This window comes from Streptomyces sp. NPDC048337 (assembly GCF_043201175.1).
GTDB lineage: Bacteria > Actinomycetota > Actinomycetes > Streptomycetales > Streptomycetaceae > Streptomyces.
The window spans coordinates 167013-221568 of record NZ_JBICYR010000011.1; the positions used below are offsets into that span (position 1 = coordinate 167013).

The 54556-nt window shown below is 72.1% G+C and carries 55 protein-coding genes, 7 tRNA genes and 1 pseudogene (2 of these 63 only partly in view); 19 read left to right on the forward strand and 44 right to left on the reverse strand.

The features are described 5' to 3' along the window. Nucleotides 1-188 carry the 3' portion of an ATP-binding protein gene (locus tag ACGFYU_RS19970; RefSeq protein WP_393828608.1) on the forward strand. The gene continues 1963 nt to the left of window position 1, outside the view, so 188 of the gene's 2151 nt are visible here — the last part of the coding sequence; its start codon lies off the left edge, out of view; it ends in the stop codon at nucleotides 186-188. 20 nt (nucleotides 189-208) lie between these two features. Here ACGFYU_RS19970 and rpsD read toward each other — a convergent pair whose 3' ends face one another. Beyond that, nucleotides 209-820 (reverse strand): 30S ribosomal protein S4, encoded by a 612-nt coding sequence (gene rpsD / locus ACGFYU_RS19975; RefSeq protein ID WP_150520470.1) that lies wholly within the window; start codon nucleotides 818-820, stop codon nucleotides 209-211. Nucleotides 821-1097: 277 nt separating this feature from the next. Here rpsD and ACGFYU_RS19980 point away from each other — a divergent pair, with 277 nt between their 5' ends. Next, nucleotides 1098-1748: a DUF2470 domain-containing protein gene (locus ACGFYU_RS19980; RefSeq protein WP_393828609.1), complete on the forward strand. Its 651-nt coding sequence runs from the start codon at nucleotides 1098-1100 to the stop codon at nucleotides 1746-1748. On the opposite strand, the gene ACGFYU_RS19985 is transcribed toward ACGFYU_RS19980, so the two are convergent. The 5 genes from ACGFYU_RS19985 to ACGFYU_RS20005 all read right to left on the reverse strand — a co-directional run bounded on the left by ACGFYU_RS19985 (nucleotide 1745) and on the right by ACGFYU_RS20005 (nucleotide 6940). Further along, the gene (locus tag ACGFYU_RS19985; RefSeq protein WP_393828610.1) at nucleotides 1745-2452 is read right to left on the reverse strand and encodes an HNH endonuclease family protein; all 708 of its coding nucleotides are present in this window, start codon (nucleotides 2450-2452) and stop codon (nucleotides 1745-1747) included. The genes ACGFYU_RS19980 and ACGFYU_RS19985 overlap by 4 nt on opposite strands. Nucleotides 2453-2734: 282 nt before the next feature. Continuing rightward, entirely contained in the window at nucleotides 2735-4090 is a 1356-nt protein-coding gene (locus tag ACGFYU_RS19990; protein WP_393828611.1) for a replication-associated recombination protein A, read from the reverse strand. A 50-nt stretch (nucleotides 4091-4140) separates the two neighbouring features. Then, nucleotides 4141-4755, reverse strand: a complete 615-nt coding sequence (locus tag ACGFYU_RS19995; RefSeq protein WP_393828612.1) for a vitamin K epoxide reductase family protein — start codon at nucleotides 4753-4755, stop codon at nucleotides 4141-4143. Nucleotides 4756-4938: 183 nt separating this feature from the next. Beyond that, nucleotides 4939-6198: a histidine--tRNA ligase gene (hisS, locus tag ACGFYU_RS20000; RefSeq protein ID WP_393828613.1), complete on the reverse strand. Its 1260-nt coding sequence runs from the start codon at nucleotides 6196-6198 to the stop codon at nucleotides 4939-4941. Between the two features lie 10 nt (nucleotides 6199-6208). Next, the gene (locus tag ACGFYU_RS20005) at nucleotides 6209-6940 is read right to left on the reverse strand and encodes an MBL fold metallo-hydrolase (protein WP_393828614.1); all 732 of its coding nucleotides are present in this window, start codon (nucleotides 6938-6940) and stop codon (nucleotides 6209-6211) included. Nucleotides 6941-7094: 154 nt separating this feature from the next. Here ACGFYU_RS20005 and ACGFYU_RS20010 point away from each other — a divergent pair, with 154 nt between their 5' ends. After that, nucleotides 7095-7877 carry a peptidylprolyl isomerase gene (locus tag ACGFYU_RS20010; RefSeq protein ID WP_393828615.1) on the forward strand — a complete coding sequence of 261 codons (783 nt, stop codon included), beginning with the start codon at nucleotides 7095-7097 and terminating at the stop codon, nucleotides 7875-7877. Nucleotides 7878-8070: 193 nt separating this feature from the next. Beyond that, a complete protein-coding gene (locus tag ACGFYU_RS20015; protein WP_393828616.1) occupies nucleotides 8071-9300 on the forward strand; it encodes a DUF349 domain-containing protein in 1230 nt (409 codons plus the stop codon). Between the two features lie 75 nt (nucleotides 9301-9375). Here the strand turns inward: ACGFYU_RS20015 and ACGFYU_RS20020 are convergent, their stop codons facing one another. From ACGFYU_RS20020 to pgsA, 18 genes are all read right to left on the reverse strand, one after another. Further along, complete coding sequence (locus ACGFYU_RS20020) at nucleotides 9376-10518, reverse strand: caspase family protein (protein WP_393828617.1); 1143 nt, start codon at nucleotides 10516-10518, stop codon at nucleotides 9376-9378. Next, complete coding sequence (locus ACGFYU_RS20025; RefSeq protein WP_393828618.1) at nucleotides 10502-10936, reverse strand: hypothetical protein; 435 nt, start codon at nucleotides 10934-10936, stop codon at nucleotides 10502-10504. Before ACGFYU_RS20025 ends, ACGFYU_RS20020 begins: the two co-directional genes overlap by 17 nt. After that, nucleotides 10929-12257: a protein kinase gene (locus tag ACGFYU_RS20030; RefSeq protein WP_393828619.1), complete on the reverse strand. Its 1329-nt coding sequence runs from the start codon at nucleotides 12255-12257 to the stop codon at nucleotides 10929-10931. Before ACGFYU_RS20030 ends, ACGFYU_RS20025 begins: the two co-directional genes overlap by 8 nt. 47 nt (nucleotides 12258-12304) lie before the next feature. Next, nucleotides 12305-14734: a RelA/SpoT family protein gene (locus ACGFYU_RS20035; RefSeq protein WP_393828620.1), complete on the reverse strand. Its 2430-nt coding sequence runs from the start codon at nucleotides 14732-14734 to the stop codon at nucleotides 12305-12307. Between the two features lie 214 nt (nucleotides 14735-14948). Beyond that, the gene (locus ACGFYU_RS20040; RefSeq protein ID WP_393828621.1) at nucleotides 14949-15503 is read right to left on the reverse strand and encodes an adenine phosphoribosyltransferase; all 555 of its coding nucleotides are present in this window, start codon (nucleotides 15501-15503) and stop codon (nucleotides 14949-14951) included. Continuing rightward, on the reverse strand, nucleotides 15500-16561 hold the full coding sequence (gene secF, locus ACGFYU_RS20045) for a protein translocase subunit SecF (protein WP_393828622.1): 1062 nt from the start codon (nucleotides 16559-16561) through the stop codon (nucleotides 15500-15502). The genes ACGFYU_RS20040 and secF overlap by 4 nt, the downstream gene beginning before the upstream one ends. Before the next feature lie 3 nt (nucleotides 16562-16564). Then, the gene (secD, locus tag ACGFYU_RS20050; protein WP_393828623.1) at nucleotides 16565-18364 is read right to left on the reverse strand and encodes a protein translocase subunit SecD; all 1800 of its coding nucleotides are present in this window, start codon (nucleotides 18362-18364) and stop codon (nucleotides 16565-16567) included. 153 nt (nucleotides 18365-18517) lie between these two features. Next, the gene (gene yajC, locus ACGFYU_RS20055; RefSeq protein ID WP_393828624.1) at nucleotides 18518-19003 is read right to left on the reverse strand and encodes a preprotein translocase subunit YajC; all 486 of its coding nucleotides are present in this window, start codon (nucleotides 19001-19003) and stop codon (nucleotides 18518-18520) included. Between the two features lie 165 nt (nucleotides 19004-19168). Then, complete coding sequence (gene ruvB, locus ACGFYU_RS20060; protein ID WP_393828625.1) at nucleotides 19169-20239, reverse strand: Holliday junction branch migration DNA helicase RuvB; 1071 nt, start codon at nucleotides 20237-20239, stop codon at nucleotides 19169-19171. A gap of 109 nt (nucleotides 20240-20348) precedes the next feature. Next, entirely contained in the window at nucleotides 20349-20981 is a 633-nt protein-coding gene (gene ruvA / locus ACGFYU_RS20065) for a Holliday junction branch migration protein RuvA (protein WP_393828626.1), read from the reverse strand. Continuing rightward, nucleotides 20978-21514 (reverse strand): crossover junction endodeoxyribonuclease RuvC, encoded by a 537-nt coding sequence (ruvC, locus tag ACGFYU_RS20070; protein WP_393828627.1) that lies wholly within the window; start codon nucleotides 21512-21514, stop codon nucleotides 20978-20980. Before ruvC ends, ruvA begins: the two co-directional genes overlap by 4 nt. A gap of 124 nt (nucleotides 21515-21638) precedes the next feature. Beyond that, nucleotides 21639-22391, reverse strand: a complete 753-nt coding sequence (locus ACGFYU_RS20075; RefSeq protein ID WP_362471997.1) for a YebC/PmpR family DNA-binding transcriptional regulator — start codon at nucleotides 22389-22391, stop codon at nucleotides 21639-21641. A gap of 56 nt (nucleotides 22392-22447) precedes the next feature. Continuing rightward, nucleotides 22448-23041 (reverse strand): pyridoxal 5'-phosphate synthase glutaminase subunit PdxT, encoded by a 594-nt coding sequence (gene pdxT / locus ACGFYU_RS20080; protein ID WP_393828628.1) that lies wholly within the window; start codon nucleotides 23039-23041, stop codon nucleotides 22448-22450. A 7-nt stretch (nucleotides 23042-23048) separates the two neighbouring features. Continuing rightward, a complete protein-coding gene (gene pdxS, locus ACGFYU_RS20085; protein WP_393828629.1) occupies nucleotides 23049-23966 on the reverse strand; it encodes a pyridoxal 5'-phosphate synthase lyase subunit PdxS in 918 nt (305 codons plus the stop codon). Between the two features lie 161 nt (nucleotides 23967-24127). Beyond that, nucleotides 24128-24670: a hypothetical protein gene (locus ACGFYU_RS20090; RefSeq protein WP_393828630.1), complete on the reverse strand. Its 543-nt coding sequence runs from the start codon at nucleotides 24668-24670 to the stop codon at nucleotides 24128-24130. A 44-nt stretch (nucleotides 24671-24714) separates the two neighbouring features. Next, the gene (locus tag ACGFYU_RS20095; protein WP_393828631.1) at nucleotides 24715-25887 is read right to left on the reverse strand and encodes a glycosyltransferase family 4 protein; all 1173 of its coding nucleotides are present in this window, start codon (nucleotides 25885-25887) and stop codon (nucleotides 24715-24717) included. Further along, the gene (locus tag ACGFYU_RS20100) at nucleotides 25887-26813 is read right to left on the reverse strand and encodes a phosphatidylinositol mannoside acyltransferase (protein WP_393828632.1); all 927 of its coding nucleotides are present in this window, start codon (nucleotides 26811-26813) and stop codon (nucleotides 25887-25889) included. Before ACGFYU_RS20100 ends, ACGFYU_RS20095 begins: the two co-directional genes overlap by 1 nt. Beyond that, nucleotides 26813-27478 (reverse strand): phosphatidylinositol phosphate synthase, encoded by a 666-nt coding sequence (gene pgsA / locus ACGFYU_RS20105; protein WP_393828633.1) that lies wholly within the window; start codon nucleotides 27476-27478, stop codon nucleotides 26813-26815. The genes ACGFYU_RS20100 and pgsA overlap by 1 nt, the downstream gene beginning before the upstream one ends. Before the next feature lie 250 nt (nucleotides 27479-27728). Between pgsA and ACGFYU_RS20110 the strand changes: the two genes are divergently transcribed. Both ACGFYU_RS20110 and ACGFYU_RS20115 read left to right on the forward strand, forming a co-directional pair. Further along, nucleotides 27729-29924: an elongation factor G-like protein EF-G2 gene (locus ACGFYU_RS20110; protein ID WP_393828634.1), complete on the forward strand. Its 2196-nt coding sequence runs from the start codon at nucleotides 27729-27731 to the stop codon at nucleotides 29922-29924. A gap of 150 nt (nucleotides 29925-30074) precedes the next feature. Beyond that, entirely contained in the window at nucleotides 30075-31742 is a 1668-nt protein-coding gene (locus ACGFYU_RS20115) for a hypothetical protein (RefSeq protein WP_393828635.1), read from the forward strand. Here the strand turns inward: ACGFYU_RS20115 and ACGFYU_RS20120 are convergent. After that, nucleotides 31739-32431, reverse strand: a complete 693-nt coding sequence (locus tag ACGFYU_RS20120) for a DUF6882 domain-containing protein (RefSeq protein WP_393828636.1) — start codon at nucleotides 32429-32431, stop codon at nucleotides 31739-31741. The two genes, ACGFYU_RS20115 and ACGFYU_RS20120, sit on opposite strands and share 4 nt — an antisense overlap. An 85-nt stretch (nucleotides 32432-32516) precedes the next feature. Between ACGFYU_RS20120 and ACGFYU_RS20125 the strand changes: the two genes are divergently transcribed. After that, the gene (locus tag ACGFYU_RS20125) at nucleotides 32517-32918 is read left to right on the forward strand and encodes a DUF1992 domain-containing protein (protein WP_393828637.1); all 402 of its coding nucleotides are present in this window, start codon (nucleotides 32517-32519) and stop codon (nucleotides 32916-32918) included. 12 nt (nucleotides 32919-32930) lie between these two features. Here the strand turns inward: ACGFYU_RS20125 and ACGFYU_RS20130 are convergent, their stop codons facing one another. Continuing rightward, a complete protein-coding gene (locus ACGFYU_RS20130) occupies nucleotides 32931-33491 on the reverse strand; it encodes an HIT family protein (protein WP_393828638.1) in 561 nt (186 codons plus the stop codon). Between the two features lie 70 nt (nucleotides 33492-33561). After that, nucleotides 33562-35538 carry a threonine--tRNA ligase gene (gene thrS / locus ACGFYU_RS20135; protein ID WP_393828639.1) on the reverse strand — a complete coding sequence of 659 codons (1977 nt, stop codon included), beginning with the start codon at nucleotides 35536-35538 and terminating at the stop codon, nucleotides 33562-33564. A gap of 212 nt (nucleotides 35539-35750) precedes the next feature. Between thrS and ACGFYU_RS20140 the strand changes: the two genes are divergently transcribed. Continuing rightward, a complete protein-coding gene (locus ACGFYU_RS20140) occupies nucleotides 35751-36254 on the forward strand; it encodes a GNAT family N-acetyltransferase (protein ID WP_393828640.1) in 504 nt (167 codons plus the stop codon). Here ACGFYU_RS20140 and ACGFYU_RS20145 read toward each other — a convergent pair. Further along, nucleotides 36251-37456: a hypothetical protein gene (locus ACGFYU_RS20145; protein ID WP_393828641.1), complete on the reverse strand. Its 1206-nt coding sequence runs from the start codon at nucleotides 37454-37456 to the stop codon at nucleotides 36251-36253. The genes ACGFYU_RS20140 and ACGFYU_RS20145 overlap by 4 nt on opposite strands. Further along, on the reverse strand, nucleotides 37456-38034 hold the full coding sequence (locus ACGFYU_RS20150) for a DUF4365 domain-containing protein (protein WP_393828642.1): 579 nt from the start codon (nucleotides 38032-38034) through the stop codon (nucleotides 37456-37458). The genes ACGFYU_RS20145 and ACGFYU_RS20150 overlap by 1 nt, the downstream gene beginning before the upstream one ends. A gap of 221 nt (nucleotides 38035-38255) precedes the next feature. Between ACGFYU_RS20150 and ACGFYU_RS20155 the strand changes: the two genes are divergently transcribed. Beyond that, nucleotides 38256-38984: a 3'-5' exonuclease gene (locus ACGFYU_RS20155; RefSeq protein WP_393828643.1), complete on the forward strand. Its 729-nt coding sequence runs from the start codon at nucleotides 38256-38258 to the stop codon at nucleotides 38982-38984. Between the two features lie 58 nt (nucleotides 38985-39042). Here the strand turns inward: ACGFYU_RS20155 and ACGFYU_RS20160 are convergent. Then, nucleotides 39043-39114: transfer RNA gene (locus ACGFYU_RS20160), tRNA-Val, on the reverse strand. 38 nt (nucleotides 39115-39152) lie between these two features. After that, nucleotides 39153-39668: an SRPBCC family protein gene (locus ACGFYU_RS20165; RefSeq protein WP_393828644.1), complete on the reverse strand. Its 516-nt coding sequence runs from the start codon at nucleotides 39666-39668 to the stop codon at nucleotides 39153-39155. A gap of 123 nt (nucleotides 39669-39791) precedes the next feature. On the opposite strand from ACGFYU_RS20165, the gene ACGFYU_RS20170 reads away from it, so the two are divergent. Beyond that, complete coding sequence (locus tag ACGFYU_RS20170) at nucleotides 39792-42119, forward strand: SCO7613 C-terminal domain-containing membrane protein (RefSeq protein WP_393828645.1); 2328 nt, start codon at nucleotides 39792-39794, stop codon at nucleotides 42117-42119. 54 nt (nucleotides 42120-42173) lie between these two features. Here the strand turns inward: ACGFYU_RS20170 and ACGFYU_RS20175 are convergent. Both ACGFYU_RS20175 and ACGFYU_RS20180 read right to left on the reverse strand, forming a co-directional pair. Then, nucleotides 42174-42245: transfer RNA gene (locus ACGFYU_RS20175), tRNA-Val, on the reverse strand. 45 nt (nucleotides 42246-42290) lie between these two features. Next, nucleotides 42291-42737, reverse strand: coding sequence for a TIGR02611 family protein (locus ACGFYU_RS20180; protein ID WP_393828646.1), 447 nt, complete (start codon nucleotides 42735-42737; stop codon nucleotides 42291-42293). A 177-nt stretch (nucleotides 42738-42914) separates the two neighbouring features. Here ACGFYU_RS20180 and ACGFYU_RS20185 point away from each other — a divergent pair, with 177 nt between their 5' ends. Both ACGFYU_RS20185 and ACGFYU_RS20190 read left to right on the forward strand, forming a co-directional pair. Next, a complete protein-coding gene (locus ACGFYU_RS20185; protein ID WP_030011909.1) occupies nucleotides 42915-43328 on the forward strand; it encodes an SsgA family sporulation/cell division regulator in 414 nt (137 codons plus the stop codon). A gap of 222 nt (nucleotides 43329-43550) precedes the next feature. Next, a complete protein-coding gene (locus tag ACGFYU_RS20190; RefSeq protein ID WP_393828647.1) occupies nucleotides 43551-44156 on the forward strand; it encodes a CGNR zinc finger domain-containing protein in 606 nt (201 codons plus the stop codon). On the opposite strand, the gene ACGFYU_RS20195 is transcribed toward ACGFYU_RS20190, so the two are convergent. Then, the gene (locus ACGFYU_RS20195) at nucleotides 44094-44273 is read right to left on the reverse strand and encodes a hypothetical protein (protein WP_393828648.1); all 180 of its coding nucleotides are present in this window, start codon (nucleotides 44271-44273) and stop codon (nucleotides 44094-44096) included. The two genes, ACGFYU_RS20190 and ACGFYU_RS20195, sit on opposite strands and share 63 nt — an antisense overlap. Before the next feature lie 150 nt (nucleotides 44274-44423). Then, nucleotides 44424-44864, reverse strand: coding sequence for a hypothetical protein (locus ACGFYU_RS20200; protein ID WP_393828649.1), 441 nt, complete (start codon nucleotides 44862-44864; stop codon nucleotides 44424-44426). 167 nt (nucleotides 44865-45031) lie between these two features. On the opposite strand from ACGFYU_RS20200, the gene ACGFYU_RS20205 reads away from it, so the two are divergent. After that, the gene (locus ACGFYU_RS20205; protein ID WP_393828650.1) at nucleotides 45032-45526 is read left to right on the forward strand and encodes a DsbA family protein; all 495 of its coding nucleotides are present in this window, start codon (nucleotides 45032-45034) and stop codon (nucleotides 45524-45526) included. Here the strand turns inward: ACGFYU_RS20205 and ACGFYU_RS20210 are convergent. From ACGFYU_RS20210 to ACGFYU_RS20220, 3 genes are read right to left on the reverse strand one after another with little or no spacing between them, the layout of a single operon-like run. Beyond that, nucleotides 45523-46347, reverse strand: a complete 825-nt coding sequence (locus ACGFYU_RS20210) for a GNAT family N-acetyltransferase (protein ID WP_393828651.1) — start codon at nucleotides 46345-46347, stop codon at nucleotides 45523-45525. The genes ACGFYU_RS20205 and ACGFYU_RS20210 overlap by 4 nt on opposite strands. Before the next feature lie 41 nt (nucleotides 46348-46388). Further along, nucleotides 46389-47210, reverse strand: coding sequence for an aminotransferase class IV (locus ACGFYU_RS20215; RefSeq protein ID WP_393828652.1), 822 nt, complete (start codon nucleotides 47208-47210; stop codon nucleotides 46389-46391). Beyond that, complete coding sequence (locus ACGFYU_RS20220; RefSeq protein WP_393828653.1) at nucleotides 47207-48295, reverse strand: chorismate-binding protein; 1089 nt, start codon at nucleotides 48293-48295, stop codon at nucleotides 47207-47209. Before ACGFYU_RS20220 ends, ACGFYU_RS20215 begins: the two co-directional genes overlap by 4 nt. Nucleotides 48296-48475: 180 nt before the next feature. Here ACGFYU_RS20220 and ACGFYU_RS20225 point away from each other — a divergent pair. The 5 genes from ACGFYU_RS20225 to ACGFYU_RS20245 all read left to right on the forward strand — a co-directional run bounded on the left by ACGFYU_RS20225 (nucleotide 48476) and on the right by ACGFYU_RS20245 (nucleotide 48949). After that, nucleotides 48476-48548: transfer RNA gene (locus ACGFYU_RS20225), tRNA-Gly, on the forward strand. A gap of 41 nt (nucleotides 48549-48589) precedes the next feature. Further along, nucleotides 48590-48663, forward strand: a tRNA-Cys gene (locus tag ACGFYU_RS20230). Between the two features lies 1 nt (nucleotide 48664). Further along, nucleotides 48665-48736 (forward strand) — tRNA-Val (locus tag ACGFYU_RS20235). A 19-nt stretch (nucleotides 48737-48755) separates the two neighbouring features. Next, nucleotides 48756-48827 (forward strand) — tRNA-Val (locus tag ACGFYU_RS20240). Nucleotides 48828-48877: 50 nt separating this feature from the next. Continuing rightward, nucleotides 48878-48949, forward strand: a tRNA-Val gene (locus ACGFYU_RS20245). Nucleotides 48950-49010: 61 nt separating this feature from the next. Here ACGFYU_RS20245 and ACGFYU_RS20250 read toward each other — a convergent pair. The 4 genes and pseudogenes from ACGFYU_RS20250 to ACGFYU_RS20265 form a co-directional block, all read right to left on the reverse strand. After that, nucleotides 49011-49247, reverse strand: coding sequence for a zf-TFIIB domain-containing protein (locus ACGFYU_RS20250; protein ID WP_393828683.1), 237 nt, complete (start codon nucleotides 49245-49247; stop codon nucleotides 49011-49013). 28 nt (nucleotides 49248-49275) lie between these two features. Beyond that, nucleotides 49276-50261 (reverse strand): annotated as a pseudogene (locus ACGFYU_RS20255) (phosphotransferase); the annotation flags it as partial. Then, a complete protein-coding gene (locus ACGFYU_RS20260) occupies nucleotides 50258-50494 on the reverse strand; it encodes a hypothetical protein (protein ID WP_393828654.1) in 237 nt (78 codons plus the stop codon). The pseudogene ACGFYU_RS20255 and the gene ACGFYU_RS20260, both read right to left, overlap by 4 nt. Before the next feature lie 277 nt (nucleotides 50495-50771). After that, the gene (locus tag ACGFYU_RS20265) at nucleotides 50772-50957 is read right to left on the reverse strand and encodes a hypothetical protein (RefSeq protein WP_393828655.1); all 186 of its coding nucleotides are present in this window, start codon (nucleotides 50955-50957) and stop codon (nucleotides 50772-50774) included. Between the two features lie 551 nt (nucleotides 50958-51508). Between ACGFYU_RS20265 and ACGFYU_RS20270 the strand changes: the two genes are divergently transcribed. Beyond that, nucleotides 51509-52690 carry a protein kinase gene (locus tag ACGFYU_RS20270; RefSeq protein ID WP_393828656.1) on the forward strand — a complete coding sequence of 394 codons (1182 nt, stop codon included), beginning with the start codon at nucleotides 51509-51511 and terminating at the stop codon, nucleotides 52688-52690. Nucleotides 52691-52708: 18 nt separating this feature from the next. Here the strand turns inward: ACGFYU_RS20270 and ACGFYU_RS20275 are convergent, their stop codons facing one another. Both ACGFYU_RS20275 and cobA read right to left on the reverse strand, forming a co-directional pair. Beyond that, nucleotides 52709-53527: a TrmH family RNA methyltransferase gene (locus ACGFYU_RS20275; protein ID WP_382647971.1), complete on the reverse strand. Its 819-nt coding sequence runs from the start codon at nucleotides 53525-53527 to the stop codon at nucleotides 52709-52711. A 42-nt stretch (nucleotides 53528-53569) separates the two neighbouring features. Then, on the reverse strand, nucleotides 53570-54556 hold the 3' portion of the coding sequence (cobA, locus tag ACGFYU_RS20280) for a uroporphyrinogen-III C-methyltransferase (protein ID WP_393828657.1). 237 nt of this gene lie beyond the right edge of the window; the window shows 987 of its 1224 coding nt (coding positions 238-1224); its start codon lies beyond the right edge, outside the window — the gene reads right to left on this strand; the stop codon is at nucleotides 53570-53572.

Genomic DNA, 54556 nt, shown 5'->3' on the forward strand with positions numbered 1-54556 from the left:
GGCTGATGTGCCAGGAGCGGGCGGGCGAGGTGCTGGGCGCCGAGCGGTACGCCGCGCACGCGGCCGAGGGGCGGGAGATGAGCCGGGAGGCGCTGGTGGCGCGGGCGCAGCGCGGGGCGGCCCCGGGTGGGGAAACGCGGAAGCCCGCCGCCCCCCGGAGGGGACGGCGGGCTTCCACCAGCCTGTGAGGGCTACGCCTGCCGGAAGATCAGCGGGCGTAGTACTCGACGACGAGCTGCTCGTCGCAGATGACCGGGATTTCCTTGCGGTTCGGGTCGCGGTCCAGGCGGAAGGCCAGGGCCTTCAGGTTGACCTGCAGGTAGCGCGGGGTCTCGCCCTCGCCTGCGTAGCCACCCTCACGGGCGACCTGGAACGGAACCTTCTCGCGGCTGCGCTCGCGCACGGTCACGACGTCGTCCGGGCGGACACGGAACGACGGCTTGTCGACCTTGCCACCGTTGACCTCGATGTGGCCGTGAACGACCATCTGGCGGGCCTGGTAGATGGTGCGGGCGATGCCCGAACGCAGGACCAGGGCGTCGAGGCGACGCTCGAGCTCGACGACCAGCGCCTCGCCCGTCTTGCCCTCGGCCTTCTTGGCGCGGTCGTACGCGCGGGCCATCTGACGCTCAGAGATGTCGTACTGAGCGCGCAGACGCTGCTTCTCGAGCAGACGAACCTTGTAGTCCGAGTTCTGCTTGCGGCCACGGCCGTGCTCGCCCGGCGGGTAGGGACGAGCCTCGAAGTACTTGACGGCCTTCGGGGTCAGCGCAATGCCGAGGGCACGCGACTTCTTGACCTTGGGTCGCTTCTGGTTCACGGGGAACCTACCTCCATGTAAGTTAGGTGAGGCTTACCTTAGCGAGGAGGACGTAATGTCTCGACCACATGGGATCCCCCTGCCCAGTGCGCAGCGCAGTTCGGATTCAGACGAAACAGAATCCGCTTGCGCCGACGATAAGCAAGGTCAGCCGCGTCCCAGGGAAGGCGTTCGGCAGCTCACCGGAGCCGAACGCGTACGAACCCTCGTAGAGTCCAACGCCTCAGTATCCCTCACGCTCGTAGGTGCTCATGACCAGGGAGAGCTCGGGACAGGGATGCCGGCCGCTCGGACCGTCACCCCGGACGGGGACGTGATTCTCCTGGTGTCAGGGGAATCCGCGGCTGCCAGGGCAGCCGCATACGCCCAGGACGACGACCTCACCGCCGTGATCGAGATCACGGATGTGGCGCCGGTGTCCGTGCCCCATCGTATCCGAGGCCGCGCGTGGCTGGCCGGGTGGCTGACGCCGGTCCGCGGGGACGACCGCGCGGCCTGCGCCGCGCTGCTGGCGGAGCGGCACCCGGTGGGCGAACTGCTGGGGCTGGCCGACTCCCGCTGGCGGCTGCTGCGCCTGGAGGTCGGCGAGATCTCGGTGGACGACCTGTGGGGCGCGGAACACGTGGACCCCGATGACCTGGCCGCGGCCGAGCCGGACCCGATGGTCGGGCACGAGGCGGAGCTGCTCCAGCACCTGCACGCCGCCCACGGCGACCGGATCGGCGAACTGTGCGGACTGCTGGGCCCCCGCGAGGCCGACGGCATGACGGCCGTCCCGCTCGCCCTCGACCGGCTGGGCCTGCGCGTCCGCTTCAGCGGCGGCAAGGCCGGCTCCTTCGACGCCCGCTTCGACTTCCCGGAGCCGGTGGCGGACATCTGCGGCCTGCGCCGCGCGATGCACACGTTGTTCGCGGCGGCGGGCAGCTAGGGACAGGTGCCGAGCATGTCCTGGAGCGCGAGCTTCTCCGGCGGGGTCACGGACAGCCCGTACTTGGCCTTGACCCCGGTGTAGCGGCGCGCGTACTCGCACCAGTAGCCCTTGACCGGCGGCTTCCACTTGTCGGCGGTCTTGCTGCCCTTGTCCTGGTTGGTCTGCTTGTCCACGGCGAGCAGGACGTCGAGGTCGTTCGCGTACTCCAGCCTGCGCTGCGGGGTCCACGTGTACGCACCGCCCCGCCAGGCGGCGCCGAGCGCGACGACGTGGTCGGTCTGGATCTGGGAGGCGCGCCGGTAGGAGTAGGGGAGCTCCTTCCCCGTGTAGGGGTCGTGCAGCACCCCGGACAGCACGACGCAGGGGTTCCGATCCCCCTCGCGCAGCTCCTTGAGGTCCCGGCGCAGCACGTCGTCGCGGGTGTCACAGCCGTTGCGCCCACCGACGCCGTCGGTCTCGTCGGACCAGTAGCGGCCGAAGTTCTCCCGCTTGTACGTCTGCCAGTTCCTGCCCCACTCCACCTTCAGCCGGGCCAGCTGGTCCTTGGCGGTGGCGGCGCCGGGCGGAAACCCGGCACTGGCGAGCGGCACCTGCGCCACCAGGGCGGCGGCGCCGGCCTGTGCCTTCTCGGCGTCGCCGTGATGGCACCCGCCGATCAGCAGTGCCGCTGCGGCGGCCACGATGGGAATCCGGCGGTCCATGCCGGGAGCCTAGGCCTCGCCGCCCGGGCACACCCTCCGACACGACCCCGCTCCGCGGAGCAATCCCCTCCGGGCCCTTCGCCCGGCCCTGCCGACACGCTGCCGCTGCGCGGAGCGGTCCCCTACCCGCCCTTCCACCGTTCCCGCCTCAGACGCCGACGGGGCTGGAATTGCCCTGCGGGCAATCCAGCCGCACCAGGCGGACGGCAGCAGCCAAAATCCAGCCTCGCCGGCGTTTGAGGCGCGGGCGCTGGGGCGGAGCCCCAGGGAGGCCGGGGGCGCTCAGGAGCCGGTGCCGCGGAGGCGTTCGCGGACCTTCTCCACCACATCCGCGTAGCGGGACTCCGCCCCGTACCGCGTCGGCTCGTAATACCGCTTCCCGTGCACCTCGTCCGGCGCATACTGCTGCGCCGCGATGCCGCCCGGCACATCGTGCGGGTAGACGTACCCCACCGCATGCCCCAGCTTCGCCGCGCCCTTGTAGTGCCCGTCCCGCAAATGCGTCGGCACCGACCCCGCCAGTCCCGCCCGGACATCCGCCAGCGCGGCGCCGATCGCCGTCGTGGCCGTGTTCGACTTCGGGGCCAGCGCCAGCGCGATCGTGGCGTGCGACAGCGTCAGCGCCGCCTCCGGGAAGCCGATCATCGCCACCGCCTGCGCCGCGGCCACCGCGAGCGGCAGGGCCGTGGGGTCCGCCAGGCCGATGTCCTCGCTCGCCGAGATCATCAGGCGCCGCGCGATGAACCGGGGATCCTCCCCCGCCTCGATCATCCGCGCCAGGTAGTGCAGCGCCGCGTCCACGTCCGAGCCCCGGATCGACTTGATCAGCGCGCTCGCCACGTCGTAGTGCTGGTCACCGTCCCGGTCGTACTTGACCGCCGCCCGGTCGACCGCTTCCTCCACCGTCTGGAGGCTGATCTCGGACTCCCCCTTGGCGATCGCCGAACCGGCACCGGCCTCCAGCGCCGTCAGCGCCCGCCGCGCGTCGCCGCCGGCGATCCGCAGCAGGTGTGCCTCCGCGTCCGCCGGCAGGGTCACGGCGCCGCCCAGGCCCCGCTCCTCCGTCAGCGCCCGCCGCATCAGCCCGCTCAGGTCCTCGTCGGTCAGCGGCTCCAGCGTCAGCAGCAGCGAGCGCGACAGCAACGGGGAGATGATCGAGAAGTACGGGTTCTCCGTGGTCGCCGCGATCAGCGTCACCCAGCGGTTCTCGACGGCCGGGAGCAGCGAGTCCTGCTGCGCCTTGCTGAAGCGGTGGATCTCGTCGAGGAAGAGGACGGTCTCCTTGCCGTAGCCGCCGGCCGCCCGCTTCGCGCCCTCGATGACGGCCCGGACCTCCTTCACACCCGCCGTGATGGCCGACAGCTCCACGAACCGCTTCTGCGTGGCCTGGCTGACGACGTACGCGAGGGTGGTCTTTCCGATCCCCGGCGGCCCCCAGAGGATCACCGAGGAGGCACCGGCCGGTCCCCCGGCCCCTTCCCCCACCAGCCGCCGCAGCGGCGAACCCGGCTTCAGCAGGTGCTGCTGTCCGACCACCTCGTCCAGGGTGCGCGGGCGCATCCGGACGGCGAGCGGGGAGCTCGCGGGATCCTTCTCCCGGCGGTCTTCGGCAGCGGCGGTGAACAGGTCTGGTTCCACACCGGAAGCCTATGCGAGCCCACCGACAGTGCCCGCCGCCCGTACGGGTCCTACGAGGTCCAGAAGTCCCACCAGCGCGTCAGGATCAGCATCCCGATGATCCCGATGTGCAGCACCGGGAGCACCCAGGTGAACTCGTCGAGGAAGCCCTTGAGCCAGCCCGGTGCGGGCAGCAGGCCCTGGCGCACGTTGTGCGAGGTGACGTACCAGAACATGAGGATCGTGGCGACCCAGGCCAGGCAGCACCACAGGCACAGCGAGTTGATGTTGTACAGCGACTGGTACGTCAGCCAGGCGCAGAACCCGACGCCGAAGAGGGTGCCGGCGTTGAAGGTCAGCCAGTACCAGCGGCGGAAGCGGGCCCCGGCCAGCAGGCTCATGCCGACGCAGATCACGATCCCGTAGGCGACCAGGCCCAGCATGGGGTTCGGGAAGCCGAAGGCGGCCGCCTGTTCGCTCTTCATGATGTTGCCGCAGGAGACGATCGGGTTCAGGCTGCAGCCCGGGGTGAAGTTCGGGTCCTCCAGCAGCTTGAACTTGTCGAGCGTGATCACCCAGGCGGCGAGCAGCCCCGCGGCCCCGGTGATCACCAGCAGCAGGGCCAGCGCTCGGCTGCCCCCGATCGTCCTCGGGGCGGTGTCCGCGTCCGTGCCTCGTGTCGTCATCCCGCCCGCTCCACATCTGCAAGGTCATCAAGCCCCGGCCATTCTGCCGCATCGCGCCGCGGGGCCACCGTTCGATCGGGATAAGCCCGCGGGGGCGGATGCCGGCCCGGGCAGAGCTCCACAACGCGGAAGGGGCGGGGGCCGCACAGCGGCTCCCCCACCCCTTCCCACCAGGCGGCCTGCTCAGGCCAGCTTCGCGCGCAGTACCTCGACCACCTCGGCCACCGCGACCGGAGCCTGCTCGCCGGACTCCATGTCCTTCAGCTGGACCACGCCCTCGGCGAGGTCCCGGTCTCCCGCGACGATCGCGAAACGCGCACCGCTGCGGTTCGCGTCCTTCATCGCGCCCTTGAGACCCTTGCCGCCGTACGACATGTCCGCCGCGACGCCCGCCTTGCGCAGCTGCGTCACCAGCCCGAACACAACCGGCTTGGCTTCGCCCAGGGCCACCGCGAACACCGACGTCGCCGCCGGGATGTCGAGTTCGACGCCCTCGGCCTGGAGCGCGAGCACCGTCCGGTCCACGCCCAGCGCCCAGCCGACCGACGGCAGCGCCGGTCCGCCGATCATCTCGGACAGACCGTCGTAACGACCGCCGCCGCCGACCGCCGACTGCGAGCCCAGACCGCCGTGCACGAACTCGAAGGTGGTCCGCGTGTAGTAGTCCAGCCCGCGCACAAGCTTCTCGTCGTCCTCGAAGGCCACGCCGGCCGCCGTGATCAGCGCTCGCACCTCCTCGTGGTACGCCTTGCACGCGTCGCACAGGTAGTCGCGCAGCACCGGCGCGCCGACAAGCTGCTTCTGCACCTCGGTCCGCTTGTCGTCGAGGACGCGCAGCGGGTTGATCTCGGCCCGGCGGACGGTCTCCTCGTCGAGGTCGAGCCCGCGCAGGAAGGCCTGGAGCGCTTCCCGGTACACCGGGCGGCACTCCTTGTCGCCCAGCGAGTTCAGCAGGATCCGGAAGTTGCGCAGACCCAGCGAGCGGTACGCCTGGTCGGCCAGGATGATCAGCTCGGCGTCCAGCGCCGGGTCCTCGGCACCGATGGCCTCGGCACCGACCTGCGAGAAGTGGCGGTAGCGGCCCGCCTGCGGCTTCTCGTAGCGGTAGTACGAGCCCGAGTACCAGAGCTTGACGGGCAGGTTGCCCTTCTTGTGGAGGCTCGCCTCCAGCGCCGCGCGCAGCACGGAGGCAGTGCCCTCGGGGCGCAGGGCCAGTTGGTCGCCGCCCTTGGTCTCGAAGGCGTACATCTCCTTGGAGACGATGTCGGTGGACTCGCCAACGCCTCGGGCGAAGAGGCCGACGTCCTCAAAACCGGGCGTCTCGATGTAGCCGTAGCCGGAATTCCGAAGCGGGGCCGCGATGGCCTCGCGCACCGCCAGGTAGTTCACGGATACCGGCGGAATCAGGTCGTACGTGCCCTTGGGGGCCTGAAAAGTTGCCACGAAACTCTCGTCACATTCCTCGTCGTGGAGCGGCGGTCGGGTCCGCTGCCAGGCCGGCCGCGACCTCCCGCAGGTACGGGTTGGTCGCGCGCTCGCGGCCGATGGTGGTCTGGGGACCGTGGCCGGACAGCACCACGGTCGAGTCGTCGAGCGGCAGGCACACGCGGGCCAGCGACTCGAGCATCTCGGCGTGGGAGCCGCCGGGCAGGTCGGTGCGTCCGATGGAGCCGGCGAAGAGCAGATCGCCCGAGAAGAAGACCGGCGGACACCCCTGATTTTGAGGAGTGGCGGCCAGCTCGGGCATCCTGAAGGTCACCGACCCCTTGGTATGCCCCGGCGCGTGCGCCACGGAGAAGTCCATTCCGGCCAGCTTCAGCGCGGCACCGTCGGTCAGCTCGCGGACGTCGTCCGGTTCGCCCACGGTGAGCTCGCCCATGAGCGGCATCCCGATGGAGCGGCCGAGGGCCTTCTCCGGGTCGCTCATCATGTAGCGGTCCTCGGGGTGGATCCAGGCCGGTACGTCGTGTGCTCCGCACACCGGGACGACCGAGGCCACATGATCGATGTGGCCGTGGGTCAGCACGACCGCGACGGGCTTGAGCCGATGCTTCTTCAGCGTCTCCTCGACACCCTGGGTGGCCTGGTGGCCCGGGTCGATGATGACGCACTCCTCGCCGGCGGCGGGGGCGACCACATAGCAGTTGGTGCCCCAAGCCCCTGCGGGGAACCCGGCAATCAGCACGTTCGTCCTCAATCGTCGTTCCGGCGGGAGCTTGCAGATCGGAATGCTGCTGCTCAGAGCCTACCGGCGCCCTTCATCACACAGCTAACCCATATACGGTACGGGCTAGCCCAGCCCGGACAGCGGTACCAGACACGCACAAGGAGACGACCCGGTGGTCACGAGCGATCAGCGACGGCGACAGCTCGCCAGGGAGAAGTACGAGCGCCAGCAGAAGCGCCGGGCCGAGGCCCGCCGCAAGACCCGGCAGCGCACGGCGATCATCGGCGCGGCGGTGGCCGTGGTGGTCGCGACGCTGGTCGGCCTCATCGTGGGCGGCGTCTTCGACAAGGACAAGAAGGACCAGGCGGCGGACCCGTCGGCCAACCCGTCGGCCTCGCCGACGCCCAAGCAGTCCCCGTCGCCCGGGATGGCCATCGACCAGAAGGCGAAGTACACCTTCGCCCTGAAGACCAGCGCGGGCGACATCGGCTTCGTGATGGACGCGGCGAAGACCCCGCAGACGGTGAACTCCTTCAAGTCGCTCGCCGACAAGGGCTTCTTCGACAACACCAAGTGCCACCGGCTGACGACCGGCGGGATCTACGTGCTGCAGTGCGGCGACCCGCAGGGCACCGGCATGGGCGGCCCCGGCTACACCATCGCGGACGAGAACCTGGACTCCCTGGGCAAGGCGAACGAGCAGGGCCAGGTCGTCTACCCGGCCGGCACGGTGGCGATGGCCAACACGGGCCAGCCGGGCTCGGGCGGCAGCCAGTTCTTCCTCGTCTACAAGGACAGCCCGCTGGCGCCCTCGTACACGCCGTTCGGCAAGATCGACGCGGCCGGCCTGAAGGTCCTGGAGGACGTGGCCAAGGCCGGTACGGCCGACGGCGGCCAGGACGGGGCCCCGAAGACCGAGGTCAAGATCGAGAAGGGCACCGTCACCCAGAACTGACGGGGAGCTCGGCGGCCCCGCGCGCGGCCGGCCTCCCGCCCGTACGTCGATATTCCGTCGTGCGGGATGCGGACAGCCGGCCCGGCGGTCGCCTATGTTGGCGTTGTGCAGGGCGGGCGCTGCCCGCCCCAGGAAACTGTGGACGATGCCCAGGGGGTGAACCCCTCGCAAGGCATCAGGTGGAGGAGGCGCTGTGAGCAGCGACCCGTGGGGCCGAGTCGACGAGACGGGCACCGTGTACGTGCGTACTGCCGATGGCGAGAAGGTCGTCGGCTCGTGGCAGGCGGGTACCCCTGAGGAGGCCCTGGCCTATTTCGAGCGCAAGTACGAGGGCCTGGTGGTCGAGATCGGCCTCCTCGAAAAGCGGGTGCGGACCACTGATCTGTCCGCCAAGGACGCGCAGACGGCGATCGACCACCTGCGGACGCAGGTGGAGGAGCACCACGCCGTGGGCGACCTCGACGCCCTGCGCGTCCGGCTGGACAAGCTGGTCGAGACCGTCGAGTCGCGGCGCGAGGAGCGCAAGGTCCAGAAGGCCAAGCAGACGGACGAGGCCCGCGCGGCCAAGGACGCGCTGGTCGTCGAGGCCGAGCAGCTGGCGCAGAGCGACCAGTGGCGCAGCGCGGGCGAGCGGCTGCGTGCCCTGGTGGACATCTGGAAGGGTCTGCCGCGGCTGGACCGCAAGTCGGACGACGAGTTGTGGCACCGCTTCTCGCACGCCCGCTCGGCCTTCTCCAAGCGCCGCAAGGCGCACTTCGCCTCGCTGGACGCGCAGCGCGAGGACGCCCGCAAGGTGAAGGAGAAGCTGGTCGCGGAGGCCGAGTCGCTGTCGAAGTCGACCGACTGGGGTCCGACGGCCGCCCGCTACCGCGAGCTGATGGCGGACTGGAAGGCGGCGGGCCGGGCGCAGCGCGAGGCCGAGGACGACCTGTGGAACCGTTTCCGCGGTGCGCAGGACGTGTTCTTCGCGGCCCGCAGCGAGGTCTTCGCCGAGCGCGACGCCGAGCAGGTCGAGAACCTGAAGCTGAAGGAGGAGCTGGCCGACGAGGCCGAGAAGCTCGTCCCGATCACGGACCTGAAGGCGGCCCGCGCCGCGTTCCGCTCCCTCAACGAGCGCTGGGAGGGCATCGGCCACGTGCCGCGTGACGCCCGGCCGAAGGTCGAGGGCCGGATGCACGCGGTGGAGCGGGCCATCCAGGAGGCCGAGGAGGGCGAGTGGCGCCGTACGAACCCGGAGGCGCGGGCGCGTGCGGCCGGTCTGACGGGGCAGCTCCAGGCGGCCGTCGACAAGCTGCGCGAGCAGATCGACGCGGCGCGCGCGGCGGGCAACAACGCGAAGGCCGACAAGCTGGCGCGTGAGCTGGAGGGCCGCCAGGCCCTGCTGGACCAGGCGCTGAAGGGCCTGGAGGAGTTCGGCGGCTGACGCCCCCGGCACTTCGGCAGATCGGGAAGGCCCCGGTACGGATACCCGTACCGGGGCTTTTCCCTGTTCCGGTGGTTATTGGAGGGCCCGGCTGCCGTCCTGGAGGAGGTCCAGGGCGTGTTCGAGCACCTCGCAGGCCTGGATGTGGTTCCCGGACTCCTGGAGCAGCGCGGCGAGCCGCCGGCACACCTGTACGGCTTCGGGCCCGTAGAACCGGTGCACCTGCTGGAAGGCCTGTTCCAGGACCTCCATGGCCTCGCGGGTCTGTCCGGTCTCCTCCAGCATGTCGGAGAGTTCGAGCTGGACGGCGAGGAGGTCTCCCTCTCCGTCGGGCGCGCGTTCCTGGAGTGCGAGGCGCAGCACGGGCAGCGCGTCACGGGTGCGGCCGGCGGAACGCAGCGTACGGGCGAGGCCGAGCCCGGCGACGACCATCGCGGAGCGGACGTCGGCGTGCAGGACGGGGCCGGCCGGGGTGCCCCGTACGGCGCGGGCCCGGTTGCGGACGAGCCGCAGGCGTCCCATGCCCATTTCCTGGGCGTGCTGCGGCAGCGGGCGGTTCTTGCCGCGCAGCCGGTTCTCCATGGTGCGGCAGAGGGTGTCCAGGTCGATCAGTTCGGGCCCCTCGCGGATCCCTTCGCGCAGGATGGTCAGCAGTTCGCCGGTGAAGGCGGTGTGCCGTTCGCCGTCGGGCGCGAGGGCCACCCGGTCGCGCGGGGAGGCGGTCAGGACGTACGCGCCTTCGACGGCGGCCTGCGTGGCGAGGGCGTCCTCCCCGCCGGCGAGGGTGCTGGCGGCGCGGCCGCTGAAGCAGCAGTCGAGGATCACCACCTTGCGCCGGGCCTGGGACTCGCGCAGGGCGGACCGCAGGTGCTGGTAGGCGACGGCGGTGTAACCGACGTGTTCGCGGGAGCCCTGGAGGGCGAGGTAGAGGTCGGCCGTCGCCGCGTCCCGCATGCCGTGCCCGGCGTAGTAGACGAGCAGCGTGTCGGTGGCCTCCTCCCCCGCGCGGTTGACCGGGTCGAGCAGCTCGGCGGGGTGCTGGGGGTCCAGTACGAGCGTGCAGTGCTGCTCGGGCAGTCCCCAGATGGTCGCGTCGCACAGCTCGGCGGCCAGGTCCTTCACGTTGGACTCGACGGCCGGGAGCCCTGCCAGGTGCCGGTATCCGGCGCTGCCGATGAGGACCGCCCGCGAGGCCGCCGGGTCAGGCAGTCCCGCCATGGTCCCCGTCCGTGTCCGCGTCCGCGCTTTCGCCTCCGCTTCCGTTCTCCAGTGCCGCGACGATGCGGCGCAGGGCTTCGGGGTCGTCGGCCTCGTCCCCGGTGAGCGTGACCTCGTACGGGCCGTGGCGCACGGTGAGGGCGGGGGGTCTGCGGCGCGACGCCTGCCACTGCAGTACGGAGAAGACCAGCGATCCGGTGGACAGGCCGCTGCCGACGGCCAGTTGGAGGAGGTCGAAGCCGGGCGACCCCATGGGCGTGCCGCCCGCGGCCTGCGCGGGCTCGCCGCTGCCGATCCGTCCGCGTACGTCACGTCGGAGCGACTCGTCCTCGCTCAGCCAGAGCATCAGCGACCGCAGTTCGGTCTCCGAGCCCTGCCCCGGGCGGCTGTGGTCCACCTTTAACGCGTACTCACTCATCCCCTGTGCCCCTCCCGTATCCGTGGTGCGCGGTGACCCGCGCGAACAGCTCCAATGCCTGCGGTGCCTGGCCTTGCCGGGCCAGGCACACAGCCTGCCAGTACTGGCAGGCGAGGGTGGTCGGATGGCCCGGCCCGAGCGTCTCCACGCAGAACGCGCCGAGTCCGCTGAGCCGGTCCATGGCCTCGCTCAAGCGCCCGCGCTGGATCAGGCCGACCGCTTCGCGCTGCCGGGACAGCGCCGTCTGCTCGGTCATCCGGCTGTGCACCAGGCGGCGGGTGCTCTCGCTCAGGGTCATGTGGTCGGGCTCGGGCTGGAGCTGCCGAGGGGGCCGGACGTCGACCTGGTGCCAGTCGTACTCGGGAACCTCCTCGAACTCCTCGTCGGCGAGCTGGGGCATGGGCGCGTGCCGCGGCATGGGCGGCACGGATGCGTGGTTGTCCAGGGGGCGGACTTCCTGCCCGGCGGTGTAGTCCAGCGTGACGTCCTCGTCGTCCGCCCAGGGCCGGATCAGAGCCTCCGCCGCGGCGGCGCTGGGGGTGCGGGCGGCCGGGTCCCTCGCGCTGAGGGCGTCCACCGCGTCCGCGAGCCCGGCGGGAACCGCCACCGGCCTGTCGCGCAGCGAGGGCATTCCGTCCCGGACGGCGCGGAACAGCAGCACCCCCACGTCGTCCACGTCGCCGAACGGGTCGGCCCCGGTCAGCATGAAGTGCAGGCAGGCGCCGACCCCGTAGACATCCGAGGCGGCCTGTGGCGGCTGGCCCGTGATGCGTTCCGGGGCCATGTACCGGGGGGTGCCGAGCAGGTCGCCCGCGGCGGTGAGGGCGTCCTCGTTGGTCAGCCGGGCCATCCCGAAGTCGTAGAGGACCACCCGGCCGTTGGCGGTGACCCGGATGTTGGCGGGCTTGACGTCGCGGTGGAGCACGCCCTCCCGGTGCGCGGCGCCGAGGCCGGCCAGAGTGTCGGCCGCGATCCGGCAGGCCTCGCCCACGGGCAGTGCGCCGTTCGCTCGGACCAGCCCGGAGACGTCCGTTCCGTCGAGGAACTCCATCACGAGATAGGGCGTGCCCTCGTCGATCCCCTGTTCGTACACGGTGACCACGTTGGGGTGGCTGATCCGGGCAAGGGCACGCGCCTCGGCCTCGAAGCGCTTGGCCGCGCTCTCGCTCACCGTTCCGTACGCCGTCAGGACCTTGACCGCGACGCGACGCTCCAGCCGCGTGTCCCTGGCCTCGAAGACGGTGCCCATGCCACCCTGGCCGACCGGGCCCACCGGTTCGAAGCGCTGGGCGAGCCCGGGCGGGAAGTAGAAGCCGGCCACGTGATCCCCCCGGGTGGCGACAGAGAGCGGCAGTAAGGCGGCCTGGGTCAGGGCCTCCTTGCAGATGTCACACGGTAGACGTCGTAGACGCCCTCCACACCCCGAACGGCCTTCAGAACGTGACCCAGGTGCTTGGGGTCGCCCATCTCGAAGGTGAAGCGCGAGGTGGCCACGCGGTCGCGGGAGGTCTGGACGGCCGCCGACAGGATGTTGACGTGCTGGTCAGACAGGACGCGGGTGACGTCCGACAGCAGCCGGGACCGGTCCAGGGCCTCCACCTGGATGGCGACGAGGAAGACCGAGGACTGGGTGGGCGCCCATTCGACCTCCAGCATCCTTTCGGGCTGCTGGGAGAGCGAGTCCACGTTGACGCAGTCGGCCCGGTGAACCGATACGCCGCTGCCCCGCGTGACGAACCCGATGATCGGGTCGCCCGGTACCGGGGTGCAGCAGCGGGCCAGCTTGACCCACACGTCCTCGACGCCCTTGACGACCACGCCCGGGTCGGCGTTGGCACGCCGCTTGCCGCGGGCGCGCGCCGGCGGGATGGACTCCTCGATGTCCTCGTTCGCGGCTTCCTCGCCGCCGAGGGCCTGCACCAGCTTCTGTACGACGCCCTGCGCGGCCACGTGGCCCTCGCCGATCGCCGCGTACAGGGAGGAGATGTCGGGGTAGCGCATCTCGTGGGCGAGGGTGACGAGCGAGTCGCCGGTGAGGATGCGCTGGATCGGCAGGTTCTGCTTGCGCATGGCCCGGGCGATGGCGTCCTTGCCGTGCTCGATGGCCTCGTCGCGGCGCTCCTTGGAGAACCAGGCGCGGATCTTGTTGCGGGCCCGCGGGGACTTGACGAAGCCGAGCCAGTCGCGGGAGGGGCCCGCGCCCTCGGCCTTGGAGGTGAAGACCTCGACCAGGTCGCCGTTGTCGAGCGTGGACTCCAGCGGGACGAGGCGGCCGTTGACCCTGGCCCCTATCGTCCGGTGGCCGACCTCGGTGTGGACGGCGTACGCGAAGTCGACGGGGGTGGCGCCGGCGGGCAGCGCTATGACGTCGCCCTTGGGCGTGAAGACGAAGACCTCGTTGCGGGAGAGGTCGAAGCGCAGCGAGTCGAGGAACTCGCCCGGGTCCTCGGTCTCCTTCTGCCAGTCGAGGAGCTGCCGCAGCCAGGCCATGTCGTTGACGGTGTCCTGGCCGGCGCTGCCCTTGGCGGCCTGGGGCACGTCGGTCCGTACCTTCGAGGTGCCGGCGACGGTCTGCTGCTTGTACTTCCAGTGCGCGGCGATGCCGTATTCGGCGCGGCGGTGCATGTCGAAGGTGCGAATCTGGAGCTCGACCGGCTTGCCGCTGGGTCCGATGACCGTCGTGTGGAGCGACTGGTACATGTTGAACTTGGGCATCGCGATGTAGTCCTTGAACCGGCCGGGGACCGGATTCCATCGCGCGTGCACGGTGCCGAGGGCGGCGTAGCAGTCCCGTACGGTGTCGACGAGGACGCGGATGCCCACCAGGTCGTAGATCTCCGCGAAGTCACGGCCGCGGACGATCATCTTCTGGTAGACGCTGTAGTAGTGCTTGGGTCTGCCGGTGACGGTCGCCTTGATCCGGGCGGCCCGCAGGTCCACCTGCACCTCGTCGGTGACGACGGCGAGGTACTCGTCGCGCTTGGGGGCCCGCTCGGCCACCAGGCGGACGATCTCGTCGTACATCTTCGGGTACAGGATCGCGAAGGCGAGGTCTTCGAGCTCCCACTTGATCGTGTTCATGCCCAGGCGGTGTGCCAGCGGGGCATAGATCTCGAGGGTCTCGCGGGCCTTCTTCTCCTGCTTCTCCCGCTTGAGGTAGCGCATGGTGCGCATGTTGTGCAGGCGGTCGGCGAGCTTGATGACCAGGACGCGCGGGTCCTTGGCCATGGCCACGACCATCTTGCGGACGGTCTCGGCCTGGGCGGCCTCGCCGAACTTGACCCGGTCGAGCTTGGTGACACCGTCGACGAGGAGGGCCACGGCATCCCCGAAGTCGCGCCGCAGGTCTTCGAGGCCGTACTCGGTGTCCTCGACGGTGTCGTGCAGCAGACCGGCCATCAGGGTGGCGGGGTCCATGCCGAGCTCGGCGAGGATGGTGGTCACCGCGAGCGGGTGGGTGATGTACGGGTCGCCGCTCTTGCGCTTCTGGCCGCGGTGCCAGCGCTCGGCGACCTGGTAGGCCTGTTCCAGCTGGCGCAGCGTCGACGTCTCGATCTTCGGGTCGTTGCTGCGGACTATGCGGAGGAGGGGCTCCAGTACCGGGTTGTACGGGTTGGAGCGCTGGACTCCGAGCCGCGCGAGCCGGGCGCGCACCCGGTTGGAGGACCCGGCCGACTTCACCGGCGCGGGCTTGACGGGCGGCGCGGGCGCGGGCGGGGGCGTGACGGCGGCCGCGACGGCCTGCTCGGCCTGCGGGTCGGGCTGCGCGGCGGAGAGTGGCTGGACCTCGTCTGGCAAGAGCGCTCCTCTGGGGGTCCCCCCGTACGAAGTGTGGGGGAGGATCCGGTGCCCGTGTCCGGTCCGGATAACCCATCGTAGCGAGCCTTGCGCCCCCTCGTTCGCCGAGCCCACGCCTTGGGCGTCCGCCGCCGGTCCCCTGCCGGGGGCTCCGCACACGCAAGCGGCGGGCACCCGGGGGAACCCGGATGCCCGCCGCTCGGCAGGCGAGAGGTCAGACCACGATCAGCGCGTCCAGCGGGGCTTCGCCCAGCGCGGCGCCGAGCTTGGCGCGGCCCGGGAGGAACGACAGCTCCATCAGGACCGCCACGCCGGCGACCTCGGCCCCGGCCCGCCGGATGAGCGAGAGCGAGGCTTCGGCGGTGCCGCCGGTGGCCAGGACGTCGTCGATGACCATGACCCGGTCACCGGCCGACAGGTCCTCCGCGTGGACCTCGATCTCCGCGGTGCCGTACTCCAGCTCGTAGGACTGCGCCAGCGTCGCCCCCGGCAGCTTCCCGGCCTTCCGGACCGGCACGAAGCCGATCCCGGCCTGGACGGCCACCGGAGCCGCGAGGATGAACCCCCGCGCCTCCAACCCGACGATCTTGGTCGCGCCGTACCGCCCGGCCAGCTCCACCAGCACGTCCGTCAGCGCGGCGAACGCCTTCGGGTCGGCCAGCAGCGGAGTGATGTCCTTGAACATCACACCCGGCTTCGGGTAGTCCGGTACGTCCTTGATCCGGCTGAGCAGCAGCGCCCGTACGTCCTCCGACAGGAGCGCGCTCACCGGCGCCGCCCCGGCCGGCCCTGCGCCACGACCTGCGGCTCGCCCTCGGCGCCGGCCTCCTGGCCGTCGTCCGCGGACTCGCCCTTGGCCGCCGCGGCCGCCCGCTTCGCGAGCACCCGCTTCGTCAGCGCCTTCATCGCCGGCTCGCGCTCCTTGAGGTCCACGACCAGCGGGGTCGCGATGAAGATCGAGGAGTACGCGCCGGCCGCGAGGCCGACGAACAGCGACAGCGAGATGTCGTTCAGCATGCCGGCGCCGAGGAAGCCGCCGCCGATGAACAGCAGGGCCCCGACCGGGAGCAGCGCCACGACGGTGGTGTTGATCGAGCGGACCAGCGTGCCGTTGATGCTGCGGTTGGCGATCTCGCTGTACGTCCAGCGGGTCTGCTTGGTGATGTCCTTCGAGCCCTCCTTCAGACCGTCGAAGACGACGACGGTGTCGTAGAGGGAGTAACCGAGGATCGTCAGCAGACCGATGACCGTACCCGGGGTGACCTCGAAGCCGACGAGCGCGTACACGCCGACGGTGATCGTGAGGTCGTGGACCAGGGCGATCAGTGCCGCGACCGCCATCCGCCATTCGAAGGCGATGGCGAGGTAGATCACCACGAGGACCATGAAGATGCCGAGGCCGGTCCAGGCCTTGTTCGCGATCTGCTCGCCCCAGCTGGGGCCGACCAGGTCCGCGTTGATGTCGGCCTCGCTGACCTTGAGGTCGGTGGCCAGCTGCTTCTTCACGTCGGCCGCGGCGTTGGTGTCCAGACCGGAGATCTGGATCCGCAGACCGCCGGTGCCGAGCTCCTGGACGATCGCGTCGTGGCCCGAGGCCTTCTCCGCCTCCTCGGTCGCCTTGGCGACGGAGACGGCCGTCTTCGGGGTCGTGAAGACGGCACCGCCCTTGAACTCGATGCCCATGTTGAGGCCCTGAACGGCCAGGGCCACGATCGCCGTGATGGTGATCAGGATGGAAACGCCGTACCAGAGAAAGCGCTTGCCGACGAAGTCGTAGCCGACCTCACCGCGGTACAGCTTGGCGCCGAGATCTCCCAGCTTCGACATCTCTCACGCCTCCTTTGCGTCGACGGGGACGGGGGCGGAGCCGGTGCGGCGGGACCGGCGCAGCGGGGGCTTGGCGCCGAGCCGCTTCGGGTCGAGGCCGGACCAGGGGTGACCGCTGGAGAAGAACTTCGTCCGGGCCAGCAGCGTCATCACGGGCTTGGTGAAGAGGAACACCACGACCACGTCGAGCAGGGTGGTCAGACCCAGCGTGAAGGCGAAGCCCTGCACCTTGCCGACGGTGACGATGAACAGCACCGCGGCGGCCAGGAACGACACGAAGTCGGAGACCAGGATGGTGCGACGGGCGCGCGGCCAGGCACGCTCGACGGCCGGGCGCAGGGTGCGGCCCTCGCGGATCTCGTCGCGGATGCGCTCGAAGTACACGATGAACGAGTCCGCGGTGATACCGATCGCGACGATCGCACCGCAGACGGCGGGCAGGTTCAGCGCGAAGCCGATGCCCTTACCGAGCAGCGCCATGATCGTGTACGTGAGGATCGCGGAGACCAGGAGGCTGATGATGGCGATGAACGCCAGGCCCCGGTAGTAGACCAGCAGGTAGATCACGACGAGGAGCAGGCCGATGGCGCCGGCGATCAGACCGGCCTTCAGCTGCTCGCCGCCGAGCGCGGCGGTGACGGTGGTGACGCTGTCCTCGCTGAAGGAGAGCGGCAGGGCGCCGTACGAGAGCATGTTGCCCAGGTCCTGGGCGGACTGCTGGGTGAAGCCGCCGGAGATCTCGGCGTTGCCGCCGGTCAGCGCCTGGCTGACGGACGGGTCGGAGATGACCTCGCCGTCGAGCACGATCGCGAACTGGTTCTGCGGCATCTGCTTGGTGGCCAGCTCACCGGTGATCTTGGCGAACTTGTCGGCGCCCTTGTCGGTGAACTGCATCGTGACGATCCAGGCACCGCGCTGCGGGTCGATGACGCCCTTGGCGTCCTTCACGTCCTGGCCGTTGACCTGGGCCGGGCCGAGGATCCACTTGCCCCAGGCGTTGCCGCGCTTGCCACAGGCGAGCGTGGGGTCCTCGGGCTTGACGTTCTTGCCGGCGGCGGCGCGCTGGGCCTCGTCGGCGCAGTTCAGCGCCGCGAACTTCGCCTGCAGGTCCTTCGCGGCGGCCTCGTCGGCCGACGGCGGCGTGGACGCCGAGGGGCTCGGGGATCCCGACGGGGTCGGGGTGGCCTTGCTGTCGTCTGCCTTCTTCGACTCGCTCGCCGAGGGCGAGGGGGTCGCGGCGGGGGCCTTGAGGGCCTCGCTGAGCGCGCGGCCCTGGGAAGTGGCGCTGGACGACGGGGTTGCCGACGGCGTCTTGCCGTCCTGGGCCTTGGGGGCCCCGGAGCCGCTCGCGGAGGGGCTCGGGCTCTGCGTCCCCTCGGGGGCGGCCGGGGAGCCGTCCGCGAAGGCGAGGACCGGGCGGAAGTACAGCTGCGCGGTGGTACCGACCTGCTCGCGCGCCTGCTGCTCGTTCGTCCCCTTGGGGATGTTGACGATGATGTGGTCCGTGCCCTGCTTCTGGACCTCGGCTTCCGAGACGCCGAGACCGTTGACGCGGCGCTCGATGATGCCGATCGCCGTGTTCATGTTGGTCTCGTTGACCGCCTCGGGCTTGCCGGGCTCGCTCTTGGCCTTGAGCGTGATGCTCGTGCCCCCGGCGAGGTCGATGCCCAGCCGGGGAGTCGTCTGCTTGGAGAGGAACATCCCCGCGGTGAGCGCCACCATCGCGATCAGGATGATCGCCAGGGCGCGCCCCGGCCTCCCCTGAGCCCCCGTGGGCCGCCGGCCCTTCTTCGGTGCTGCCACCTTGTCGTTTCTCCCTGTCCAACCGCCCCGCGCCGGGTCAGCGCGCGGACGGCCACGAAATGTGTGGTGGGGACCCCTGCCCCCCGCAGAAGTATCACTGGCGGGGACCGCGGAAGACGCCGGTCGGGCGCTCCGCGGTCCCCGGCCCGCGCGCTACTTCGCGCCGGCCTCGCCGTCGGACTTGCCGTCCTTGGGCTCGTCGCCCTTGGGCTCGTCGGCCTCGGGCGCTTCGTCCTTCTTGCCCAGGTCGAGCTTGGGGGCCTCGTCCGCGTCCTTCGTGAGGTCCGCCTTCGGGGCCTCGGTCAGCGAGGACGCGTCGTCGGGGACGACCGGCGTGTCGGTCTCGGCCTCGTCGCCGATGCCGTGGACGATGCGGTTGTACTCCGCGTCCTCGAGGACGGCGCCGATGGCGTTCTTCGCGTAGATCGCGTGGACGCCGGGAGCCACCTCAAGGGTGACGGTGTCATCGCCGATCTCCTTGACCGTGGCGTACATGCCGCCGATCGTGCGGACCCCGGTACCGGGCGTCATCTGGTCGCGCATGTGCGCGGCCTGCTGCTGCTTCTTCTTGGCGGAGCGGGTCATCAGGAACATCGCGCCGATGAGCACGATGAACGGGAGGAGTGTCATGAGACTCACGGGACGGAGTTCCTTCGCACGACCGCACGCGGACGGCGGCCTTTTCTACGGGGGTGGGCACGCCGACCCGAAGGGTCGGCATCGGCGGAGTCTAGGCGAGTCCGCACCGATGGAACAACGCCCAGCATGGCACCGCAGTTCCTGACGGCGCGAACCTCCGCGCCGTCAGGCCCCGAACAAGCCCTGTTGTCCGCTTGATCCGTTCCCGGGCTGCCGGGGCGGAACAAGTCCCAGGTGAGCCCATGCGGCGGGCGTCGCGACCCGCCCGCGGGGGGTGCGCGCGAGCAGCCCTTCCCGTACGAGGAACGGCTCGGCCACCTCCTCCACGGTCTCCCGCTCCTCGCCGACGGCGACGGCGAGGGTGGACAGGCCGACGGGGCCGCCGCCGAAGAGCTTGAGCAGCGCCTCCAGCACGGCCCGGTCCAGCCGGTCGAGCCCGCGCCCGTCCACCTCGTACACCTGCAGGGCGGTACCGGCCACCTCGCGGGTGATCACGCCGTCGGCCCGGACCTGCGCGTAGTCGCGAACGCGGCGCAGCAGGCGGTTGGCGATGCGCGGGGTGCCCCGGGAGCGGCCGGCGATCTCGGCGGCGCCGTCGGTGTCGATCTCCACGTCGAGGAGGCGGGCGGAGCGGTGGATGACGCGCTCCAGCTCCTCGGGGGCGTAGAACTCCATGTGCCCGGTGAAGCCGAAGCGGTCCCGGAGCGGGGGCGGCAGCAGGCCGGCCCGGGTCGTCGCCCCGACGAGGGTGAAGGGCGGCAGTTCGAGCGGGATGGCGGTCGCGCCCGGCCCCTTGCCGACGATCACGTCGACGCGGAAGTCCTCCATGGCCATGTACAGCATCTCCTCGGCGGGCCGGGACATGCGGTGGATCTCGTCGAGGAAGAGGACCTCCCCCTCCTGGAGGGAGGAGAGGATGGCGGCGAGGTCTCCGGCGTGCTGGATGGCGGGGCCGGAGGTGATCCGGATGGGCGCGCCCATCTCGGCCGCGATGATCATCGACAGCGTGGTCTTGCCGAGGCCTGGCGCACCGGAGAGCAGGACGTGATCGGCGGTGGCGCCGCGCTGGCGGGCCGCCTTCAGGACGAGGTCCAGCTGCTGGCGGACCTTCTCCTGCCCGACGAACTCGCCGAGGTCCTTGGGGCGCAGCGCGGCCTCGACGGCGGTGTCCTCGCCGTCGGCTTGCGCCGCCACCAGCCGGTCGGTCTCGGCGTCGGTCTCGTCGTCCCAGTTCACGGTGTCAGTCTGCCTTGTCGTTCGAGTGCGGGGAGTCCGGCCACATCCAGCCCCGCCGGCGTTTGAGGCTCGGGGTACGGGGCGGAGCCCCGGCAGCGGTGGCGCAGGGTCAGCGGGTGCGGTTCAGGGACTGGAGGGCGGCGCGCAGGAGCTGCGGGACGGGGGCGCTCCCGCCGGCGGCGATGGCGGCCTCGGCCTGCGGGGCTACCGCGTCGACGGCGTCCTCCGCCTCACGGGAGGCATAGCCGAGGCCGATCAGCGCGGCCGTGAGCTGCTCGGTCCAGGGGGCGGGCCCCGACGCGGCGGCCCGCTGCGCCCCGACCAGGCCACTGGACCCCAGCGGAGCCCCCAGCTTCCCCTTGAGCTCCAGCAACAGCTTCTGCGCGCCCTTCTTGCCGATGCCGGGGACGGCCGTCAGGGCCTTCTCGTCCCCCGACTCGACGGCCAGGCGCAGCGCGTCCGGACTGTGCACCCCGAGCATCGCCTGCGCCAGCCTCGGCCCGACCCCGCTCGCGGTCTGCAGCAGTTCGAAGACCTGCCGCTCGTCGTCGTCGGCGAAGCCGTACAGCGTCAGCGAGTCCTCCCGTACGACCAGGGAGGTCGCCAGCCGGGCCTGCTCCCCCATCCGCAGGCCGGCGATGGTGTTCGGCGTGCACTGCACGGCCATGCCCACTCCCCCGACCTCGATCACGGCCAGGGTGGGGGCGAGCGCGGCGACGGGGCCGCTGACGAAGGCGATCATCGGGTACGGCCTTTCGAGCCAGAGGCGTGCAGGGCGACCGCCTGCTGGAGGCGGTTCTGGGCGGGGGCCCGCCAGATGTGGCAGATGGCGAGGGCGAGGGCGTCGGCGGCGTCGGCCGGTTTCGGCGGTGCGTCCAGCCGGAGCAGCCGCGTCACCATGGCGCCGACCTGGGCCTTGTCGGCCCGGCCGCTGCCGGTGACGGCGGCCTTGACCTCGCTGGGGGTGTGCAGGGCGACCGGTATGCCGCGCCGGGCGGCGCACAGCATGGCGACGGCGCTGGCCTGGGCGGTCCCCATCACGGTGCGGACGTTGTGCTGGCTGAACACCCGCTCCACGGCGACGACTTCGGGACGGTGCTCATCGAGCCATTCCTCGATGCCCCGCTCGATGGCGACGAGCCGGTGCCCCAACTCCGCGTCCGCGGGCGTCCGTACGACCCCCACCCCGAGCATGGCCAGGGGACGGCCGGCGACCCCCTCGACCACGCCGACACCACATCGCGTCAGTCCCGGGTCCACGCCGAGCACGCGCACACGCCCCTCCCCTCTGTGCCTGATTGACGCCGTCAGGCTATCCGGCACCACTGACAAAGCGGCGGGCCGACAGGGTGTGTCCTGTCGGCCCGCCGAACTGCCCGGCTCGCGGCAGCGTCACGCGTTACGCGTCGACCTTCTCCATGACCTCGTCGGAGACGTCGAAGTTGGCGAAGACGTTCTGCACGTCGTCGCTGTCCTCCAGCGCGTCGATCAGCTTGAAGATCTTGCGCGCGCCCTCTTCGTCGAGCTCGACCTGCATGGTCGGGACGAAGCTGGAGTCCGCGGAGTCGTAGTCGATGCCGGCTTCCTGGAGCGCGGTGCGGACCGCGACCAGGTCGGTGGCCTCGCTGATGATCTCCCAGGTCTCGCCGTTGTCGTTGACCTCTTCGGCACCGGCCTCCAGGACCGCGTCGAGGACGTCGTCCTCGGAGAGCTCGGCCTTGGGCAGGAGGATGACGCCCTTGCGGTTGAACAGGTACGAGACCGAGCCCGGGTCGGCCATGGAGCCGCCGTTGCGGGTCATGGCGACGCGGACGTCGGAGGCGGCGCGGTTGCGGTTGTCGGTGAGGCACTCGATGAGCACCGCGACACCGTTCGGACCGTAGCCCTCGTACATGATCGTCTCGTAGTCGGCGCCGCCGGCCTCGAGGCCGCCGCCGCGCTTGACCGCGGAGTCGATGTTCTTGTTCGGGACCGACTGCTTCTTGGCCTTCTGAACGGCGTCGAAGAGCGTCGGGTTGCCGTCGATGTCGGCGCCGCCCATACGGGCCGCGACCTCGATGTTCTTGATCAGCTTCGCGAAGAGCTTGCCGCGCTTGGCATCGATCACGGCCTTCTTGTGCTTAGTCGTAGCCCATTTAGAGTGGCCGGACATCCGCCTGTCTCCTTCGCGTAACCAACAGTGTTCGTCTCGATCCTACCGGGACCTGATTACAGCCCCGCGCGCACCATGTCGACGAAGTACGCGTGGACGCGGTCGTCGCCGGTGAGTTCCGGGTGGAACGAGGTCGCGAGGACGTTGCCCTGGCGCACGGCGACCGTGTGGCCGTCGTAGGTCGCGAGGACCTCGGCCTGGGCACCGACCGACTCCACCCACGGGGCACGGATGAAGACGCCCTCGACGGGGCCTCCCGCTATGCCCGTGAAGTCGATCTGCGCCTCGAAGGACTCGTTCTGCCGGCCGAAGGCGTTGCGGCGGACGATCATGTCGATGCCGCCCAGCGTCTCCTGGTCCTCACGGCCGTCCAGGAGCTTGTCGGCGAGCATGATCATGCCTGCGCAGGTGCCGTAGACGGGCATGCCGGCGGCCACCCGCTCGCGCAGCGGCTCCAGCATGCCGAAGAGTACGGCGAGCTTCGACATGGTCGTGGACTCGCCACCGGGGATCACCAGGGCGTCGACCTCGGCGAGCTCCTCGGGACGCCGGACCGGCCTGGCCACGGCGTCCGCCGCGGCCAGGGCGATCAGGTGCTCCCGTACATCGCCCTGGAGAGCCAGGACACCGATCACGGGGGTGTTCGTCATGTCGGGACTACCAGCCGCGGTTGGCGTAGCGCTCGGCCTCGGGGAGGGTGTCGCAGTTGATGCCGACCATGGCCTCGCCCAGGTTGCGGGAGGCGTCCGCGATGATCTTCGGGTCGTCGTAGAAGGTGGTGGCCTTCACGATGGCGGCCGCGCGCTTGGCCGGGTCGCCCGACTTGAAGATGCCGGAGCCGACGAAGACACCCTCGGCGCCGAGCTGGCGCATCAGGGCGGCGTCGGCCGGGGTGGCGACGCCACCGGCGGAGAACAGCACGACGGGCAGCTTGCCGAGCTCGGCAACTTCCTTCACCAGCTCGTACGGGGCGCGCAGCTCCTTGGCGGCGGCGTACAGCTCGTTGTTGTCGAGGGCGCGCAGCTGGCCGATCTCGTTCTTGATCTGGCGCAGGTGGCGGACGGCCTCGACGACGTTGCCGGTGCCGGCCTCGCCCTTCGAGCGGATCATGGCCGCGCCCTCGGCGATGCGGCGCAGGGCCTCGCCCAGGTTGGTGGCGCCACAGACGAAGGGGGTGGTGAAGGCCCACTTGTCGGAGTGGTTGACCTCGTCGGCCGGGGTCAGGACCTCGGACTCGTCGATGTAGTCGACGCCGAGGGACTGGAGGACCTGGGCCTCGACGAAGTGGCCGATGCGGGACTTGGCCATGACGGGGATGGAGACGGCCTCGATGATCTCTTCGATCATGTTCGGGTCGGACATGCGGGCGACCCCGCCGTCCTTGCGGATGTCGGCCGGGACCCGCTCGAGGGCCATGACGGCGACGGCGCCGGCGTCCTCGGCGATCTTCGCCTGCTCGGCGTTGACCACGTCCATGATCACGCCGCCCTTGAGCTGCTCGGCCATGCCGCGCTTGACGCGCGAGGTGCCGATGGCCGACTCAGCGGACTGGGGGGTGGTGGGAAGCGTGCTCACGGATTGACCTCACTCGAAAGGAAGACGGGTACTACCTGGCTGAGGAAACCTCACGGACCAGTCCACTACAAGGGCCAATGTGGAGCCGGTGGCCTCTTCGTTTTGTCCCCTGCGGCCCTAGGCAGGCTCCAGGCGGCCTCGAGCCGAGCCCGGAACGAGCCCTAGGCAGGCCGATCGGCGAGATCGACGGGGGGCTCGTCATCCATCTCGAACGCCAGCGGGAACGGCGCGTGGCCCGCCAGCCGGAACCAGCGGACCTTGCGGTGCCTGCGCAGGGCCCGGGCGGCCCGTACGGCGTCATTGTGGAACCGGCGCGCCATCGGCACCCGCCGTACCGCCGCGGCCAGCTCCTCCGTGGCCTCGACCCCACCGGGCGCGGCCTTGAGCACCTCGACCTGGTCGGCATCGGCGAACACCGCCCGCAGCGCCTGGCTCAGCTCGCTCTCCGCCACCTCGCGCTGCTCCTCCTCGGCCTGCCGGGCGGCGTGCGCGGCCTCGTACAGCACGAGCGACGACGCGGGGTCGAGCGCCCCGGAGGTGGCCACCTCCAGCACGACGGAGGCCCTCCGCACCAACTGCGCGTCGAGCGCGGCCCGAGCGGCGTCCATCCGCGAATGCAGCCGGTCCAGCCGCCCGGCGGTCCAACTGAGGTAAACCCCGACGACACCGAGCGCCAGGGCAATCCAGACAAGGGTTTCGATCACGGGCGGCGACTCTACCTTTCAGCGCGCCGGCCGTACGGCCCCGGTCAGGAGCCGGTCGAGTCCCGGGAGAAGCCCAGGCGGGTGCGGAGGGGGACGCGTTCGTCTTCGGCTACCGCGGCCGCGCCGTCCGTGACCGTTTCGTAGACCGCCAGGATGTCCGCGCCGACCGTGGACCAGTCGAAGCGGCGGACGTGTGCCGAGCCGCGGGCGCTCAGTTCCGCGCGGCGGGCCGGGTCGCGGAGGAGGGCGATGGCGCCGGCCGCGAGGGCGTCCGCGTTCTCGTTCGTGAAGAGGTCGCCCGCGCCGCCCTGGTCCAGGACCTGGGCGAAGGCGTCCAGGTCGGAGGCGAGGACCGCCGCGCCCGCCGAGAGGGCCTCCACCAGGATGATGCCGAAGCTCTCGCCGCCCGTGTTCGGGGCCACGTAGACGTCGACGCTGCGCAGCAGCCGGGCCTTGTCCTCGTCGGAGACCATGCCGAGGAATTCGACGCGGGAGCGGAGGTCGGCGGGCAGGGAGGCCACCGCCTCCTCCTCGTCACCGCGGCCCGCCACCAGGAGGCGTACGTCCGGGCAGGACTCGACGATCTTCGGGAAGGCCGCCATCAGGACCGGCAGGCCCTTGCGCGGTTCGTCGATGCGGCCGATGAAGCCCAGGGTCTGGCCGGACCACGCGGGGTTGGGGTCGGCCTTGGCGAAGAAGTCCACGTCGACGCCGTTGGGGATGACCACCGCGTCGCCGCCGAGGTGCTCGACGAGGGTGCGGCGGGCGTACTCGCTCACCGCGATCCGCGCGCTGATCTTCTCCAGGGCGGGTTGCAGGATCGGGTACGCCGCGATCATGGCGCGCGAGCGCGGGTTCGAGGTGTGGAAGGTGGCCACGATCGGGCCCTGGGCCGCCCAGCAGGACAGCAGTCCCAGCGAGGGCGAGGCCGGCTCGTGGATGTGGATCACGTCGAAGGTGCCGTCGTGCAGCCAGCGGCGTACGCGCGCGGCGGAGAGGAAGCCGAAGTTCAGGCGGGCGACCGATCCGTTGTACGGGACGGGGACGGCCCGGCCGGCCGAGACCACGTACGGCGGCAGCGGGGTCTCGTCGTCCGCCGGGGCCAGGACCGACACCTCGTGGCCGAGGCGGATCAGGTGTTCCGCCAGGTCCCGGATGTGGAACTGGACGCCGCCCGGCACGTCCCACGAGTACGGGCACACGATGCCGATCTTCACTACGAGCGCTCCCCCTGGTCGGTCAGGTCGTCCAGCCACAGCCGCTGCAGCATGTGCCAGTCCTCCGGGTGCTCGGCGATCCCCGACGCGAAGGCGTCCGCCAGCGCCTGCGTCATGGAGGCGGTCTTCTCGACGCGGGTCCCGGTCTTCGGCACCTCCACCTCGGGGTGGATCCGGCCGTACATCTTGGGCGAGTCCCCGTAGTACAGGGTCACCGGCAGCAGCACCGCCCCCGTCTGCTGCGCCAGCAGCGCGGGCCCGGCCGGCATGCGCGCCGTCGAGCCGAAGAAGTCCACTTCGACTCCGGAGGACGACAGGTCCCGGTCCGCGACCAGGCAGATCAGGCCACCGGAGCGCAGCCGCCGGGCGAGGGTGCCGAAGGCGGCGCCGCCGCTGTGCGGCAGGACCTCCATGCCCAGGCTCTCCCGGTAGGCCACGAAGCGGTCGTAGAGCGACTCGGGCTTGAGGCGCTCGGCGACCGTGGTGAACGGGATGCCGACGTGGCCGGTGACCCAGGCCCCGGCGAGGTCCCAGTTGGCCAGGTGCGGCAGGGCGACGATGACCCCGCGCCCGGAGGCGACGGCCTCGCGCAGGATGTGCTCGTCCTTGATCTCGACGTCGGTGCCGAAGCGCCGCCGGTCCATCGCGGGCAGGCGGAAGGACTCCATCCAGTAGCGCATGTACGAGCGCATGCCCGCCTGCGACAGCTCGCGCAGCCGCTCCGGTGCCGCGTCGGGCACCACCCTGGCCAGGTTGGACTCCAGCCGCAGCACGCTCTTGCCGCGCCGCTTCCACGCCACGTCGGCGATCTTGCGGCCCAGGGCGACCGCCGCCGGCTCCGGCAGCTTCTTGACCCCCGCCCAGCCGAGCCCGTACAGCCCGTCGACCAGCTTGTCCTTCAAAGCCGTCCTGCCCCCCGGCGCCATCAGGCCGCGCCCCCCTCGGCGGTCGCGGCCGCGGCATCGGCCTCGGCCGACTCACGGCGTACGGTGACCACCCGCTGGATCAGCGTGACGAGCGAGCCCGCCGCCACGATCCACAGCGCGATCGGCAGCAGTACCCCGATCCAGGACGGCACCCCGAAGGTCTGCAGCCCGGACAGGCCGGCCGCGACCAGCGAGATCACCAGCCGCTCGGCCCGCTCGATGAGCCCGTTGACGGCCACCGGGAGCCCGATCGACTCGCCGCGCGCCTTCGTGTACGAGACCACCTGGCCGCTGGCGAGGCAGAAGATCGCCACCGCGCACAGCGCGTTGTCGTTCCCGGAGCCCGCGTACCAGAGCGCGAGCCCGCCGAAGATCGCCGCGTCCGCCACCCGGTCGAGGGTGGAGTCGAGGAAGGCGCCCCACCGGCTGGAGACGCCGGCCTGACGGGCCATGTTCCCGTCCACCAGGTCGGAGAAGACGAAGAGGGTGATGGTGATCGTGCCCCAGAAGAACTCACCCCGGGGGAAGAAGACCAGCGCTCCCGCCACCACTCCGGCCGTGCCGATCAGGGTGACCGCGTCCGGGCTCACCCCCCGCCGGAGCAGAAGAGCGGCGAATGGCGTGAGAACACGCGTGAAGAATGCACGCGCGTACTTGTTCAGCATGGCCTTCCCGGAGGGTCGCTGGGCCGCGCGGCCACCACGGCCACCGGCTGGCCCATCGTAGCCAGCACGCCGCCTCGCAGACGCCGCGCACCCACCGGTTCGCGCCGCGTAAGACGCACGTCACGCCGCGGACCGCCTCCGGTACCCCTGGGGTACGCCCCCGGTACGACGTATGGACGCGGTGTGACAGCAGTGCAAAGCTCGAAGAACCCCGTTTCTTCCTCCGTCACCACCGGGAGGCACGAGCACCATGGGAGCCACATCACACCAATCCGGAGCCGCCGGCAGGGCACTGGCGGCCGACCGCCCCTCCTCCGTACGGAACGTCGTGCTGGTCGGCCACAGCGGATCCGGTAAGACCACACTGGTCGAAGCCCTGGCCCTGACCGCTGGAGCGGTCAATCGGGCCGGCCGGGTCGAGGACGGCGGGACCGTCTCCGACTACGACGAGATCGAACACCGGCAGGAAAGGTCCATCCAGCTCTCCCTCATCCCCGTCGAATGGGGCGGAATCAAGATCAACATCTTGGACACCCCCGGATACGCCGACTTCGTCGGGGAACTAAGGGCCGGTCTGCGCGCCGCGGACGCGGCCCTTTTCGTCGTCTCGGCCTCGGACGGGATCGACGGCGCGACCCGGATGGTCTGGGACGAGTGCGAGGCCGTCGGCATGCCCCGCGCCATCGTCGTCACCCATCTGGAGGCGGCCCGCTCCGACTACGCGCAGATGACCACCGTCTGCGGCGAGATCTTCGGCGCCGAGGACCCCGACGCCGTCATCCCGCTCTACCTGCCCCTGCACGGGCCCGCCGCTCCCGACGGGCACGCGCCCGTCACCGGCCTGCTCGGCCTGCTGTCGCGGCGCGTCTACGAGTACTCCTCGGGCGAGCGCGTGGCGCGCGACCCGGACCCCGCCGAGCTCTCCCTCATCTCCGAAGCCCGCTCCCGCCTGATCGAGGGGATCATCGCGGAGAGCGAGGATGAGAGCCTCATGGACCGCTACCTCGGCGGCGAGGAGATCGACTTCAAGACCCTCGTCGACGACCTGGAGCGGGCCGTGGCCCGGGGCACCTTCCACCCCGTCCTGATGGCCGCCCCGGCCGCCGACGGCGCCAAGCAGGGCCTGGGCACCGTCGAGCTCCTCGAACTGATCACAGGCGGTTTCCCCACCCCCCTGGAACGCCCCGACCTCAGCGTCACCGCCCCCGACGGCTCCGCCCGCGCCGCCGTCACCTGCGATCCCGACGGCCCGCTGCTGGCCGAGGTGGTCAAGACCTCCTCCGACCCGTACGTCGGCCGCGTCTCGCTGGTCCGCGTCTTCTCCGGCACCCTGCGCCCCGAGGAGACGGTGCACGTCTCCGGCCACGGCCTGGCCGACCGCGGGCACGAGGACCACGACGTCGACGAGCGGATCGGCACCCTCACCTCGCCCTTCGGCAAGCAGCAGCGCACCCTGGAGAGGTGCATCGCCGGCGACCTGGCCTGCGTGGCCAAACTCACCCGGGCGGAGACCGGCGACACCCTCTCCGCCAAGGACAACCCGCTCCTGATGGAGCCCTGGGCCATGCCCGACCCGCTGCTCCCCCTCGCCATCGAGGCCCACAGCAAGGCCGACGAGGACAAGCTCTCCCAGGGCCTGTCCCGGCTCGTCGCCGAGGACCCCACCATGCGGCTGGAGCAGAACCCGCACACCCACCAGGTCGTCCTGTGGTGCCTCGGCGAGGCCCACCAGGACGTCGCCCTGGAGCGGCTGCGCACCCGCTATGGCGTCCAGGTCGACGCCGTCCCCCACAAGGTGAGCCTGCGCGAGACCTTCGGCGCCAAGGCGGCCGGCCGCGGCCGGCACGTCAAACAGTCCGGCGGCCACGGACAGTTCGCCATCTGCGAGATCGAGGTGGAGCCGCTCCCGCCCGGCAGCGGCATCGAGTTCGTCGACAAGGTCGTCGGCGGCGCCGTGCCCCGCCAGTTCATCCCGTCCGTGGAGAAGGGCGTACGGACCCAGGCGGCCCGCGGGGTCGCCGCCGGATATCCGCTGGTCGACGTGCGCATCACGCTCCTCGACGGCAAGGCGCACTCGGTGGACTCCTCCGACGCCGCCTTCCAGACCGCGGGCGCCCTGGCCCTGCGCGAAGCCGCCGCCGAGGCCCGCATCCACCTTCTCGAACCGGTGGCCGAGGTCGCCGTCCTCATCCCCGACGAGTACGTCGGCCCGGTCATGAGCGACCTGGCCGGCCGCCGCGGCCGGCTCGTCGGCACCGAACAGGCCGGTCCCGGGCGCACCCGGGTCCGCGCCGAGATCCCCGAGATCGAGATCGGCCGCTACGCCGTCGAGCTGCGCTCCGTCTCGCACGGCACCGGGCGCTTCGCCCGGGCCTACGCCCGCCACGAGCCCATGCCACCGCAGATCGCGGACAAGGTGCGCGAACAGGCGGAGAAGGGAAGCTAATTGACATAGCGCCACCACGGCGTGGGATCGGCCGCCCACCCAACCCGCTTGCGGTGGGCGGCATTTCCCTGTCCCATGACCATGGGGCGAGATCCGCCGATAGGCTCATCGGCGCACCAAAGAGCACGACGCACAGCGATGGGGGCAGCGGTGGCGGACGACGGATTCGACTTCAGGCCCGGAGCACAGATTCCCCTCCAGGGGGGCGGGGGGCAGACGGCGGCGACCAACGCCCTTGCCTCGGCGGCGTACCGCGAGGGCGGCGACGACACCAAACTCGAAGAGCTGATCAAGGCCAACAGCGAGAACCACCCGGCCTCCGTCAAGGCGGGCAAGATCTCCCTGTTGGAGCCCAACCTCGGCGAGGCCTTCTGCCGCGCGGTGGAGGCCCGCACCCTCGGCTCCGCCCGCAAACCGCTGATCCAGTCGTTCGGCGCCGACCCGCAGACCGTCGTCGAGCACTGCCTGTCCGCGACCCGCATCCGCAAGGAGCGCGACGCGAAGCTGCGGCTGATCATGCTCGTCTGCGGTGTGGTGTTCCTGCCCGGCCTGCTGCTGTGGCTGGGGCTGTTCCAGCTGCGCAAGTCCCTGTCGGCCAAGGAGGGCAAGCGCGCCTCCTGGTACGGGACCGCTCTCCTGGTCGGGATCGGCGTCGTCGCGGCCGTCCTGATGTTCCGGTTGCCCTTCACCGGCTTCCTCGGCCTCTACCTGCGCGGCATGATCATCGCGCCGGCCGCGGGCTGGCTGCTCGCCCGCCGGATATGCGAGTCCACCGCCGCCGACCTGCGGGCCCGCTGGGAAGGGCTGCTGTCGGGTGACGGCGTCCCGGCCAAGATCCCGGAGGCCGTGCCCGGCAACCCCGACGAGAAGGCCCGGGAGGACCTGCGCCACCAGCTCGCCAAGCTGACCGCGGAGGACCGCAGCAACCAGGTCTTCTACGCCGGCCCCAAGGGGATCCTCGGCATGGGCACCCGGTGGGGCAGCTGGCAGATGGCCGAGGAGCTCGACCCCAAGACCGACGGGATGGAGATCCACCCGTTCCGCAGCTGGGACGTCATACGCGCGATCGACACCCAGCTCCGCCAGCTGGAACGCGGCCCGCTGCACACCGGCGGCTTCCCGCCCGCCGCCATCCAGCACTGGATCGTCACCCCCGTCGGAGAGGGCGCCGCCGAGGTGGCCCGCCCCACCGGCGAGAACACCGACAACTTCCTGATCAAGCCGCACGAGATCACCCGGATCTGCAACGAGCAGCAGTTCAGCGCCGGCAACCGGCACTACCTGGGCATCCAGTACCCGCTCTGGGACGGCCAGCTCGTGATCAACATGCTGGTCACGGTCACCGTGCTCTACAAGACGCTGCGGGTGGACGTCACCGCGCACGCCCTGGGGCCGGTGGCCGGCCTGTTCACCACGAAGCCCAAGGCCCAGGTGGTCGAGGTACCGAAGAGCATCAGGTTCTGGGAGACCGTGGAACGCCCCAAGCCGCTGGTGGACGCCGGCGAGGTCGTACGCCTCGCCGTACGGGCCCCGCTGACCTGGTACCCCCCGCTCCTGGACTACTTCGGCGGCAAGCTGGTCCTGCCGGAGCCCTTCGGGGTGCGGCACGTGTGGGCGGGCTCGATGTGGCGCCACCGGTTCATGGCGGACGACGCCCTGCGCACCGTCGCCCCGGTCCTCAGGTCGGTGCACGCCGCCACGTTCAAGGTGCTGGAGGAGAACGGCGTGGACACCGAGCGCTTCACGAACCGCTCCTCGATCATGAGCGGCCTCATCCAGGAGCCGGCGCCGCGCAAGGCGGACGTCTACGACGCCTAGCCGGGCAGGACCGTCAGGCTGACGTCCGCCATGCGGCCGGCGGCGTCGAAGGTGATCAGGGCCGTGCCGCCGCCGGGCAGCTCGGCCGTCATCCGGCCGCCGGCCTCGCTCACCTCGACGCCGTGGTGGTCGAAGTACCCCGTGACGACCCTGCGCGGGGACCGGCCGATGAGGCCGGCCCCGGTGATGAGGGTCCGGGGCAGCGTGACGGGGTCCAGGGCCGCCCGCGGGACCTGCGGGTCGTCCGGCAGGAAGTAGACCCGCGTACCCGGCCCGGCCTCGACCCCGATGTAGCCGGGAGCCTCGGCCACGCCCATTCCGGCGAAGGCCAGGGTCTCCGCCGCGATCCGCGGGTCGGGGAAGCCCGACAGGTCGAGGGCCTCCTCGGTGAACTCGGCGATCCCCATGGCCTTTCCATAGCGCTCCACCGCGGCCGCGAGGGCGACCACCTCGGTGCCGCGCAGCCCCGGGTTGGCCCAGCCCCACATCCAGGAGTGTTCGTGCGTGTCGTAGCTGCCCAGGACCGAGACCCGCAGGTCAAGGCCGCCCTGGCGGTAGCGGCAGGCCTCCAGGTCGGCCGTCCACGGGCCCTCGGGCAGGAAGGAGGTCAGGGTGTCGAGCTGGGCGGCGCCCCAGGCGGCGTGCCGCTCGGCCTCGGACAGGAACTCGTCGCTGAATCGCGTGATCATGGTCACCGACCCTATGGCCCCCCGGCCGCACGGCGCCGTCTGGGTAGGCTGGTTTTCCGAGGCCGTCCCGTCCCGAGGAGGAACCGTGACCGAGCGCAAGCCGCCGGGGGTCAGCTTCGAGTCCTTCGTGGACCGGCAGATCAGGGAGGCCGCCGACCGGGGCGAGTTCGAGAGCCTGCCGGGCTGGGGCAAGCCGCTGGCCTCGCTGGACGCCCCGTACGACGAGCTGTGGTGGATCAAGGGGAAGCTGCACCGCGAGGGCTTCTCCCCGCTGCCGCCCTCGCTCGCGCTCCGCAAGGATGCCGAGGACGCGCGGGAGGCGGCCCGGGCGGCCCGCTCCGAGCGTCAGGCCCGGGCCATCCTCACGGAGATCAACGAGAAGATCCGCGCGGCCCTGCGCAGGCCACCGGCGGGCCCGCCCCTCAAGCTGACGGAGTTCGACGTCGAGGGGGAGCTGCGGAGCCGGCGCGAGAGCCGCGCCGAGTAGTCCCGTACGCCGTCAGCCCGTGGGCCAGGCGTCGGCGAGCATCTGCCGGGTGTCCGCCAGGAGCTGCGGCAGGACGCGGGTGTGACCGACGATCGGCATGAAGTTCGTGTCCCCGCCCCAGCGGGGCACGATGTGCTGGTGCAGGTGCGCGGCGATGCCGGCACCGGCGGCGCTGCCCTGGTTCATGCCGATGTTGAATCCGTGCGCCCCGGACGCCTTGCGCAGCGCGATCATGGCCCGCTTCGTGAGGTCGGCCAGCTCGGCGGTCTCCAGGCCGTCCAGGTCGGTGTAGTCGGCGACATGCCGGTACGGGACGACCATCAGGTGGCCGCCGTTGTACGGGTAGAGGTTGAGCACCGCGTAGACGTGCTTGCCGCGGGCCACGACGAGCCCGTCCGTGTCGGACATCTCCGGAATCCCGCAGAAGGGACAGCCGTCCCCGGCCTCGGGGCCGGTGGGCTTGTTCTCGCCCTGGATGTAGGCCATCCGATGCGGGGTCCACAGGCGCTGGAACCCGTCATGCGTGCCAACGCCGTTCTGCTGCTCCGGCTCACTCGTCATGGCGGCAAGCATATGACCTTGCCGACACGGACGAGGAAGGCCCCCGGAAAGTGATCACTTTCCGGGGGCCCGCTCCTGCGGATCAGACCTGGACGCGGTCCGCGACGACCTTGGCCAGCTTGGCCAGCGCCTCGTCCTTGGCGATGCCGTTCTCCTGCGAACCGTCGCGGTAGCGGAAGGAGACCGTGCCCGCGGCCATGTCCTCGTCACCGACGATGATCATGAACGGGACCTTGAGCTTCTGGTGGTTGCGGATCTTCTTCTGCATGCGGTCGGAGGAGGCGTCCACCTCGACCCGCAGGCCCTGCTTCTTCGCCTCGGCGGCGAACTCCTGCAGGTACTCGACGTGCCCGTCGCCGATCGGGATGCCGACCGCCTGGACCGGGGCCAGCCACGGCGGCATGGCCCCCGCGTAGTGCTCCAGCAGCACGGCGAAGAACCGCTCGATGGAGCCGAACAGCGCGCGGTGGATCATGACCGGGCGCTGGCGGGAGCCGTCCGGGGCGGTGTACTCCAGGTTGAAGCGCTCCGGCAGGTTGAAGTCGAGCTGCACGGTCGACATCTGCCAGGTGCGGCCGATGGCGTCGCGCGCCTGCACGGAGATCTTCGGCCCGTAGAAGGCCGCGCCGCCCGGGTCGGGGGTCAGCGGGAGGCCCTGCTTCTCGGCGACCTGCTGGAGGACCGCGGTGGCCTCCTCCCAGACCTCGTCCGAGCCGACGAACTTCTCCGGGTCCTTGGTGGACAGCTCCAGGTAGAAGTCGGTCAGACCGTAGTCGCGCAGCAGGTTCAGCACGAAGGTGAGGGTGCGGTCGAGCTCCTCGGCCATCTGCTCACGGGTGCAGTAGATGTGCGCGTCGTCCTGGGTGAAGCCGCGGGCTCGGGTCAGGCCGTGCACGACGCCCGACTTCTCGTACCGGTACACGGTGCCGAACTCGAAGAGGCGCAGCGGCAGTTCGCGGTAGGAGCGGCCGCGCGCGTCGAAGATCAGGTTGTGCATCGGGCAGTTCATGGGCTTGAGGTAGTAGTCGGTACCACCGTCGAGCTGCATGGGGGGGTACATGCCCTCCGCGTACCAGTCCAGGTGGCCGCTCTTCTCGAAGAGGGCGCCCTTGGTGGCGTGGGGGGAGTAGACGAACTCGTAGCCCTCCTCCTCGTGCCGGCGGCGCGAGTAGTCCTCCATGACCCGGCGGATGATGCCGCCGCGCGGGTGGAAGACGGCGAGGCCGGAGCCGATCTCGTCCGGGATGGAGAAGAGGTCGAGCTCGTTGCCGAGCTTGCGGTGGTCGCGCTTCTCGGCCTCGGCGAGGAAGTCGAGGTGGGCCTTCAGCTCGTCCTTCGACGGCCACGCGGTGCCGTAGATGCGCTGGAGCATCGGGTTCTTCTCGCTGCCGCGCCAGTAGGCGGCGGCGTTGCGCATGAGCTTGAAGGCCGGGATGTTGCGGGTGGTGGGCAGGTGGGGACCGCGGCAGAGGTCCTTCCAGCACAGCTCGCCGGTCTTCGCGTCGAGGTTGTCGTAAATGGTCAGCTCGCCGCCGCCCACCTCGACGTTGGCGCCGTCGTCGGTCGAGGCCGACCCCTTGATGCCGATGAGCTCCAGCTTGTACGGCTCGTCGGCGAGCTCCTCGCGGGCCGCCTCGTCGGTGACGACGCGGCGGGAGAAACGCTGGCCGCGCTTCTGGATCTCCTGCATCTTCTTCTCGATGGCCTTGAGGTCATCGGGGGTGAAGGGCCGGGCCACGTCGAAGTCGTAGTAGAAGCCGTCCCGGACCGGCGGGCCGATGCCCAGCTTGGCCTCGGGGAAGAGCTCCTGCACGGCCTGCGCCATGACGTGCGCGGTCGAGTGGCGCAGGATGTTGAGGCCGTCCTCGGCGGAGATCTCCACCGGCTCGACGGTCTCGCCGTCCTTCACCTCGTACGCGAGGTCCTTGAGCTCGCCGGCGACACGCGCGGCGACGATGGTGCGCTCGCCGGCGAAGAGCTCCGCCGCCGTAGTGCCCGTGGCCACCACGCGCTCGTCCCGCTCGGAATCGCGTTGGATGATCACACGGACGTCTGACACCGGTCTCTCCTGACTCAGGGGGTGCGCGAGCGAACGCTGCGCGTCTGAATCGTACCGAGCGGAGCGGCCGCGCCGCTAAACGGTTATCGCGCGGCCCCGCCCGGTCCCAGCCCGGGGCCCGGCCCAGGCCCTGAACCGGGGCCGGGCCGGGCCGGGCCGGCGGACCCCCGGCCACCGCGGGCAGACCCGCGGTGGCCGGTAGCGTGGGGAGCATGGCCGACTCTCCCGGAGGGACCCTTATGCCGAGCAGCGCGCGGATCCGTCCGTTGGACCTGACCGACGACGCCGTCGCGGCCACCGTGCACCGCATCGGGCGGGAGGCCTACGCAGTGGAGGCGGAGCTGATCGCCTTCGACGGCATCCCCGCGCTGAGCGAGAGCCTCGCCGACATGCGCGGGCGAGGACTGACCTGGCTGGGGGCCGTAGCCCCGGACGGGGAGATCGCCGGCTTCCTGGCCTGGGAGGAGCCGGCCGCGGACGGTCCGCTGCGCCTGGACCGGCTCTGCGTGGACCCCGCCCGGTTCCGCCTCGGCGTCGCCTCGCTGCTGCTGCGCCACGTGCTGGCCGAGCTCTTCCCGGACCGGCCGGTGGAGGTCACCACCGGCGCCGGCAACACCCCCGCCGTGACCCTGTACGAACGCCTCGGCTTCACCCGGGGCGCCGACTTCTCGCCGGTCCCCGGCCTGCGGATGGCCTCGTTCACCCACACCCGCTAGTCGTCCGAAGGCAGCACGTCCTCCTGGTCGAAGGCCGCGTCCAGGGACTTCATCAGCCGGTCGCGCTCCACCTCGTCCAGCGGTACGGGCGTCACGTCCGCGGCGTCCGCCAGCCTGCGGAAGCCGCCGCGCCGGGAGAGGCGGCCGCTGATCCGGACCGGGAGCCCTTCGAGGTGGGCGTGGACGGCGGTGCGGTACGCCTCCTCGCCGAGCGCGGCCCGTACGTACGGGACCTCCGCGCCGGCCAGCACCCGCAGCCGGACGGTCCCCCCACCGCCCGGGGCAGCGCGCCGCATCCGTACGACGGCCCCCGCGAGCCGGACGGCGACGGCCGGCTCGTGGCGGGTGTAGCGGGCGGCGGCCTCGCGCAGCACCGGCAGGTCGCCGGGCGAGAACTCCACCGGCTCGGGCCTCGCCGCGCAGCCGGCCGGCACCCCGGCCGCCGGTGCCCAGGCCAGTGCGATCCTGGCCCCTTCCGAACCCCGTACGAGGGCGATCAGCGCGTCGGCGAGTTCCCGGCTGACCCCCGCCGCCACAGCGGCGTCGAAGGCTTCCATGCCGCCGGTGGCACGCCGGTAGTCCACCGCCTCGCGGGCGGCGTGCAGGGCGTGGTGCAGCCGCGTCACCAGGCCCCGGCCACCGTCCACGGGCACGTACGCGGCCAGCCGGCGCCCGCCCGGAGCGGGCCCCACCAGGACGCCGTCCAGGGCGCGTTCGGCCTGGTCCCGGTGGCGGGCGCCGTAATACCCGGCGCGGGCCCGGTCGGCGAGGGCCCCGGCGAGCAGCAGCCGACGGGCCGCCGAGCGCAGCCGCTCCTGCACGGTCCAGGCGGCCTCGCCCTGGAATCCGTACGGCCCCTCGGGGATCTCCCGTTCCCAGCGGATCTCGTCGCTCGGCACGCTCAGCCCGAACAGCACCTCCCGCGCGGACGGCAGCGCGCTGCGCGAGAGCGCGGTGAGCGCCTCCTCCAGCAGGTCGGCGCAGTCGGGAAAGCCGCGGCTCTCGGGGACGAGCAGGCTGGTCCCGGCGTGGCCGGCCGGGGTCCAGCGCCCGTACCGCCCGGCCGGGCCGCCGCGCCGGAGCCACCCGTGCCGGTGCAGCAGCGCCCCCAGCACCAGCGGATCGACCTGGGCCGGATCGGGCGTGCCCGGCGTGAACTCCGGGGACGACAGCGGTTCGAGGTGCGGCGGGTGCCAGTTCATCAGGGTGTCCCTCCCGACCCGACCCGGGTCATGATCCCGCACAGCGCGCGGTCGTCGAAGATCCGCGCGGTCGGGATCCGTACGGTGGTCCGGCGCCGGCCGGTCACAGGGGTGCCGGCGAGGTTGGTCCAGTAGCAGCAGTGCCGCAGGTCGAGCCGGTCGTGCCCGGCGGCGAGCCATTCGTCGCGCTCCCGCGGGACGAGCATCACGACGAGGATCTTGTGGACGGCGACCGGGGTGCGGGCCAGTTTCAGCAGGTGCTCGTTGTCGAGGGTGAAGCCGAAGGTGGGCCCGGCCGGCCTGGGCGGTATCTGGTAGGTCGCCTTCAGCTGCACCTTGATGGTCACCTCGTCGTCGACGACGTGCTCGGGGGCTCCGTGGCTGACGTGCCAGTCGATCCCGTTGTCCGGAAAGGGCTGGGAGAGCGAGCAGCCGGCCGCGGCGGCGACGGCGTGCAGGTACCCCACCTGGAGGGTCTCCATACAGGCGGTGGTGGCGAGTGTGCCGCGCAGCGGTCCGGTCCCGGGATCGGTCCGCCCCTGCAACACCCCGCCCTGTTCGGGCTGCGCGAGCGCCATGGCCGGCTCCCCATGCCTTCCGGGCTCTGCCTTCGGTGGTGGGTGGGGTGACGACCGGTCATGTGTGCGGTCCCCCATGGGTGTTGTCTCCGCACCCGGCCCGCCGCAAACGGCGTACGGGGCAAACAGCACGGGTATCACCGATGCGGGAGACGGTGGCACGTTTTGAGTCAGCGCTGCAGAGGGCGCCCCATCTGCCCACCGGGGACGAGGAGTTCGCCATGACACGCTGGTACGAGGGCCCGCTGGCCGCGTTCGACACGGAGACGACCGGGGTGGACGTCGAGCAGGACCGGATCGTGTCCGCCGCGCTCATCGTGCAGGAGTGTGCGGGCGGCCGCGTCCGCTCCACCCGCTGGCTGGTCAATCCCGGCATCCCGGTGCCCCCGGGCGCGACGGAAGTGCACGGGCTCACCGACGAGCACCTCCAGCGCCACGGGCGCTGGCCGGCACCGGTGGTGGAGGAGATAGCCCGCGCACTCGGGGAGCAGCAGATCGCGGGCCGGCCGGTGGTGGTGATGAACGCGCCGTTCGATCTGACGCTGCTGGACCGGGAGTTGCGCCGGCACCGGGCGTCCTCGCTCGCGCGGTACCTGGACAACCGGCCGCTCACCGTGCTGGATCCGCGGGTGCTGGACAAGCACCTGGACCGCTACCGCAAGGGCCGCCGCACGCTGACCGACCTGTGCGAGCACTACGGGATCGAGTTGGAGGGCGCGCACGACGCGGCGGCGGACGCGCTGGCCTCGCTGGAGCTCGTACGGGCGGTGGGGCGCCGGTTCGCGGCGCGGCTGGAGCGCTTGACCCCGGCCGAACTGCACACCCTGCAGGCGGTGTGGCATGCGGCACAGGCGCGGGGACTGCAGGCGTGGTTCGCCCGCCAGGGGACGCCTGAGCCGGTGGATCCGCACTGGCCGCTGCGGCCGGGGGACCTGTCGACGGCGGCGTAGTACCCGGCCCGTACATGCGGAAGGCCGGTCCGTCAGCTGACGGACCGGCCTCTCCCGGTGGGCGATACTGGGATCGAACCAGTGACCCCTTCGGTGTGAACGAAGTGCTCTCCCGCTGAGCTAATCGCCCGGGAACGCACTGAACAATACAGAAGGCTTGGGGCTGGTTCAAACCGCTTCCCGCCCGGCGGCCAGCCGGGCCGTGAGACCGCGCCGCCCGGCCTCCATCATCAGGGCGTGGTTGAGCCGGAACACCGGCCGCCCGGGCAGCGCGAGCCGCCGCATCAGGGGCCGGCGCACCTCGACCTCCTGCTCGTACAGCGCGCGGGTCCGGGTGGCTCCGGTGCCGGCGCGGGGTCGTACGGTCCACCGCGCCCAGCCGTCGAGATCACCGCCGAGGGCGACTTCCAGGACCCCGCGGACGGGGTCGCGCAGCAGCTCGGCGGCGGTGATGTGGAGCGCGTACGGGAGGACCGAGCGGACGGTGGCGGTGCCGCTGCGGTCGTCGACCGGTGCGACGCGGCGGATCTGGGGCCACCAGTGCGGGTACTCCCCCGGCCGCTCCAGTACGGCGTAGACGCGGGCGGGCGGGGCGTCGAGGTCCCACACGCTCCGGAAGCGGTAGCGGCTCCACCGCCCCCAGTGGTCGGAGCTGTCCGAGCGGTACCAGCGGCTGCGGTCCATGGTGGGAGTCTGGCCCGACCGGGGCTCCGGCATGCCCACTTCACCCGGACCGTGCGTACTCAGGGCACATCTGAGTACGCGCGCCCATGTCCTGACCGCGTGACCGGCGCCACACTCCGCAGTATGAACACGCCTCTGCCGCCGGCCGAAGAGCTGGCGCTCATCGACCGTGAGCTGGCCCAACTCGATGCCCGGCGAATCTACTTGCTGGGGCGCCGGGACTGGCTGCTGCGCCTTCCGGTCCCTCCTGCCTGGGCGCCGCCCGGGCCTGCCGCGCCGGCGCGGGAGACCTCGGCCCCGGGCGCGCAGAACGTGCTGCTCACCCTGGGCGCGGTCCTGCTGTCGGTGGCCGCGCTCGCGTTCACGCTGCTGAGCTGGGGCTCCCTGGGGATCGCCGGGCGCTCGGCGGTGCTCGCCGCGGTGACCGCGGGGGCGCTGGCCGCCCCGGCGGCGCTGCTGCGCCGCGGGCTGCGGTCGACGGCGGAGTCGGTGGCGGCGGTCGGCCTGCTGTTGACGGTGCTGGACGCGTACGCGCTGTACGCGGTCGGGATGCCGGACACGGACGGCACCGCCTACGCCTCGGGGGCGGCGGCGGTGCTGGCGACGGTGTGGGCCGCGTACGGCGCCGGGCTGCGGAAGCTGCGGATCCCGCTGCCGGCGGCCGTGCTGGCGGCGCAGTTCCCGCTGCCTCTGGCGGCGCTGGCCGCGCAGGCGGGGCCGCTGGAGATCGGCTGGGCACTGCTGGCGACGGCGGCGCTCGACGCGGCCCTGGCGCTGCGGATCCGGGTGGCGGCCGTCCCGGCGGCGGTGCTGGGCGCGGGGGCGCTGCTGACGGGCGCGGCCGAGTCCTGGTCGGCGGCGTCCGCGGGCGGTGCGCTGACCCCGGCGGGGCTGCTGCTGGCGGGCGCCGCGCTCGGCACGGTGGCGGCGCGACGGGAGCCGCGCGCCTGGGCGGCCGCGCTGGCGGGCGGCCTCGCGGCGGTGGTGGCGCTCGGCGGGGTGGCACGGCAGGGGCTGGATCCGGCCTGGACGGTGGTGGTGCACCTGCTGGTGGCGCTGCCCCTGCTCGCGGTCGTACGGGTCCACGCGCTCCCGGCGCCGGTACGGCGCGGGCTGGCCTGGGCCGGCGCGGTGGTGACCGCCCTGGCTGCGCTGGCGGGCTGCTCGGCGGTGGCGCCGACCCTCCTGGCCCGGATCCGGGTGCTGGAAGAGGTGTGGGCGGGGACGACCCCGGCCGCGGATCCGTTCTGGCCCGGCGCGGCCGTCCCGGTGACCCTGCTGGTCGGGGCGGGAGCCGCCTGGTGGCTGTCCAGGGCCCTGGCCCGGCCGGAGCCCGCGGTGGCGGCGGTGGTCCTGGCGTGGGCGGGGCTGTTCACGGCGCCGGAGCTGCTCGGGTTCCCGCCGGCGGCGGTGTTCACGGCGCAGCTGGCGGTGACGGGGGCGGCGGGAGTCCTCGCCCTGCGCGCCACGGTGCGCGGCACCGGGATCGCGGCGGCCGGATGCGCGCTGGCCGGCGCCGCGAACGTGTCCCTGGGCGCGCTGGACGGCCGGATGGCCACCTTCGCGGTGTGGGGAGCGCTGGGGGCGTGCTGCGCCGCGGGGGCGGCGTACGGGCCCGCCGCGCGCCCGGTCCGGTCCGCGGCAGCCGTGTGCGCCGTCGGGTACGCCACGGCGGTCCTGGCGGCCGCGGGGGCGGCGGCGGACCTCGCGGTCGTCTGGTGGGCGCTGCCGGTGCTGGCGGTCCCGGCGGCGGTGGCCGGGCTCGGGCCCCGGCTGGGCGGCGTGCGGGTGCCCGCCGAGATCGCGGCGGCGGGGTCCGGGCTGCTGGCGGCGGCCCTGTCGGCGGGCCGGACGGGGACCCTCGCGCTGGTCCTGGCGCTGGCCGGGGTGATCTGCGCGGGCGCGGCGGTGCGCGAGGACCGGCGGACGCCGGCCGGCTGGGCGGCGGGGGCGCTGTTCGTGGCGGCGACCTGGGTCCGGCTGGCCGACTTCGGGGTCACGGCCCCGGAGGCGTACACGCTGCCGGTGACGGTGCCGGCCCTCGCGGTGGGCCTCATGCGGCGGCGCCGCGATCCCGGAGCCTCCTCCTGGACGGCGTACGGCCCGGGCCTGTCCGCGACCCTGCTGCCGAGCATCCTGGCGGTCCTGGGCGGCTCCCCGGCCGGCACCGCGAACTGGCTGCGCCCGCTGCTGCTGGGGCTGGCCGCGCTGGCGGTGACCCTGGCGGGAGCCCGGGGGCGGCTCCAGGCTCCGCTCGTGCTGGGCGGGGCGGCGCTGGCGGCGGTGGCGCTGCACGAGCTGGCCCCGTACGTGGTGCAGGTCGCCGGGGCGCTCCCGCGCTGGGTGCCGCCGGCGCTGGCGGGCCTGCTGCTGCTGGCGGTGGGGGCGACGTACGAGAAGCGGCTGCGCGACGCCCGCCGCCTGCGGGACGCGCTCGGCCGCCTCCGGTGAGGAAACGCCGGAGGGCCCGGAGACGGTGAAAGTCTCCGGGCCCTCTGGTCCGGGTGGGCGATACTGGGTTCGAACCAGTGACCCCTTCGGTGTGAACGAAGTGCTCTCCCACTGAGCTAATCGCCCGGACGCACCGCAAACATTACCGCATGTCAGCGGTGCTCCTGACCATCACTGGTCCTTGATGTTCCAGGGCAGGACGAGCCCGTACTTCCACAGGTAGAAGCCGATCAGCGCGCCCGCGACGACGAGGCCGACGCTGGTCAGGATGATGTTGCGGCGGCGGACCTTCGGGTCGAGCGCCTTCTGCGCGGCCTCGGTGACCTTGCGCTTGGTCCAGCGCAGCACGAGGTGCGCCCACGCGAACTCCGTCGCCCAGATCGCCAGGCCCGCGAAGATCGCGACCCAGCCGGGGCCGGGCAGGACGAGCATGGCGATGCCCGCCGCGATCACGGCCAGGCCGACGACGAAGACGCCGACCTGCCAGCTCAGGTGCAGACTGCGGCGGGCCTTGATGAAGGCGGGCGCCTTGGAGACGTGCAGCGCCTCTTCGGTGGCCGGCCCACTGCTCACGGACTCGTCGGTCTTGCCGGTCTCGCGGTCACTCCCCGTATTCATGAGGTCGAATCTACCGGAGCCGGAAGCACACGTGAATGGTGCTTTGGATCCGCCGTCCGAGGGACCCAGAGGTCCGCAAAACGGTCAGAGGGGTTTACAACGGCACCGTAGGTGGCATGTCGATTTCGCCGACGTGCGAATCCCCGAGCGCACACTGAGCGAAAGGCCCTGGCGCTTATGAACACCACGGTCAGCTGCGAGCTGCACCTGCGCCTCGTTGTGTCGAGCGAGTCCTCACTGCCTGTTCCCGCGGGCCTGCGGTATGACACGGCCGACCCCTACGCCGTGCACGCCACCTTCCACACCGGCGCCGAGGAGACGGTCGAATGGGTGTTCGCCCGCGACCTCCTCGCGGAGGGCCTCCACCGGCCCACCGGTACCGGCGACGTCCGCGTCTGGCCGTCCCGCAGCCACGGTCAGGGCGTCGTCTGCATCGCCCTGAGCTCACCGGAGGGAGAAGCGCTGCTCGAAGCACCCGCCCGAGCACTCGAGTCGTTCCTCAAGCGGACGGACGCCGCGGTCCCACCCGGGACCGAACACCGGCACTTCGACCTCGACAAGGAGCTCTCCCACATCCTGGCCGAAAGCTGAGCCGGCTCCGACGAGTGCCTGACCGCCCGACACCGTCCGACTCGGGGCGACGGTGTGGGCCGGACAACCACATACGGCACGGCCGGCGCTGTTCTCGCGGGAGCCACCTGCGAGGACGGCGCCGGTGTGCGTGGGCACCCCCCTTCGGAGGGACCCGCTAGAGTCGGCCCCCAGCGGCGGCACAGGACCGTCGCCGCAGGCCCGGCCCTTGAGGGAGACCCCGTGCAGATCCCCCACGACACCCGTCGCGCGCTCGACGTCGTCGTCGCGCTGGTGAACACCGCGGCCGAGGCGGACCAGCCCGACGGACTCTCGGACGTCAGCGCGCTGCGCGGCTTCGTCCAGGAGTACGCGATCAGCGACGTCGGCGAGCTCGGTGCCCGCGATCTGGCCGGGGTCCGGACCGTGCGCGGAAAGTTCGCCCAGGTCTTCGCGGCACCGACCGCCCGCGCGGCGGCCGTACTGATCAACGAGCTGGTGGCGACGGCCGGCACCACTCCGCAGCTGACCGACCACGACGGCTACGACTGGCACGTGCACTACTTCGCGCCGGGCGCCTCGGTCGGCGACCACCTGGCGGCCGACGGCGGCATGGCGCTGGCCTTCATCGTGGTCTCCGGCGAGACCGAACGGCTGCGCCGCTGCGAGGCCCCGGACTGCCGGCGCGCCTTCGTGGACCTCTCCCGGAACCGCTCGCGGCGCTACTGCGACAGCCGGACCTGCGGGAACCGGCTGCACGTGGCGGCCTACCGGGCCCGGCGCAAGTCAGAGCAGGAAGAGGTCGTGCACGGCGGCGAGCAGCAGCAGGGTGCCGATCACCGCCAGTAAGATCATCAGGGGCGGCTGGGAGAGCGCGAAGAGACAGCCTCTCGGCTCCTCGGGGGCGGGCGTCGGGACCGGCGCGGGACGGGGCGCCGACGGCTCACTCTGCGATGTGTCGAGCATGTCGGGCCGATGATGGCGCAGCCCGCCGCCAACCGTGTCCCAACACGCCAAGATCGGGGCGGCAGTTCGCCCGATCTCGTGGACCGGACGCGCTCCGGGCCGGACGGGGCCCGCTGTCGTGCTTCTCGGCGCTTCTCGGCGCCGCTCCGGTCAGATGCCGTGCTTCTTGAGGATGGCCTCGATGTCGGAGAAGTCCTCCCCGCCCGAGGCGGCCTGCGGCTGCCGGCCCGCGGCGGGCCGGGAGCGGGACCCGGCGCCGGTGCCCAGGGACGGCGCGGACGCGCCCGGGGCGACGGCCTGCCGGTCCGGGCTCCCCTCGACCGCCGCCTTGCCGCGGCCGCGGCGCTCGATCGCCCGGGTGGTCACGAACAGCAGCCAGGCCAGCCCCAGCAGTCCGAAGCCGGCCCAGACCGTCGGCTTGAAGACCATCCCGGACACCCATTCCACGACGCCCGTCATCACGAGGCCGACGGGCACCAGCGCGTACGCGGCGATCCGCGTGGCGGCCAGGAAGCGCTTGCGGTAGGCGGTCAGCGCGGCGATGCCCAGGCCCGCCGCGGACACCGCGGAGCAGATGGTCTCGGCGAGCATGCGGTCCTCCAGGAGTGGGCGGTCTGTCCCTATCCATCCTGCACCGGTCCCCGCCGCGGCGGCCAGATCCACGGGGCCCCGCGGGCCGATCTCCGGGACATCTCCGGGTCCGTCTCCTCCGCAGGTCCCGGTCGGTCGCTGGTTGCACGGGCTGGGAGACTGTCCGTATGACCGATTCCGTGATCCTCGACGTCTGGTGCGAACTCCAGTGCCCGGACTGCCACAGCGCCCTGGACGACGTACGCGCCCTGCGGGCCCGCTACGGCGACCGGCTGGACATCCGGCTGCGCCACTTCCCCCTGGAGAAGCACAAGCACTCCTTCGCCGCGGCCCAGGCCGCCGAGGAGGCCGTGGAGCAGGGGCAGGGCTGGCCCTACGCGGAGGCCGTCCTGGCGCGCACCGCGGAGCTGGCCGAGCGCGGCGAGCCGGTGCTGCTGGACGTGGCGCGTGAACTGGGCCTCGACGTGGAGGAGTTCGACACCGCGCTGGTCGACGGGCGGCACATCCTGATCGTCGACGCCGACCAGGCCGAGGGCAAGGCGATCGGCGTGACCGGCACCCCGACGTACGTGATCGACGGCGAGCGCCTCGACGGCGGCAAGAGCCAGGAGGGGCTGCGCGCCCGCATCGAGGAGATCGCGGACCGGCTGCTCGGTGTCTAGATCAACTCTTTCGCGTAGTTGAAGTCGGTCGGCCGGTAGCCGAGGGATTCGTAGAGCCCGAGGGCCGGGGTGTTGCCGGTGAAGACGTGGAGGGCCATCACGCGGTGGCCCTCGGCGAGGGCCATGCGTTCGGCGAGGAGCATCAGGTGGCGGCCGTGGCCCCGGCCGCGGTACTCGGCGCCGACCTGGACGTCGAAGACGTACGCGCCCTCGCCGAGCGGCGCGAGCCAGACCGTGCCGACCGGGGTGCCGGCCGCCTCCAGGACGGCGAGGGCGGCCCCGGGCGTCGCCAGGCCCTGCGGCAGCTGCCTGTCGTGGTCGGCCGCGGACTTCGCGTGGGCGGCCTCCGCCGACAGGCCGCGGTCGATCCAGCTCTCGGCGTAGGCCACCTTCGCCCGGGCGAGCCAGACCTCGTACTCGGCGTCGGTCATCGGCCGGCCGACGACCCCCTCGGGCAGGACGGGCGGCTCCGCCGGCAGGTCCTTGGCCATGTTGCGGCTGTACTCGGCGTACCCGAGGGCCTCGGCCATGCGCAGACCGCCCGGCGAATCGGCCGGGACCGACACCCGGACCCGGCGGCAGCCCCACCCGCGCAGGACCTCCTCGGCGGCCAGCGCCCCCACGGTGGCGCGGCCGCGCCGCCGGTCGCGCTCGTCGACGGCCAGGTCGCGGATCTCCCCGACGGTCGGCCCGAAGGGGGTGTCGGAGGCCAGCAGCAGCGCGCCGACGCGCCTGCTGTTCACGCGGATCTCGTACCGGCGCGTCCGCGCCCCGCCACTGCTCTGCTGAAGCGGCTCGCTCGGCCGCAGGGTGGTGGTCATCACTGGAGTTCTACCCGTCCTGCGGCCGTCGGGACAGGCGATTACGGATCGAGGTCCGCGCCGGCCTTCGCGTCGAAGAGCCGCATCGCCTCGGCCGTGACCGGCCCGGGGGCCGTACCGAGCTCGCGCCCGTCGATCCGTACGACCGCCTGGACGTCGCGCAGCGAGGAGGTCAGGAAGACCTCCTCGGCCCGGTCCAGCGCCTCGAAGGGCAGGTCGGTCTCCTTGGCCCCGGACCACTCGACGACGAGGGCACGGGTGATGCCGGCGAGGCAGCCGGACGCCAGGGGCGGCGTGTGCAGCTCCCCGTCGAGGACGACGAAGACGTTGGAGCCGGTGCCCTCGCAGAGCCGGCCGACGGTGTTGGCGAGGAGCGCCTCGGAGGCCCCGGCCCGGTGGGCGGTGGCGAGCGCGACGACGTTCTCGGCGTACGAGGTGGTCTTCAGGCCGGCCACGGCGGAGCGCTCGTTGCGCACCCAGTCCACCGTGACGACGGCGGTGGTGTCGGGGCGGCGCGGGGACTCGGCGACGGCGGCTACCAGGGTGGGCCCGGACTCCCCGCGGTCGGAGCCGAGGGGGGAGACGCCGCCGGTGTAGGTGACGCGCAGCCGCCCGCGCTCCATCGGGTTGGCTTCCAGGACGGAGGCGCAGGCCCGGCGCACCTCGTCGAGGTCGGGGTCGGGCAGGCCGAGGCCGCGGGCCGAGCGGGTCAGCCGGTCCAGGTGGCGGGTGAGGGCGAAGGCCCGGCCGCGTTCCGCCTTGAGCGTCTCGAAGACGCCGTCACCCACGGTCAGCCCGTGGTCGAAGACGGACACCTTCGCGCCGTCGACGTCCCGCAGCGCTCCGTCGAGCCAGATTCTCACCGTACGGTCCCTCCGTTCATCCCGTTCGTCCCCTGGGTGCCGGTCACCTCGGGGGCGGTGCCCGACGCTACCCGCAGCAGGCGGGCGGCCTTCAGCTCGGTCTCCGCCCACTCGCGGTCCGGGTCGGAGCCCCAGGTGATCCCGGCGCCGGTGCCGAAGAGCAGGCGGGGGCCGCCGGGGGCCTCGCGGTCGATCCAGAAGGTGCGGATGCCCACGGCGAGCTCGGCGGTGCCCCGGTCGGCGTCGACCCAGCCGATGCCTCCGCAGTAGGGGCCGCGGGGGGCGGTCTCCAGGGCCTGGATGATGCGCAGGGCGGAGGACTTGGGCGCGCCCGTGACGGAGCCGGGCGGGAAGGTGGCGGCGAGCAGCTCGGGCCAGCCGGCGCCGTCGGCGAGCTCTCCGCTCACGGTGGAGACGAGGTGGACCAGTCCCGGGTGCTCCTCGACGGCGCACAGCTCGGGGACGGTGACGGAGCCGGTGGCGCAGACCCGACCGAGGTCGTTGCGGACGAGGTCCACGATCATCACGTTCTCGGCGTGGTCCTTGGGGAGCAGGTCGGCGACGGTGCGGCCGGTGCCCTTGATGGGGCCGGACTCCACTCGGCGGCCGGTGCGGCGCAGGAACAGCTCCGGGGAGGCGGTGGCGATCTCCACCCCGTGGGCGGGCAGCCGAATCGTTCCTGCATACGGGGCGGGGTTGCCGCGCGCGAGCAGTGCGGTGAGGGCGTCGACGTCGGCGTCGGCCGGGTTGGGGAGCGGCGCGGACAGTACGCGGCAGAGGTTGGCCTGGTAGACCTCGCCGGCGGCGATGTGCTCGCGGATGCGGCGGACGCCGGCGACGTACCCGTCCCGGTCGAGGGAGGAGGTCCACTGGTCGGCGTCGGGGCCGCGCCAGGCGCCGGGGACGGGCGCGGGTACCGGGTCGGGGCGTATGTCCCCGAAGCGCGCGCAGACGAGCCGGCCTTCGAAGTCGGCTGCCACCGCCCAGAAGCCGGTGGAGTCGAGGGCACCAGGATCGCTGGTGACGTCTCGGAGGTCGGTCGCGAGGAGGCCGCCGAAGCGGGCCAGGGGAGGCAGGTCGTGCACGGCTGCGAGTCTATGACCGGTGACGCGGCGGCGCCGATGAGGTGACCGGCGGGTGACCGGTGGTGATCGAGCGGCAGCACGCTGCGGAAACGCGTTTTTGAGCTGGCCCGGGAATCCGCTAGAGTTCAACACGTCGCCAGGGAGCGAAGGGGAAAAACCCCGGAGCGAACACGGTGACCTGCGGACGTAGCTCAGTTGGTAGAGCACCACCTTGCCAAGGTGGATGTCGCGAGTTCGAGTCTCGTCGTCCGCTCGAAGTGGGGGATTTCTTCCCGAGAACCCCCGCAGCTCCATGGTGGAGTGGCCGAGAGGCGAGGCAACGGCCTGCAAAGCCGTCTACACGGGTTCAAATCCCGTCTCCACCTCCAAGGACGATTAGCTCAGCGGGAGAGCGCTTCCCTGACACGGAAGAGGTCACTGGTTCAATCCCAGTATCGTCCACTGATCCGCAAGGATCCCCGCGCGATTAGCTCAGCGGGAGAGCGCTTCCCTGACACGGAAGAGGTCACTGGTTCAATCCCAGTATCGCGCACGCAGTACCACGCACCACACGTTTGACCTGCGGTTTCGCACCGTAGTCCCGCGCGATTAGCTCAGCGGGAGAGCGCTTCCCTGACACGGAAGAGGTCACTGGTTCAATCCCAGTATCGCGCACCGCCCGGAAGCCCCGGCCGTCTCCACGGCCGGGGCTTCCGTCGTCCTCGGGGCCGTCGGCTCAGGAGGAGAAGAGCATCCGGCCGAAGCCGCCGCGGTGGTGGTGTCCGTGGCCGTGCCCGTGGCCGCCGTGGTGCGGGGCGCCCCAGGCGGGGGCGGGGGCCGGGTAGGGCGCCGGGGGCGCGGCGGGCGGGGGCACCTGCCCGTACTGGGCGGTGTACTGGGACTCCAGGCGGGTCAGCGCCTCCAGCTCGCCGTAGTCGAGGAAGATGCCGCGACAGCCGCTGCACTGCTCGATCTGGACACCGTTGCGACGGAGCCCCGCACTCCAAGTCGGCCGGGAGCATGGCTATTCGGGCGCACGCGTCCACCATCAGCCGCTCCACGTCGTCGAGTCGGCGGCCCGCCCCGGCCGCCTTGGCCAGGGCGAGGGCGGCCGTCTGTACGGTGAGCGCGCGGGCGGCGAGGTCGAGTTCCGGCCAGGGGTCGGAGCCGGGCGGACCGGCGGCCGGGCCGCCGGCGGCGCGGTAGGCGTCGAGGAAGCGGAGCCAGTCCTCCGGGGGAGGAGCCCGGCGGCGTACCAGGCGGCCGGGCGGGCGAGGTCCCAGGCGGGCGTGCCGAGGCCGAGGTCGTCCACGTCGATCAGCAGCCAGGGCCCCTCCGGGGCGGGATGCCGGACCAGCTGCCCGAGGTGCAGGTCCCCGTGGCACAGCGCCCCGCCGGGCGGCGCCGCGGCCTCCCCGCGCGCCCAGGCGGGCAGCGTCCGGGCGGCGGCGCGGACCGCGCGGACCCCGCGCGTCCGGCCGGGCGGGTTCCGTGCGTCGTCCCGGATGGCGCGGACGGCAGCGCCTTCGGCGTCACGGGCGGCTACGGCGTCCTCGGGAGCGGTGTCCAACACCCCCGTGAGGCGGCGCAGGGCGCGGGCGACCTTGGCCGGGCCGCGCATCGGCGGGACCGGGCCGGGGAGTCCGTCCAGTGGCGTCCGGTGGAGAGCCGCGAGCAGTCGGCCGGCCGCCTCCCAGGGAGCGTCCTCGGGGCGCTCCGGATCCACGGGAGTCCCGTACGGCCACAGCGAAACGTGGCGCTCCTGGAGGAGGCCGGTGCGCAGCGGGGGCAGCAGGATCCCGGCGAGCGGGGCGGCCCCGGCGATCCGGAGGCGCGCCGCGAGGGCGGGGGCCTCGCTGTCGGGGGCGTGCGCCTTGGCGGCGAGCTCACCGCAGCGCACGACGGTCCCGTCGGGGCGGTCGGCGAGCAGCCCGTAGGCCCCGCCGGTACCGCCGGAGGCCCAGCACGCGAGCCCGTCCGGCGTCACCCGGCGGCCTCCGGGTCGGTGGCGAGGGGGGTGTCGGACCAGCGGAACCAGGCGTCCGCGCCCCCCACGTGCAAGAGGAACTCCGCGACGGGACCGTCGGGTGAGACCAGCGTGAGCTCGCGCTCGATGCGGCCGTAGGCGACGTCGAAGGGCCCCTCGTAGATCTCCCGGGCGAGGAGTCCCTGCACTTCCTCGAACCAGGGCCGGACTTCCTCGAAGGCGGGTTCCGGCACAAGGGTGCCGTACAGCCACGGGAAGTCCCCGCCGGTGACGTGGATGGTGCCGAGCGGGGTGTCCCCACGCGTCAGCCGCCATGGCCGCTGCCTTGTGTCGTCTATGCCGGGAAGGCTACGGGCAGCTCCGCGGAGCGAAAAAGGGTGCTGCCCGTGCGACTCCCCAGTCGCACGGGCAGCACCCTTCACCTGCCGTCCGTCGTCGCTCCCCCGTCCCCACGGGGTTCGACAGGCCGATGTCCCGGCCCGGGCCGCTCTCCCGGGCCTGGGGCGCCGCTCAGCGCCCCAGCATCGTGCCCACGGACGACGCCTGTGCCGCGACCTGCTCGAAGCCTCCGAAGACGAAGAGCAGGAGCGCGGCCAGGGGGAGGACCATCACCGCGGCCACCAGCGGGTGGCGCGTACCGGACTCATGGCCGTTGAACGCGAATGCCTTGCGTCCCTGCCGTGCGATGTCCGCCATGGTCCTCTCCCTGTCGTTTGGCAGCGGCGGGCTTATGACCTCGGGGGACGAGTGCGCCACCCGCCGCTTGTCTTCAACACTAGGCGGGCGGAAGGCCCCTGGCCTCATGCCTTCGTACCCATTGCCGGGCCTCCAGGAGGATGACGGCATCCACCCCGCGTACTCCCCTGGGTGGAGACCGCTCGCCCGTCGTAGGGGTCTTCCCGGAGGGGGTCACCGGAGCGTAGTGACTTCGCTCACTTCCGTCACTCCCTGCTCATGCGTGTCTGCGGGCGGGCTCTCGGCGAGATCGACCCGGGTGCGGGGCGCGCGCGGGCGCACGCGACCGCGCCGGGAGCCCGGCAGCGGCGCCAATCCCCTTGCGTGGAGGCCCGATTGGCGGCCCAGGGCCTACCTCGGCCGGTACCACCCGGCTGGGCTGAGGCTCCCTCAAGTGTGCTGTGCCGCACTGACAATCGAATCTCCCGGCGAGGGCGCGGCCTCTGAGCGCGCATGCCGGATCGTCCGTAAGCTGTGCCACGTCAACAGGACGACCGGTCAGCGGGGTGGACATGGCGATGATGCGGCTCCGGCGCGAGGACCCGCGTGTCGTCGGCTCGTTCAGACTGCACCGACGGCTCGGCGCCGGCGGCATGGGTGTGGTCTACCTGGGATCGGACCGGCGCGGGCAGCGCGTCGCGCTCAAGGTGATCCGGCCCGACCTGGCCGAGGACCAGGAGTTCCGCTCCCGGTTCGCCCGCGAGGTGTCGGCCGCCCGGCGGATCCGCGGGGGGTGCACCGCCCGCCTGGTGGCGGCGGACCTGGAGGCCGAGCGGCCGTGGTTCGCCACGCAGTACGTGCCCGGACCCTCCCTGCACGACAAGGTGGCCGAGGAAGGCCCCCTGACGGCCGCGCAGATCGCCGCGATCGGCGCCGCGCTCTCCGAGGGTCTCGTCGCCGTGCACGAGGCGGGCGTCGTCCACCGCGACCTCAAGCCCTCGAACATCCTCCTCTCCCCCAAGGGCCCGCGGATCATCGACTTCGGGATCGCCTGGGCCACCGGGGCGAGCACCCTCACCCACGTGGGAACGGCCGTCGGCTCCCCCGGGTTCCTCGCGCCCGAACAGGTGCGCGGCGCGGCCGTCACCCCCGCCACCGACGTCTTCGCCCTGGGTGCCACCCTCGCCTACGCGGCGACGGCGGACTCGCCCTTCGGGCACGGCAGTTCCGAGGTCATGCTGTACCGCGTGGTCCACGAGGAGCCGCACCTGCACGGGGTCCCGGACGCGCTCGCACCCCTCGTACGGGCCTGCCTGGCCAAGGACCCCGAGGAGCGGCCCAGCACGCTCCAGCTGTCGATGCGGCTCAAGGAGATCGCGGCCCGAGAGGCGCAGGGACTGCCCGAGGGGCGCCCGCCGGCGCAGCGCGCCCGTACCGAGCGGCCCGCGGGCCGGCCGGCCGAGGACTCCGCCACGTACGCCGACCAGCGCACGGAGCGCCGTCCGACGCGCGGCGACACCACTCCGCGGGCCCAGGGCGGGCCGCCCTCGCGGCCCTCGTCCTCCCGCACCCCGGGCGGGCCGGCCTCCCGGCCGACCGCGGGGCGTACGGGCGGCCGCCCGGCCCCGCGGACGACGGGGACGGGGCGGCGCCCTACGCGGCCGGACCCGAAGCTGATGCGGCAGCGGCTGATCGTGTTCGTCGTGGTGACGCTGATCGTGGCGCTGGGCATCGCGGCGGCCCAGAAGTTCTGACGGGTTGCCGGTTACGGGTTACGCGGTCTCGCGGCCCTGGGCCACGGCGTAGAAGGCGACCGCGGCCGCCGCGCCCACGTTCAGCGAGTCCACGCCGTGCGCCATGGGGATGCGCACCCATTCGTCGGCGGCGACCAGCGCCTGCGTGGACAGCCCGTCGCCCTCGGCGCCGAGCATCAGCGCGACCCGCTCCAGGGACTGGGGCGCCGCCACGTCGATGGGCGAGGCCTTCTGGTGCGGGGTCAGGGCGAGCAGCTTGAATCCGGCCTCGCGGACCGAGTCCAGGCCCTTGGGCCAGGCGTCGAGACGGGCGTAGGGGACGGAGAAGACCGCGCCCATGGAGACCTTCACCGAGCGGCGGTAGAGCGGGTCCGCGCAGTCGGGCGACAGCAGCACCGCGTCCATCCCGAGGGCGGCGGCGCTGCGGAAGATGGCCCCGATGTTGGTGTGGTCGTTGACCGCTTCCATGATGACCACGCGGCGGGTCGTGGCGAGGAGCTCCTCGGCCGTCGGCAGCGGCTTGCGCTGCATGGAGGCGAGGGCGCCACGGTGCACGTGGTAGCCGGTGACGCGCTCGGCGAGCTCGGGGCTGACGGCGTAGACCGGGGCCGGGAGTTCGTCGATGACGTCGCGCATGACGTCGACCCACTTGGCGGAGAGCAGCATCGAGCGCATCTCGTACCCGGCGTCCTTGGCGCGTCTGATGACCTTCTCGCCCTCGGCGATGAAGAGGCCTTCGGCGGGCTCGCGGCGGCGCCGGAGTTCGACGTCGGTCAGGCCCGTGTAGTCGCGCAGGCGCGGGTCGTCGGGGTCCTCGACGGTGATGAGATCAGCCACAGGGTGATACTGCCTTGTCCTGGGTGCGAAGCCAACGGCCTGTCAGGCGCTGGTGGTGGGGGGAGTTCCGTTGACGGTGACGACGTCGCCGATGACGATGACCGCGGGCGGGCGGACCTCCTGGGCGCGGACCGTCTCGCCGACCGTGGCGAGAGTGGCGTCCACGCGGCGCTGGGTGGCGGTGGTGCCCTCCTGGATGACCGCGACGGGGGTGTCGGCGGAGCGGCCGTGGCGCACGAGGGCCTCGGCGATCAGGCCGATCTTGTCGACGCCCATGAGGATCACCAGGGTGCCGGTGAGCTTGGCGAGGGAGGCCCAGTCCACGAGCGAGCGCGGGTCGTCGGGGCCGACGTGGCCGCTGACCACGGTGAACTCGTGGGCCACGCCCCGGTGGGTGACCGGGATGCCGACGGCGCCGGGCACGGAGATGGAGCTGGAGATGCCGGGCACGACGGTGCACGGGATCCCCTCGGCGGCGAGGGCCTGGAGCTCCTCCATGCCGCGGCCGAAGACGTACGGGTCCCCGCCCTTGAGCCGGACGACGGCCTTGCCGGCCTTGGCGTGCTCGATCAGGGCGTTGTTGATGGCCTCCTGGGCCATGAACCGGCCGTACGGGATCTTCGCGGCGTCGATGACCTCGACGTGCGGCGGGAGCTCGTCGAGCAGGTCGCGGGGCCCGAGCCGGTCGGCGATGACGACATCGGCCTCGGCGAGGAGGCGCCGGCCGCGCACGGTGATGAGGTCGGGGTCGCCGGGTCCGCCGCCGACGAGGGAGACGCCGGGGGTGTGGGGACGGGCGGCCGTGAGGCTGCCGTCGCGCAGCCCCTCGACGACCGCGTCGCGGACGGCGGCGGAGCGGCGGGGGTCGTTGCCGCTCAGCACGGCGACGGTGACGCCCTCCACGCGGCCGGTGGCCGGGGTCCAGGCGGTCGCGGCCTCGGCGTCGTCGGCGCGGACGCACCAGACCCGCTCGCGCTCGGCCTCGGCGGAGGCGCGGTCGTTGGCCTCGCGGTCCCGGGTGGCGATGAG

What these genes read in the sequence shown, in the direction of transcription:
- ACGFYU_RS20200 (WP_393828649.1), bottom strand. Translation starts at nt 44,864, where the DNA reads ATGCTCGCCGAGACCATCTGCTCCGCGGTGTCCGCGGCGGGCCTGGGC.
- ACGFYU_RS20170 (WP_393828645.1), top strand. Translation starts at nt 39,792, where the DNA reads ATGAACACGCCTCTGCCGCCGGCCGAAGAGCTGGCGCTCATCGACCGT.
- ACGFYU_RS20110 (WP_393828634.1), top strand. Translation starts at nt 27,729, where the DNA reads ATGGGAGCCACATCACACCAATCCGGAGCCGCCGGCAGGGCACTGGCG.
- secF (WP_393828622.1), bottom strand. Translation starts at nt 16,561, where the DNA reads ATGTCGAAGCTGGGAGATCTCGGCGCCAAGCTGTACCGCGGTGAGGTC.
- ACGFYU_RS19995 (WP_393828612.1), bottom strand. Translation starts at nt 4,755, where the DNA reads ATGACGACACGAGGCACGGACGCGGACACCGCCCCGAGGACGATCGGG.
- ACGFYU_RS20265 (WP_393828655.1), bottom strand. Translation starts at nt 50,957, where the DNA reads ATGGCGGACATCGCACGGCAGGGACGCAAGGCATTCGCGTTCAACGGC.
- ACGFYU_RS20195 (WP_393828648.1), bottom strand. Translation starts at nt 44,273, where the DNA reads ATGCTCGACACATCGCAGAGTGAGCCGTCGGCGCCCCGTCCCGCGCCG.
- ACGFYU_RS20140 (WP_393828640.1), top strand. Translation starts at nt 35,751, where the DNA reads ATGGCCGACTCTCCCGGAGGGACCCTTATGCCGAGCAGCGCGCGGATC.
- ACGFYU_RS19985 (WP_393828610.1), bottom strand. Translation starts at nt 2,452, where the DNA reads ATGGACCGCCGGATTCCCATCGTGGCCGCCGCAGCGGCACTGCTGATC.
- ACGFYU_RS19980 (WP_393828609.1), top strand. Translation starts at nt 1,098, where the DNA reads ATGCCGGCCGCTCGGACCGTCACCCCGGACGGGGACGTGATTCTCCTG.
- ACGFYU_RS20130 (WP_393828638.1), bottom strand. Translation starts at nt 33,491, where the DNA reads ATGCTTGCCGCCATGACGAGTGAGCCGGAGCAGCAGAACGGCGTTGGC.
- pdxT (WP_393828628.1), bottom strand. Translation starts at nt 23,041, where the DNA reads ATGACGAACACCCCCGTGATCGGTGTCCTGGCTCTCCAGGGCGATGTA.
- ACGFYU_RS20145 (WP_393828641.1), bottom strand. Translation starts at nt 37,456, where the DNA reads ATGAACTGGCACCCGCCGCACCTCGAACCGCTGTCGTCCCCGGAGTTC.
- ACGFYU_RS20210 (WP_393828651.1), bottom strand. Translation starts at nt 46,347, where the DNA reads ATGACCACCACCCTGCGGCCGAGCGAGCCGCTTCAGCAGAGCAGTGGC.
- ACGFYU_RS20165 (WP_393828644.1), bottom strand. Translation starts at nt 39,668, where the DNA reads ATGGACCGCAGCCGCTGGTACCGCTCGGACAGCTCCGACCACTGGGGG.
- ACGFYU_RS20020 (WP_393828617.1), bottom strand. Translation starts at nt 10,518, where the DNA reads ATGGCGGGACTGCCTGACCCGGCGGCCTCGCGGGCGGTCCTCATCGGC.
- ACGFYU_RS20075 (WP_362471997.1), bottom strand. Translation starts at nt 22,391, where the DNA reads ATGTCCGGCCACTCTAAATGGGCTACGACTAAGCACAAGAAGGCCGTG.
- pgsA (WP_393828633.1), bottom strand. Translation starts at nt 27,478, where the DNA reads ATGCTGAACAAGTACGCGCGTGCATTCTTCACGCGTGTTCTCACGCCA.
- ACGFYU_RS20185 (WP_030011909.1), top strand. Translation starts at nt 42,915, where the DNA reads ATGAACACCACGGTCAGCTGCGAGCTGCACCTGCGCCTCGTTGTGTCG.
- ACGFYU_RS20120 (WP_393828636.1), bottom strand. Translation starts at nt 32,431, where the DNA reads ATGATCACGCGATTCAGCGACGAGTTCCTGTCCGAGGCCGAGCGGCAC.
- ruvA (WP_393828626.1), bottom strand. Translation starts at nt 20,981, where the DNA reads ATGATCGCCTTCGTCAGCGGCCCCGTCGCCGCGCTCGCCCCCACCCTG.
- ACGFYU_RS20180 (WP_393828646.1), bottom strand. Translation starts at nt 42,737, where the DNA reads ATGAATACGGGGAGTGACCGCGAGACCGGCAAGACCGACGAGTCCGTG.
- ACGFYU_RS20205 (WP_393828650.1), top strand. Translation starts at nt 45,032, where the DNA reads ATGACCGATTCCGTGATCCTCGACGTCTGGTGCGAACTCCAGTGCCCG.
- ACGFYU_RS20100 (WP_393828632.1), bottom strand. Translation starts at nt 26,813, where the DNA reads ATGGCGCCGGGGGGCAGGACGGCTTTGAAGGACAAGCTGGTCGACGGG.
- ACGFYU_RS20270 (WP_393828656.1), top strand. Translation starts at nt 51,509, where the DNA reads ATGGCGATGATGCGGCTCCGGCGCGAGGACCCGCGTGTCGTCGGCTCG.
- ACGFYU_RS20025 (WP_393828618.1), bottom strand. Translation starts at nt 10,936, where the DNA reads ATGAGTGAGTACGCGTTAAAGGTGGACCACAGCCGCCCGGGGCAGGGC.
- ACGFYU_RS20155 (WP_393828643.1), top strand. Translation starts at nt 38,256, where the DNA reads ATGACACGCTGGTACGAGGGCCCGCTGGCCGCGTTCGACACGGAGACG.
- ACGFYU_RS20150 (WP_393828642.1), bottom strand. Translation starts at nt 38,034, where the DNA reads ATGGCGCTCGCGCAGCCCGAACAGGGCGGGGTGTTGCAGGGGCGGACC.